The 54,719-nt window shown below is 73.7% G+C and carries 55 protein-coding genes and 1 other RNA gene (2 of these 56 cut by a window edge); 24 read left to right on the forward strand and 32 right to left on the reverse strand.

Going from position 1 to position 54,719, the window contains the following annotated elements; translation table 11 throughout:
* From ssrA to ftsE, 5 genes are all read right to left on the reverse strand, one after another.
* Positions 1–74, reverse strand: a transfer-messenger RNA (tmRNA) gene (gene ssrA, locus M1O15_RS04660); it reaches 296 nt to the left of the window's first position.
* Positions 75–191: 117 nt separating this feature from the next.
* Positions 192–677, reverse strand: a complete 486-nt coding sequence (gene smpB, locus M1O15_RS04665; RefSeq protein ID WP_248631884.1) for an SsrA-binding protein SmpB — start codon at positions 675–677, stop codon at positions 192–194.
* A gap of 18 nt (positions 678–695) precedes the next feature.
* Positions 696–1,880: a S41 family peptidase gene (locus M1O15_RS04670; RefSeq protein ID WP_248631886.1), complete on the reverse strand. Its 1,185-nt coding sequence runs from the start codon at positions 1,878–1,880 to the stop codon at positions 696–698.
* A 67-nt stretch (positions 1,881–1,947) separates the two neighbouring features.
* On the reverse strand, positions 1,948–2,889 hold the full coding sequence (gene ftsX, locus M1O15_RS04675) for a permease-like cell division protein FtsX (protein WP_248631888.1): 942 nt from the start codon (positions 2,887–2,889) through the stop codon (positions 1,948–1,950).
* Between the two features lie 21 nt (positions 2,890–2,910).
* The gene (gene ftsE / locus M1O15_RS04680; protein WP_105868830.1) at positions 2,911–3,600 is read right to left on the reverse strand and encodes a cell division ATP-binding protein FtsE; all 690 of its coding nucleotides are present in this window, start codon (positions 3,598–3,600) and stop codon (positions 2,911–2,913) included.
* 292 nt (positions 3,601–3,892) lie between these two features.
* On the opposite strand from ftsE, the gene M1O15_RS04685 reads away from it, so the two are divergent.
* Positions 3,893–4,084 (forward strand): hypothetical protein, encoded by a 192-nt coding sequence (locus tag M1O15_RS04685; protein ID WP_248631889.1) that lies wholly within the window; start codon positions 3,893–3,895, stop codon positions 4,082–4,084.
* Between the two features lie 111 nt (positions 4,085–4,195).
* Here M1O15_RS04685 and M1O15_RS04690 read toward each other — a convergent pair whose 3' ends face one another.
* From M1O15_RS04690 to M1O15_RS04705, 4 genes are all read right to left on the reverse strand, one after another.
* On the reverse strand, positions 4,196–5,215 hold the full coding sequence (locus M1O15_RS04690; RefSeq protein ID WP_248631890.1) for a hypothetical protein: 1,020 nt from the start codon (positions 5,213–5,215) through the stop codon (positions 4,196–4,198).
* Between the two features lie 375 nt (positions 5,216–5,590).
* The gene (gene prfB / locus M1O15_RS04695) at positions 5,591–6,697 is read right to left on the reverse strand and encodes a peptide chain release factor 2 (RefSeq protein WP_248631891.1); all 1,107 of its coding nucleotides are present in this window, start codon (positions 6,695–6,697) and stop codon (positions 5,591–5,593) included.
* A 126-nt stretch (positions 6,698–6,823) separates the two neighbouring features.
* On the reverse strand, positions 6,824–8,059 hold the full coding sequence (locus tag M1O15_RS04700; RefSeq protein ID WP_248631892.1) for a serine/threonine-protein kinase: 1,236 nt from the start codon (positions 8,057–8,059) through the stop codon (positions 6,824–6,826).
* A gap of 200 nt (positions 8,060–8,259) precedes the next feature.
* On the reverse strand, positions 8,260–10,017 hold the full coding sequence (locus M1O15_RS04705; RefSeq protein ID WP_248631893.1) for a serine/threonine-protein kinase: 1,758 nt from the start codon (positions 10,015–10,017) through the stop codon (positions 8,260–8,262).
* 498 nt (positions 10,018–10,515) lie between these two features.
* Here M1O15_RS04705 and M1O15_RS04710 point away from each other — a divergent pair, with 498 nt between their 5' ends.
* Positions 10,516–13,932: an FHA domain-containing protein gene (locus tag M1O15_RS04710; RefSeq protein ID WP_248631895.1), complete on the forward strand. Its 3,417-nt coding sequence runs from the start codon at positions 10,516–10,518 to the stop codon at positions 13,930–13,932.
* Positions 13,933–14,122: 190 nt separating this feature from the next.
* Here the strand turns inward: M1O15_RS04710 and M1O15_RS04715 are convergent, their stop codons facing one another.
* On the reverse strand, positions 14,123–15,070 hold the full coding sequence (locus tag M1O15_RS04715; protein WP_248631897.1) for a LysR family transcriptional regulator: 948 nt from the start codon (positions 15,068–15,070) through the stop codon (positions 14,123–14,125).
* Positions 15,071–15,277: 207 nt separating this feature from the next.
* Between M1O15_RS04715 and M1O15_RS04720 the strand changes: the two genes are divergently transcribed.
* The 7 genes from M1O15_RS04720 (at position 15,278) to M1O15_RS04750 (ending at position 24,247) form a co-directional block, all read left to right on the forward strand.
* A complete protein-coding gene (locus tag M1O15_RS04720) occupies positions 15,278–16,195 on the forward strand; it encodes an NAD(P)H-binding protein (RefSeq protein ID WP_248631899.1) in 918 nt (305 codons plus the stop codon).
* Positions 16,185–16,550 (forward strand): darcynin family protein, encoded by a 366-nt coding sequence (locus M1O15_RS04725; protein ID WP_248631900.1) that lies wholly within the window; start codon positions 16,185–16,187, stop codon positions 16,548–16,550. The genes M1O15_RS04720 and M1O15_RS04725 overlap by 11 nt, the downstream gene beginning before the upstream one ends.
* 294 nt (positions 16,551–16,844) lie before the next feature.
* Positions 16,845–17,714 (forward strand): LLM class flavin-dependent oxidoreductase, encoded by an 870-nt coding sequence (locus tag M1O15_RS04730; protein ID WP_248631902.1) that lies wholly within the window; start codon positions 16,845–16,847, stop codon positions 17,712–17,714.
* Positions 17,715–18,117: 403 nt separating this feature from the next.
* Positions 18,118–19,494, forward strand: a complete 1,377-nt coding sequence (locus tag M1O15_RS04735; protein WP_372499351.1) for an ABC transporter substrate-binding protein — start codon at positions 18,118–18,120, stop codon at positions 19,492–19,494.
* A 4-nt stretch (positions 19,495–19,498) separates the two neighbouring features.
* On the forward strand, positions 19,499–20,866 hold the full coding sequence (locus tag M1O15_RS04740; protein WP_248631905.1) for a carbohydrate ABC transporter permease: 1,368 nt from the start codon (positions 19,499–19,501) through the stop codon (positions 20,864–20,866).
* Positions 20,863–21,774: a carbohydrate ABC transporter permease gene (locus M1O15_RS04745; protein ID WP_248631906.1), complete on the forward strand. Its 912-nt coding sequence runs from the start codon at positions 20,863–20,865 to the stop codon at positions 21,772–21,774. The genes M1O15_RS04740 and M1O15_RS04745 overlap by 4 nt, the downstream gene beginning before the upstream one ends.
* A 151-nt stretch (positions 21,775–21,925) precedes the next feature.
* Positions 21,926–24,247, forward strand: a complete 2,322-nt coding sequence (locus M1O15_RS04750; protein ID WP_248631907.1) for a bifunctional glycosyltransferase/CDP-glycerol:glycerophosphate glycerophosphotransferase — start codon at positions 21,926–21,928, stop codon at positions 24,245–24,247.
* Between the two features lie 46 nt (positions 24,248–24,293).
* Here the strand turns inward: M1O15_RS04750 and M1O15_RS04755 are convergent, their stop codons facing one another.
* The 5 genes from M1O15_RS04755 to M1O15_RS04775 all read right to left on the reverse strand — a co-directional run bounded on the left by M1O15_RS04755 (position 24,294) and on the right by M1O15_RS04775 (position 31,797).
* Positions 24,294–25,976 carry a glycosyltransferase family 2 protein gene (locus M1O15_RS04755; RefSeq protein WP_248631909.1) on the reverse strand — a complete coding sequence of 561 codons (1,683 nt, stop codon included), beginning with the start codon at positions 25,974–25,976 and terminating at the stop codon, positions 24,294–24,296.
* Positions 25,973–28,237, reverse strand: coding sequence for a CDP-glycerol glycerophosphotransferase family protein (locus M1O15_RS04760; protein ID WP_248631911.1), 2,265 nt, complete (start codon positions 28,235–28,237; stop codon positions 25,973–25,975). Before M1O15_RS04760 ends, M1O15_RS04755 begins: the two co-directional genes overlap by 4 nt.
* 62 nt (positions 28,238–28,299) lie before the next feature.
* Positions 28,300–28,674, reverse strand: a complete 375-nt coding sequence (locus M1O15_RS04765) for a DMT family transporter (protein WP_248631912.1) — start codon at positions 28,672–28,674, stop codon at positions 28,300–28,302.
* A 142-nt stretch (positions 28,675–28,816) separates the two neighbouring features.
* Positions 28,817–30,310, reverse strand: a complete 1,494-nt coding sequence (locus tag M1O15_RS04770; RefSeq protein ID WP_308282226.1) for a methyltransferase domain-containing protein — start codon at positions 30,308–30,310, stop codon at positions 28,817–28,819.
* Between the two features lie 158 nt (positions 30,311–30,468).
* Positions 30,469–31,797, reverse strand: a complete 1,329-nt coding sequence (locus M1O15_RS04775) for a glycosyltransferase family 39 protein (protein WP_248631916.1) — start codon at positions 31,795–31,797, stop codon at positions 30,469–30,471.
* 179 nt (positions 31,798–31,976) lie between these two features.
* On the opposite strand from M1O15_RS04775, the gene M1O15_RS04780 reads away from it, so the two are divergent.
* The 3 genes from M1O15_RS04780 to rfbD are packed head-to-tail and all read left to right on the forward strand — an operon-like array spanning position 31,977 to position 34,956.
* Positions 31,977–33,044, forward strand: coding sequence for a glucose-1-phosphate thymidylyltransferase (locus tag M1O15_RS04780; RefSeq protein WP_248631918.1), 1,068 nt, complete (start codon positions 31,977–31,979; stop codon positions 33,042–33,044).
* The gene (gene rfbB / locus M1O15_RS04785; RefSeq protein ID WP_248631920.1) at positions 33,041–34,051 is read left to right on the forward strand and encodes a dTDP-glucose 4,6-dehydratase; all 1,011 of its coding nucleotides are present in this window, start codon (positions 33,041–33,043) and stop codon (positions 34,049–34,051) included. Before M1O15_RS04780 ends, rfbB begins: the two co-directional genes overlap by 4 nt.
* Positions 34,048–34,956, forward strand: coding sequence for a dTDP-4-dehydrorhamnose reductase (gene rfbD, locus M1O15_RS04790; protein WP_248631922.1), 909 nt, complete (start codon positions 34,048–34,050; stop codon positions 34,954–34,956). Before rfbB ends, rfbD begins: the two co-directional genes overlap by 4 nt.
* On the opposite strand, the gene M1O15_RS04795 is transcribed toward rfbD, so the two are convergent.
* The gene (locus M1O15_RS04795) at positions 34,920–36,161 is read right to left on the reverse strand and encodes an FAD-dependent monooxygenase (RefSeq protein ID WP_248631924.1); all 1,242 of its coding nucleotides are present in this window, start codon (positions 36,159–36,161) and stop codon (positions 34,920–34,922) included. The genes rfbD and M1O15_RS04795 overlap by 37 nt on opposite strands.
* 145 nt (positions 36,162–36,306) lie before the next feature.
* Here M1O15_RS04795 and M1O15_RS04800 point away from each other — a divergent pair, with 145 nt between their 5' ends.
* Complete coding sequence (locus tag M1O15_RS04800; protein ID WP_248631926.1) at positions 36,307–36,810, forward strand: MarR family winged helix-turn-helix transcriptional regulator; 504 nt, start codon at positions 36,307–36,309, stop codon at positions 36,808–36,810.
* On the opposite strand, the gene M1O15_RS04805 is transcribed toward M1O15_RS04800, so the two are convergent.
* From M1O15_RS04805 to M1O15_RS04815, 3 genes are read right to left on the reverse strand one after another with little or no spacing between them, the layout of a single operon-like run.
* Complete coding sequence (locus M1O15_RS04805; RefSeq protein WP_248631928.1) at positions 36,807–37,043, reverse strand: DUF397 domain-containing protein; 237 nt, start codon at positions 37,041–37,043, stop codon at positions 36,807–36,809. The two genes, M1O15_RS04800 and M1O15_RS04805, sit on opposite strands and share 4 nt — an antisense overlap.
* Positions 37,040–37,285, reverse strand: a complete 246-nt coding sequence (locus M1O15_RS04810; RefSeq protein ID WP_248631929.1) for a DUF397 domain-containing protein — start codon at positions 37,283–37,285, stop codon at positions 37,040–37,042. Before M1O15_RS04810 ends, M1O15_RS04805 begins: the two co-directional genes overlap by 4 nt.
* Positions 37,282–38,136, reverse strand: coding sequence for a helix-turn-helix domain-containing protein (locus M1O15_RS04815; protein ID WP_248631930.1), 855 nt, complete (start codon positions 38,134–38,136; stop codon positions 37,282–37,284). Before M1O15_RS04815 ends, M1O15_RS04810 begins: the two co-directional genes overlap by 4 nt.
* A 173-nt stretch (positions 38,137–38,309) precedes the next feature.
* Between M1O15_RS04815 and M1O15_RS04820 the strand changes: the two genes are divergently transcribed.
* Entirely contained in the window at positions 38,310–38,753 is a 444-nt protein-coding gene (locus tag M1O15_RS04820) for an ATP-binding protein (protein ID WP_248631931.1), read from the forward strand.
* Positions 38,754–39,033: 280 nt separating this feature from the next.
* On the opposite strand, the gene M1O15_RS04825 is transcribed toward M1O15_RS04820, so the two are convergent.
* The gene (locus M1O15_RS04825) at positions 39,034–39,558 is read right to left on the reverse strand and encodes a hypothetical protein (RefSeq protein ID WP_248631932.1); all 525 of its coding nucleotides are present in this window, start codon (positions 39,556–39,558) and stop codon (positions 39,034–39,036) included.
* A 1-nt stretch (position 39,559) separates the two neighbouring features.
* Complete coding sequence (locus M1O15_RS04830; protein WP_248631943.1) at positions 39,560–40,318, reverse strand: hypothetical protein; 759 nt, start codon at positions 40,316–40,318, stop codon at positions 39,560–39,562.
* A gap of 457 nt (positions 40,319–40,775) precedes the next feature.
* Between M1O15_RS04830 and M1O15_RS04835 the strand changes: the two genes are divergently transcribed.
* From M1O15_RS04835 to M1O15_RS04855, 5 genes are read left to right on the forward strand one after another with little or no spacing between them, the layout of a single operon-like run.
* Positions 40,776–41,192 carry a lasso peptide biosynthesis B2 protein gene (locus tag M1O15_RS04835; RefSeq protein ID WP_248631944.1) on the forward strand — a complete coding sequence of 139 codons (417 nt, stop codon included), beginning with the start codon at positions 40,776–40,778 and terminating at the stop codon, positions 41,190–41,192.
* A 2-nt stretch (positions 41,193–41,194) separates the two neighbouring features.
* Positions 41,195–41,761, forward strand: coding sequence for a GNAT family N-acetyltransferase (locus M1O15_RS04840; RefSeq protein ID WP_248631945.1), 567 nt, complete (start codon positions 41,195–41,197; stop codon positions 41,759–41,761).
* A 15-nt stretch (positions 41,762–41,776) separates the two neighbouring features.
* Complete coding sequence (locus M1O15_RS31795; RefSeq protein ID WP_372499344.1) at positions 41,777–42,004, forward strand: ATP-binding protein; 228 nt, start codon at positions 41,777–41,779, stop codon at positions 42,002–42,004.
* Between the two features lie 18 nt (positions 42,005–42,022).
* Positions 42,023–42,316 carry an ArsR/SmtB family transcription factor gene (locus M1O15_RS04850; protein ID WP_248631946.1) on the forward strand — a complete coding sequence of 98 codons (294 nt, stop codon included), beginning with the start codon at positions 42,023–42,025 and terminating at the stop codon, positions 42,314–42,316.
* Positions 42,313–42,714, forward strand: a complete 402-nt coding sequence (locus tag M1O15_RS04855) for a VOC family protein (RefSeq protein ID WP_248631947.1) — start codon at positions 42,313–42,315, stop codon at positions 42,712–42,714. Before M1O15_RS04850 ends, M1O15_RS04855 begins: the two co-directional genes overlap by 4 nt.
* A gap of 14 nt (positions 42,715–42,728) precedes the next feature.
* On the opposite strand, the gene M1O15_RS04860 is transcribed toward M1O15_RS04855, so the two are convergent.
* The 3 genes from M1O15_RS04860 to M1O15_RS04870 form a co-directional block, all read right to left on the reverse strand.
* Positions 42,729–43,070, reverse strand: coding sequence for a VOC family protein (locus tag M1O15_RS04860; protein ID WP_248631948.1), 342 nt, complete (start codon positions 43,068–43,070; stop codon positions 42,729–42,731).
* 38 nt (positions 43,071–43,108) lie between these two features.
* The gene (locus M1O15_RS04865; RefSeq protein WP_248631949.1) at positions 43,109–43,267 is read right to left on the reverse strand and encodes a hypothetical protein; all 159 of its coding nucleotides are present in this window, start codon (positions 43,265–43,267) and stop codon (positions 43,109–43,111) included.
* 80 nt (positions 43,268–43,347) lie between these two features.
* Positions 43,348–43,812, reverse strand: coding sequence for a hypothetical protein (locus M1O15_RS04870; protein ID WP_248631950.1), 465 nt, complete (start codon positions 43,810–43,812; stop codon positions 43,348–43,350).
* A gap of 118 nt (positions 43,813–43,930) precedes the next feature.
* Here M1O15_RS04870 and M1O15_RS04875 point away from each other — a divergent pair, with 118 nt between their 5' ends.
* Entirely contained in the window at positions 43,931–44,974 is a 1,044-nt protein-coding gene (locus tag M1O15_RS04875; RefSeq protein ID WP_248631951.1) for a YihY/virulence factor BrkB family protein, read from the forward strand.
* Between the two features lie 167 nt (positions 44,975–45,141).
* Here the strand turns inward: M1O15_RS04875 and M1O15_RS04880 are convergent, their stop codons facing one another.
* Positions 45,142–46,038 carry an NADP-dependent oxidoreductase gene (locus tag M1O15_RS04880; protein ID WP_248631999.1) on the reverse strand — a complete coding sequence of 299 codons (897 nt, stop codon included), beginning with the start codon at positions 46,036–46,038 and terminating at the stop codon, positions 45,142–45,144.
* An 87-nt stretch (positions 46,039–46,125) separates the two neighbouring features.
* On the opposite strand from M1O15_RS04880, the gene M1O15_RS04885 reads away from it, so the two are divergent.
* A complete protein-coding gene (locus tag M1O15_RS04885) occupies positions 46,126–46,710 on the forward strand; it encodes a TetR/AcrR family transcriptional regulator (protein WP_248631952.1) in 585 nt (194 codons plus the stop codon).
* Positions 46,711–46,748: 38 nt separating this feature from the next.
* Here M1O15_RS04885 and M1O15_RS04895 read toward each other — a convergent pair whose 3' ends face one another.
* From M1O15_RS04895 to M1O15_RS04920, 6 genes are all read right to left on the reverse strand, one after another.
* Positions 46,749–47,627: a calcium-binding protein gene (locus M1O15_RS04895; RefSeq protein ID WP_282576272.1), complete on the reverse strand. Its 879-nt coding sequence runs from the start codon at positions 47,625–47,627 to the stop codon at positions 46,749–46,751.
* Between the two features lie 220 nt (positions 47,628–47,847).
* The gene (locus M1O15_RS04900) at positions 47,848–48,597 is read right to left on the reverse strand and encodes a hypothetical protein (RefSeq protein ID WP_248631953.1); all 750 of its coding nucleotides are present in this window, start codon (positions 48,595–48,597) and stop codon (positions 47,848–47,850) included.
* Positions 48,598–48,808: 211 nt separating this feature from the next.
* Complete coding sequence (locus M1O15_RS04905; RefSeq protein WP_248631954.1) at positions 48,809–49,063, reverse strand: hypothetical protein; 255 nt, start codon at positions 49,061–49,063, stop codon at positions 48,809–48,811.
* Between the two features lie 165 nt (positions 49,064–49,228).
* The gene (locus tag M1O15_RS04910) at positions 49,229–49,435 is read right to left on the reverse strand and encodes a hypothetical protein (RefSeq protein WP_248631955.1); all 207 of its coding nucleotides are present in this window, start codon (positions 49,433–49,435) and stop codon (positions 49,229–49,231) included.
* Positions 49,436–49,710: 275 nt separating this feature from the next.
* Positions 49,711–50,406 carry a dTDP-4-dehydrorhamnose 3,5-epimerase gene (rfbC, locus tag M1O15_RS04915; RefSeq protein ID WP_248631956.1) on the reverse strand — a complete coding sequence of 232 codons (696 nt, stop codon included), beginning with the start codon at positions 50,404–50,406 and terminating at the stop codon, positions 49,711–49,713.
* A gap of 97 nt (positions 50,407–50,503) precedes the next feature.
* Positions 50,504–51,139 (reverse strand): TetR/AcrR family transcriptional regulator, encoded by a 636-nt coding sequence (locus M1O15_RS04920; RefSeq protein ID WP_248631957.1) that lies wholly within the window; start codon positions 51,137–51,139, stop codon positions 50,504–50,506.
* Between the two features lie 162 nt (positions 51,140–51,301).
* Between M1O15_RS04920 and M1O15_RS04925 the strand changes: the two genes are divergently transcribed.
* The 3 genes from M1O15_RS04925 to M1O15_RS04935 all read left to right on the forward strand — a co-directional run bounded on the left by M1O15_RS04925 (position 51,302) and on the right by M1O15_RS04935 (position 54,478).
* A complete protein-coding gene (locus tag M1O15_RS04925; RefSeq protein ID WP_372499345.1) occupies positions 51,302–52,234 on the forward strand; it encodes an ABC transporter permease in 933 nt (310 codons plus the stop codon).
* Positions 52,227–53,021, forward strand: a complete 795-nt coding sequence (locus M1O15_RS04930) for an ABC transporter ATP-binding protein (protein ID WP_248631958.1) — start codon at positions 52,227–52,229, stop codon at positions 53,019–53,021. The genes M1O15_RS04925 and M1O15_RS04930 overlap by 8 nt, the downstream gene beginning before the upstream one ends.
* Before the next feature lie 68 nt (positions 53,022–53,089).
* Positions 53,090–54,478, forward strand: a complete 1,389-nt coding sequence (locus M1O15_RS04935; RefSeq protein WP_248631959.1) for a glycosyltransferase 87 family protein — start codon at positions 53,090–53,092, stop codon at positions 54,476–54,478.
* 70 nt (positions 54,479–54,548) lie between these two features.
* Here M1O15_RS04935 and M1O15_RS04940 read toward each other — a convergent pair whose 3' ends face one another.
* Positions 54,549–54,719, reverse strand: partial view of an NAD-glutamate dehydrogenase gene (locus M1O15_RS04940; RefSeq protein WP_248631960.1) — the 3' end only. The gene runs 4,761 nt beyond the window's last position; only the last 171 of its 4,932 coding nucleotides appear in the window; its start codon lies off the right edge, out of view — the gene reads right to left on this strand; it ends in the stop codon at positions 54,549–54,551.

Raw genomic sequence — 54,719 nt, forward strand, 5'->3', positions numbered from 1 at the left:
GTTTACGAGATCATTGCCGCTTCCTCGACACGCTTCCCCTGCTTCGACATCCGCTGTCGAAACCGATCATCCCCATGTTGATTTTTCAATCCGCGCCCCTGCCGTGAGGGGCAGGAGCCATCGTACGTGACCAACGTGCGATGGTGCCAGCGCATTCCCGACCGGCGCGGGGCCCGGTGCCGTACGGACGCTCAGGCCCGCTGGCGGCGGCGGGCGGCGGAGACGGCGCGGTCGGTCTCGCGGCGGTCCTGCTTCTCGCGCAGGGTCTGCCGCTTGTCGAACTCCTTCTTGCCCTTGGCGAGCGCGATCTCGACCTTCGCCCGGCCGTCCTTGAAGTACAGGGCCAGCGGGACGATGGTGTGGCCGGTCTCCTGGGACTTGGACTCCAGCTTGTCGATCTCCGCGCGGTGCAGCAGCAGCTTGCGCTTGCGGCGGGCGCTGTGGTTGGTCCAGGTGCCCTGGGCGTACTCGGGGACGTGCACGTTGTGCAGCCAGGCCTCGTTCCCGTCGATCTGGACGAAGCCGTCCGCCAGCGAGGCGCGCCCCTGGCGGAGCGACTTCACCTCCGTGCCGGTGAGCACGAGGCCGCACTCGTAGGTGTCCAGGATGTGGTAGTCGTGCCGCGCCTTCTTGTTCTGCGCGACCAGCTTGCGTCCGGTGTCCTTCGCCTTCGTCATAGTGCCGTCATTTTCGCACTACGACCCGGTGCCCAGGCCACTCAATACCTGGCGGGCCCGCTCCTCCGCGCCGCTTTCGTCCGCCGACAGGTCGGGGGTGATGCCCCGGCCGTCCACGGCGGCCCCGGACGGGGTGCGGTAGTGGCCGACGGTGGTCTCGGCGACCGAGCCGTCCGGCAGGGCGCTGGGCATCTGCACCGAGCCCTTGCCGTACGTACGGCTGCCGACGGTGACCGCCCGGCCGCGGTCCTTCAGGGCCCCGGCCAGCAGCTCGGCCGCGCTCATCGTGCCGCCGTCCAGCAGCACCGCCAGCGGGCGGCCGGTGTCCCCGCCGGGCTCGGCGGTGAGGCTGCGCTGCTCGCCGTCCATGTCGTACGTGGCGACCAGCCCGCCGTCCAGGAAGGCGGAGGCCGCGGTGACCGCCTCGGCGACCAGTCCCCCGCCGTTGCCCCGCAGGTCCAGCAGCACCCCGGCGCCGGGCGGGGCGGCCCGGACCGCCTCGCGCACCCGCTCGCCGCTGCCCTTGGTGAACGCCGCCACCCTGATCCGTACCGTGCCGTCGGCGGGCCGGCGGACGGTGACGTCCTCCGCCGCCAGGGTGGTGCGGCGCAGGGCCTGGGTCCAGGCGCGGGCGCCGCGCTGGACGGCGAGGCTGACCTCCGTACCGGGCCGGTCCCCCTCCCCCCGCAGCAGGGACACCGCCTCGGCGGCCGGCCGGTCCTCCACGGGGCGGCCGTCCACCGCGCGCAGCCGGTCGCCGGGGCGCAGTCCGGCGCGGTCGGCGGGGCCGCCCGCGCGGACCTTGGCCACCTCGATCCGGCCGTCGGCGGCGCGCCGCACGGAGAGCCCGACGCCGGTGTACCGGCCGTCCAGGGCGCGGGCGAACTCGGCGTACTCGCCCCGGTCGTAGACCGCGCCCCAGCGGTCGCCGCTGCGGCTGACGACCTCCTCGGCCGCCTGGGCGCCGGACTTGCCCTCGGCGACCGCCTCGGCGGCCGCCCGGGCCAGCTCGGCGCGGTCCACCCGGGCCGGCGCGGTCCCGTCGGCCCGGGCCGCGGGGGTGGGACGGTGCAGGCCCTCGTCCTGCTGGGGCAGGCAGTCGATGGCCGCCGCGGTGGCGACCACGGTGGCGAAGAGCACGGTCAGGGCCGCCCCGCGGCTGCGAGGACCGCGGGGCCGCGTACAGAACTCGGGGCCCGGCATGGCGCCCACTCTAGGACAAGCCCAGGGCGGAGGACGGCCGTTGGCGAGGAGGCGCCAGGGGCGCTCGTCACACCTTCAGGTACTTGCGCAACGCGATGAGCGCCGCCAGGGACGGCATCAGCAGGCCGATGACCAGCACCAGCGGCAGCACCGCGACGACCGCGTCCCAGCCGATGAAGTTGACCACCGGCATCGTCTCGGCGAGTCGCAGCCCGCCGTCGATCAGGAAGTACCGCCCCAGCAGCAGCAGTCCGCAGGCCACCACACCGCCCAGCAGACCGGCGACGGCGGCCTCCATGATGAACGGCATCTGGATGTAGAAGCTGGACGCGCCGACCAGCCGCATGATCCCGGTCTCCCGGCGGCGGCTGAACGCCGACACCCGCACGGTGTTGACGATCAGCAGCAGCGCGATCACCAGCATCAGCGCCATCACGCAGAGCGCCGCCACGTTCATCCCGCGCATCATCTGGAAGAGCGTCTCCAGCTCCTCGCGCTGGTCCTGCACCGAGTGCACCCCGGCCCGCCCCGCGAAGGCGGTCGAGATCACCTGGTACTTCTCCGGGTCCTTCAGCTTGATGCGGTACGACTCCTGCATCTGGTCCGGGGTGATGATGCTGGCGATCGCGCTGTCCCCGTACAGCTCCTTGTAGTGCTTGTACGCCTCGTCCGAGGTCTCGAAGTAGACCTTGTCGACGATCGCCGTGAGCTCGTCGAGGTCGGACTTGATCTCCTTCTTCTGCGCCGCGGTGACCGCGCCCTTGGCGCAGGCGGGGGTCGCCGGGGCGCCCGCCGCCCCTCCCCCCGCGTCGTTCTTGTTGCAGAGGTAGACGGTGACGTTGACCTTGTCGTACCAGAAGTCCTTCATCGCGCTGACCTGCTGGCGCATCAGCAGCGCACCGCCGAACAGGGCGAGCGAGAGGGCCACGGAGACGATGACGGCGAAGGTCATCGTGAGGTTGCGACGGAGGCCGACACCGATCTCCGACAGTACGAACTGGGCGCGCATCGCGTGCGTTTCAGCCTTTCCTCAGTGCTGGTAGCCGTAGACGCCGCGTGCCTGGTCGCGGACGAGGCGGCCCTTCTCCAGCTCGATGACGCGCTTGCGCATCTGGTCGACGATGTTCTGGTCGTGGGTGGCCATCACCACGGTGGTGCCGGTGCGGTTGATCCGGTCCAGCAGCTTCATGATGCCGACCGAGGTCTGCGGGTCGAGGTTGCCGGTCGGCTCGTCCGCGATCAGCAGCATCGGCCGGTTGACGAACGCCCGGGCGATGGCGACGCGCTGCTGCTCACCGCCGGACAGCTCGCCGGGCATCCGGTCCTCCTTGCCGCCGAGGCCGACCAGGTCCAGCACCTGGGGGACGGCCTTGCGGATCTCGCCGCGCGGCTTGCCGATGACCTCCTGGGCGAACGCCACGTTCTGCGCCACGGTCTTGTTGGGCAGCAGGCGGAAGTCCTGGAAGACGGTGCCGAGCTGGCGCCGCATCTGCGGCACCTTCCAGTTGGAGAGCCGGGCCAGGTCCTTGCCGAGGACGTGCACCATGCCGTGGCTGGCGCGCTCCTCCCGCAGGATCAGCCGGAGGAAGGTGGACTTGCCGGAGCCCGAGGAGCCCACCAGGAAGACGAACTCGCCCTTCTCGATCTCCAGGGAGACATCCCTGAGTGCGGGGCGGTTCTGCTTCGGGTAGCTCTTGGAGACGTTGTCGAATCGGATCACGGATGCACCACGGTCGGCAGGGAGTAGGTGAGCGTGACCATACGCGAACCCGGCCCGGCCGCGCAGTCGCCGTCCTGGCTTGCCCTTTATGTCCGTACGGGGTAGGACGCCGGGCGCTCCCGGGCCGGATCGGGATTCCCGGGGGCCCGCGCCTAATTCCGGCGGACCTGGCACAGTGGAAGGGGGAACGGTCCCGTCCCCCCGAGCGTTGTACGCCGGAGAACTGTGTGCACAGTCCGCGTCGGTGCACGGTCCGCTTCCGCGGTGCCGCCGCGCGGGAGGAGGAGAGCGCATGACCTTTGACCGACTGGTGTGCGCCAACTGCGCGGCCCCCGTCAGCGAGGGCCGCTGCCCGGTGTGCCGGGCCAACCGCGAGCGCCTCCAGCAGGACGGCGCGTTCGGCGGAATGAGCCCGGCGGCGCTGCTGGCGGCACTGATCGTGCTGGTGGCGGCGGTCGCCCTGCTCGCCCACCAGGCGGCGTAGCCCGGGAGGCCGCGGAGCCGCGGGCGCGGCGAGGACACGGCAGAGGGCCTGAGCGGGCCGTAGAAGCCCGCTCAGGCCCTCTGTGCTGCCTGTGGGTGCCGTCCGGCCAGGTCAGGCGGCGGTACGTCCGCCGGCGACCAGGCGCGGCAGCATCCGGAAGCCGATGCCGCCGACGATCATCGTCGCGGCGCCGATCAGCAGGAACGAGGTCTCCGCGGCGCCGGTCTCGGCGAGCTCGCCCTGGGCCTTGGGCGCGCCGACGGCCTTGGCGTCGCCGCCGATCTCCGCCAGCTCCTCCTTGGCCTCACCCTGCTGCACCGGCTGCGAGCCGACGGAGTCGGTGTCGGTGCCACCGGTGGAGCCGGACCCGCCGGTGGAGCCGGACCCGCCGGTGGAGCCCGTGGTGCCGGTGGAGCCGCTCTGGCCGCCGTCGGTGCCGGTGGTGCCCGTCGAGCCGCTCTGCCCGCCGTCGGTGCCGGTGCTGCCGGTCGAACCGGTCGAGCCCGTGGTGCCGGTGCTGCCCGTCGAGCCGGTGCTGCCCGTGCTGCCGGTCGAGCCCGTGGAACCGGTGGAGCCGGTGCTCCCGGTCGAGCCCGTGGAACCAGTGGAGCCCGTCGTACCGGTGGTGCCCGTCGTACCCGTCGTGCCCGTGGTCCCGGTCGTGCCCGTGGTCCCGGTCGTGCCCGTGGTGCCGGTCGTCCCCGTCGTGCCCGTGGTCCCGGTGGTACCCGTGGTGCCGGTCGTCCCCGTGGTGCCGGTGGTCCCGGTCGTCCCCGTGGTCCCGGTGGTGGCAGGGTCACCGGTGGTGCTCGTACCGGTCGTCCCGATCGTCCCCGTGGTACCGGTGGTGCCGGTCGTCCCCGTGGTCCCGGTCGTGGCGGGGTCACCGGTGGTGCCCGTGCTGGTGGTGCCGGCGTCCGCGCCGTCGACGGTGTTGCCGCCGGCGCCCGTGGTGGTCGGGCCGCCGTCCAGCTCACCGCCGACGCCGAGGCCGGCCTCGCCCTGGACGCTGATGCCCGCGACCTCTATCCCGGCGGCGGAGGCCACACCGGCCGCCGTCAGGGACGCACCGGCCGCGATCACCGCGCCCGCGGCGATCCGCGCGACGCGGACGCGCGTCTTCTTCGTCATCTGCTGCTACCCCCAGTAGCCGAGTCATCGATGGAGCAGCGCGCCGGAACCGGCGGACACTGGGGGTGTGCTGTCGCCCCCGATCACAGCCACTCGGCATGCGCATGCCGCGCGCCAGCCTTCCCAGTTTTGCCGAGCGCGTCAAGGCGGTTACGGGGCGAATGCCGGGAATGGTGGCCGTTGTCGGGGTGCAACGGTGCGATTGTGACGCAGGACGCCGAACTCCCCGCCACCACCGCTCATTTCCTTGTCGACAAAGCGAGAACCCGCACGTCAGACCGCTTGCTCCAGCGAATCGCGCGGACGGGACTCCGGATACGCGGGAGGCGGGGCGGCCGGTCGTCCGGCCACCCCGCCCCGAGCGAAGGTCCTGGCTTACTTCTCCTGCTGCTTGCGCCAGCGGATCCCGGCCTCCAGGAAGCCGTCGATCTCGCCGTCCAGCACCGACTGCGGGTTGCCGACCTCGAACTCCGTCCGCAGGTCCTTGACCATCTGGTACGGGTGGAGGACGTACGAACGCATCTGGTTGCCCCAGGAGTTGCCGCCGTCGCCCTTGAGGGCGTCCATCTTGGCCTGCTCCTCCTGGCGGCGCCGCTCCAGCAGCTTGGCCTGGAGCACGTTCATCGCGCTGGCCTTGTTCTGGATCTGGGAGCGCTCGTTCTGGCAGGAGACCACGATGCCGGTGGGGATGTGGGTGATGCGCACCGCGGAGTCGGTGGTGTTGACGCCCTGGCCGCCGGGGCCGGAGGCGCGGTAGACGTCCACCCGCAGCTCCGTCTCGTCGATCTCGACGTGGTCGGACTGCTCGACCACCGGGAGCACCTCGACGCCCGCGAAGGAGGTCTGGCGGCGGCCCTGGTTGTCGAAGGGCGAGATGCGCACCAGGCGGTGGGTGCCCTGCTCGACGGAGAGCGTGCCGTAGGCGTACGGGGCCTTGACCACGAAGGTGGTCGACTTGATGCCGGCCTCCTCCGCGTACGAGGTCTCGTAGATCTCGGTGCCGTAGTTGTGCCGCTCGGCCCAGCGCAGGTACATCCGCTGGAGCTGCTCGGCGAAGTCGGCGGCGTCCACGCCACCCGCCTCGGCGCGGATGTTGACCAGCGCCTCGCGCTCGTCGTACTCGCCGGACAGGAGGGTGCGCACCTCCATCTCGTCCAGCGCCTTGCGGACGGCCGTCAGCTCCGTCTCGGCCTCGGCGCGCGTGTCGGCGTCGTCCTCGGCCTCGGCGAGCTCGAAGAGCACCGCGAGGTCGTCGATGCGCCCGCGCAGCGCCTCCGTCTTGCGGACCTCGGCCTGGAGGTGCGAGAGCCGGCTGGTGATCTTCTGCGCCGCCTCCGGGTCGTCCCACAGGGACGGGGCCGCGGCCTGCTCCTCCAGCACGGCGATGTCGGCCCTCAGTCTGTCGAGGTCCAGGACGGCCTCGATCGACCCCATGGTCGAGGAGAGGGACTTCAGCTCTTCGGATACATCGACGACTGCCACGGGACCAGCGTAACGGCTCGCGCCGACACCCCGACCGCCCCGGCCGGTCCCGCCCCTTCCGGGGCCCCCGGCGGCACGGCCCGCCGCGGCCTGTCCCGGCCTCGCGGACCGGCGCCCCCGGGGGGCTCAGGGCTGGGCGGGGGCGGACTGCTTGTTGTCCTGGGGCGGGGCGCCGGGCTCGTCCCCGTTCGCGGCGAGGAAGCCGCCCACCCCGGCGGCCGCGGCCAGCGCGAGGGCGGCGACGCCGAGGGCGATCCGGCGCTTGCGGACCGCACCGGCCCGGTTGCGGGCGGAGCCGGGGCGGCGGGCGCCGGAGGGGCGGGGCGCCCGGGCCGTGCCGTGCGGGCCGCCGGACAGCTCGTCCGGGGCGGGCACCCGCATCGAGGTGTGGGTGTCGCGGCCCGAGTCGATGGACGACCCGGGCACCAGCGGCACCGCGGCCCGCCGGGGCGCGTTCGGCAGGGTGGCGTACGGCTCCTCCGGGTACCCCTCCTCGGCCGGCTCGGCGTCCGGCTCGTCCACGTCCAGCGGCGGGATGCCGGCCACCAGCGGGGCCAGCTCGCGCAGCCGGGCGGCCAGCTCGGAGGCGCGCAGCCGGGAGGCGGGCGCCTTGGCGAGGCACTGCACCAGGAGCTGCCACAGCTCCTCGGGGATGCCGGGCAGCGGGACGACGGTCTCGGTGACATGGCGGCGCAGCACCGCGCCGGGGTGGCCGCCGCCGAACGGGGTGAACCCGGCGAGCAGCTCGTACAGCACGGTGGCCAGCGCGTAGATGTCCACGGCGGCGCGCGCAGGCAGCCCCTCGACGATCTCGGGGGCCAGGTAGTCCGGGGTGCCGATGATCCTGCTGGACTTGGTGCGGCCCGGGGTGTCGATCAGCTTGGCCACGCCGAAGTCGGTGAGCAGCGCGGGGTGCGCCCCGCCGGGGCCGAGCGGGCCCTCCATGTCGAGCAGGATGTTCTCCGGCTTGACGTCCCGGTGGACCACTCCGGCGGCGTGCGCGGCGGCCAGGCCCTCGGCCACGTCCGCGGCGATGGCGACGGCGGCCTCGGGGGCGAGCCGGCGTTCCCGGTCCAGCCGGGTGCGCAGGTCGGTGCCGCGGACCAGGTCCATGGCGAGGGCGAGGTCGTTTCCGTCCACGATCAGGTCGCGGACGGTGACCACATGGGGGTGGTCCAGTCCGAGCAGGGCGGTGCGCTCCTGGACGAACCGCCCGACGAGCTCCTGGTCGGAGGCGAGGTCCTCGCGCAGGATTTTGATGGCGACGGGCCCCTCGGGCCCCTCGCCGAGCCATACCGTCCCCGCGCTGCCGCGGCCCAGGATCTGGTGGGCGGTGTACCGGCTGCCGATCTTCCGTGCCAAGACTGCTCCCTCAGCGGCTGGCGTTCTGCACCAAGTTACGCGGCTGGGAGCGCGATCACGCACCCGCGAGGCGAAAACACGCCCTGGAAGTCGACAAAGCGACCAAGTCGCCTCTCACCACGGGGAATGCCCGGAGGAGACGCGACGGCGGCCGCCGGCCCCGGTGGGGGCGGGCGGCCGCCGTCGCGGACGGGCCGGCGCTACTGCGGGGACTTCGGGGCGGACCCGCCGTTGCCGAGGTCGGAGATCCAGTCGGTGACGGTGGAGACACCGTCACCGATGGCCTCCCAGAAGCTCTTGCCCTGGGCGACCCAGCCCTGGAGCGGGGTGAGCTCCCAGACCAGCCAGCCGGCGACGAAGAGCAGGACCAGGGTGAAGAGGCACCCCTTGAGGCAGCCCAGGCCGGGGATCCGCATCGGGTTGGCGCTGCGGCGGCGCGGCTCCCGAGGCTCCCTCGGCGGGCGGGGCTCCCGGGCCGGCGGCGCGGGGCGCTGGGGCGCTGGTGCGGGTCGCTGCTGGGGCTGCTGATACGGCTGGGGGTGCTGCGGCTGCTGCTGGTACTGCTGAGGCTGCTGGTACTGCTGGGGCGGCGGCGGGGCGTACCGCTGCTGCGGGCGCGGCTGCTGGTACGGCTGCGGCTGCGGGCGCTGGGGCTGGGGCTGGGGCTGCTGGTACTGCTGGGGCGACTGCGGCGGGGCCTGCCGCTGGGGGCGGCGGCGCAGCGGGTCCTGGCTGGGGTCGAGGTACTGGACCTGGGTCTGGTCGTTGCGGTCGCGGGCCGCGCGGAGCTGGGACTGCCAGGGGTGCGGGTCCTCGGAGCCGGGTCCCGGCGGGCCGTCCGGCCGGGGCGGTACGGGGGGCATGACCGTGGTCGGGTCGGCGCCGCCGCCCTGCCCCGGGCCGCCGGACGGGCCGCTGGTGGGCAGCACGCTGGTGGCGGCGGCCGGGTCGTACTGGCCGGGGTGGCCGCCCTGGGGTCCGGCGGCGCCGCTGGGCAGCACCTGGGTGGGGTCGGCGGCGCCGGGCGTCTCGGGGACGGGCGCCGGGTCCGGGTCGGGGGCCAGCAGCGCGCCGACCCCCTCGGCGGCCTCGATCTGGGCGGGTGTGGCGTGTACCCCGATGCCGGCCGCGACGGTCCGCAGCCCGCGGGCCAGGTTCTCGGCGCTGGGGCGGCGGTCGGGGTCCTTGCTGAGGCAGCGCTCGATGACCGTCCACAGCGGGCCGGGCACCGTGGAGGGGCGGCGCGGCTCCTCGCTGAGGTGGCGGTGGAGCACCTCCAGGGCGGTGCCTCCGGCGAACGGCGGACGGCCGGTGAGCAGCTCGTACAGCAGGATGCCGGCGCCGTAGATGTCCACCGCGGAGGTCTGCGGGCGGCCCTCGGCGGACTCGGGCGCCACATAGGCCGGGGTGCCGACGAACTCGTGGGTGCGGGTGAGGCCCGGGGAGTCGGCGAGCCGGGCGATGCCGAAGTCGGTCAGCATCGGGTGCATCTGGCCGGCCCGCTCGGCGAGCAGCACGTTGGCGGGCTTGAGGTCCCGGTGGACCACCCCGTCGGCGTGGCTGGCGGCGAGCGCGTCGGCGATCTGCGCGGTGAGCAGCGCGGCGGCGACCGGGGTGAGCGGGCCGTTCTCGCGCAGATAGCGGTGCAGGTCCGGGCCATCGACCAGGTCCATGACGAGGGCGAGCAGATCGCCCTCCACCACCAGGTCGCGGGTCCGGACGATGTTGGGGTGGGTGAGCCTGAGCAGGACGGAGCGCTCCCGCAGGAAGCGCATCACCACGTCCGCGTCGTTGGCCAGCTCCTCCTTGAGGACCTTGATCGCGACGGTCTCGCCGGGCTGCCCGGGGACGGCCGCCTCGGCGCCCGCCGTCTGGTTCTGGCGGGCGCGCCAGACGGTGCCCGTGGCACCCCGCCCGAGCGGCTCCTCCAGGAGGTACTTGCTGCCTACCGGCCGCACGTCATGCGCTCCCTGCGATCGTGGTCCCTGCCTGTCCGGGTGCCCGTGGGGCCCGCCCGGGTGTCCGACCCACTGTAAGGCCGAGGGCCCGCGGGCGGCCGCTCGTCCTGCCGAGCGGACCGCCGGGTGGACCGCCGGGCGGATCACCCACCGGACCTCCGCGGACCGGACGCGGCGGACCGGACTGGTACGAGGAGGCAGACGCGTACCCCAGGGCTGCCGGTTGCCTCCCGGCGCCCGCCGGGGAACGCGGCGAACGGGCGGCTTGCGACCGCATTCCGCCAGTGACCGATCATTCAAGATCATTTTTGACCGGCTCCCGGGCGTGTTGTCAGTGGCAGGTGCGAGGATGCCCCCAGCACGCGCGCCCAGGGTCGGGAGCCCGGCCGTGTGCCGACGTGACCGGGACGACGTGTCCACGGCAGGAGGGGGACGGGGCCGCACCCCAGCCTCCCCTCCGGCGGTGGGCGCGCCGCGCAGAAGGGACCGCTGACGGCGATGCAGATCCGGCTGACCGTCCTCGCCTCGCCCCCCGGCGGCCAGGCCGCGCCGCGCGCCTGTGACGTGCTCGTCACCGCCCCCGCCGGGACCGCGCTGGCCGCCGTCGCCTCGGGGCTGGCCTCCGCCGTCTCGGGCGCCGACGCCTCGGCCGGTGTGGTGCTGTACGCCGGGGGCGAGCGGCTCGACGTCCAGCGGCGGGTGCTGGGGGAGCCGCCCCTGGTGGACGGCGCGGTGCTGACCCTCCAGGTCCCCGGCGAGGACCACGCCCCGCCGGACGGCGCCCCCGCCCGGCTCCATGTGGTGGCCGGGCCGGACGCGGGCGGGGTCCATCTGCTGCACGGCGGCGAGATCAGGATCGGCCGCTCGGCGGACGCCGACGTACCGCTGGACGACCCGGACGTCTCCCGGCTGCACTGCGCGGTCACCGTCGCCGAGGACGGCCGGGTCGCGGTCGCGGACCTCGGCTCCACCAACGGCACCACGCTGGACGGCGCCCCGGTCGGCCCCCGCCCGGTGCGGCTGGCGCCCGGCGCCCTGCTCCGGCTCGGCGAGTCCTCGCTGCGGCTGGCCACCGGCCCGTCCCCGGACGGCCCCCCGCTGCCCACCACCCCGGACGGCGAGGGCCGGCTCCGGGTCCACCTCCCCTCCGTACCGGAGCAGCCGGGCCGGGCGGACCGGTCGGACGCGGCCGAGCGGGGCGCCGACCGGGCCGGTGAGGCAGTACGGCGGCCCGGTCCGCCTCCCGCCGCACCGCGCACCGGCGTCCCGATCGCCGCCGGTGCGGAGCCGGTGATACGGGTCCGGGTTCCCCACCAGTCCGCCCCCCGCCCCGACGGGGCCGGCCCCTCCCACGGCCCGGCGTCCGGCACCCACGGCCCGGCGTCCGACATCTACGGGCCCGCATCCGGCTCCCCCGGACCGGCGTCCGATTACCGACCCGACGCGTCCGGCACCCACGGACCGGCGTCCGATACCCACGGGCCGGCGTCCGGCTCCCACGGGCCGGTGTCCGGTTTCCACCCCGATGCGGCCGGCACCGCCTCCGGCACCGGCCGCACCACCGCCGCCGCGCCCTCCGCCCGGCCCGTGGACCCGCGGTCCGCCATGACCCACACGACTCCCACCCCCCAGGCTCCGGCGGACCACTCCGCCCCGTCCGACCCCCGCCGGGCCGTGAGCGGCACCCATCGGGTGGACTCCGGACCGGACGTCCTTCCCCCCGCCACCGAGGCGGCGGGGCCCCGCAGGCGCGGGATAGGGGCCTGGGCGCGGCGGCTGGCGGGCGGCCGGGAGGAGGCGGTGGCCGGACCGGGCGCCGCCCCCGAGCGGGGCACCGCCCCCGGGGCCGTACCGCATCCGGCGGACGGGCCGGGCGCGGACACCTGGCCGGACCCCGCCGCCGTACTGCTCACCGCGCTCGGCCCCGGTCCGAGGCTCTGGGAGCGGGGCCCCGGCCATCCCGAGGAGCTGGTGGTCCGGCTCGGCACGTCCGACCGCGCGGAGCTGGCCGCCGTACCCGTCACGGTGGGGCTGCGGGAGGCCGGGGCGCTCGGGCTCGCCGGACCCCGGGCCCGGCTGCTCGGGCTGGCCCGCTCGGTGGTCGCCCAGCTCACCGCGCTGCACGCGCCCGGTGGTCTGGAGCTGGTGGTGGTCGCCGGGGCGGCCCGCGGCCGGGACTGGTCCTGGCTGGGCTGGCTGCCGCAGCTGCGGCCCACCCAGGGCCAGGACTGCCGGCTGCTGCTGGCGTACGACCGGGAGCAGGCGGCCGCCCGTACCGGCGAGCTGGTCCGGCGGCTGGACGACGGACCGCTCGGCCCGGGCTGGGCGAGCGCCGACCGCGCGGCCGTCGCCGAGGCGGCCGCCCGGTACGAGGGGCCGCGCACGGTCCTGGTGGTCGATGGCGACCCGGGGAGCGCGGCGCTGCGGGAGACGACCGCCCGGTTGGCCGCGGCCGGGGCGGCGTCCGGTATCCATCTGATCTGCCTGGCCGAGACCCCGGCGGCCTCCCCGGCCTCCCCGGTGGACGCGACCTATGAGACGGCGTGCGCGGCCTCGCTGCCGTTCCGCGAGTGCGGGGCGGCGGCGCTGCTCTCCGGTGATGTGGCGACCGCGCTGCGGCTGCTGCGTACGGCCGGGGGCAGGCCCGCCGGGCACGGCACGGTCGGCACGGTGGACGCGGTGTCGGCGGCCTGGGCGGAGCGGTTCGCCCGGGCGCTGGCGCCGCTGGGCACCGACGAGCCGGACGGCGGCACCGGGCTGCCCGGGGGGCGGCGGGCGGCGGCCGTGGCGCTGCCCCCGTCCGCCCGGCTGCTGGACGAGCTGGGGCTGGCCCGGGCCACCCCGGCCTCGCTGATGGCCCGCTGGGCGTCCGCCCCCGACGGCACCGCGGTGCTGGGCGCCGGGCCGCGCGGGCCGGTCACCGTGGACCTCACCGTGGAGGGCCCGCATCTGCTGGTGGAGGGCCCGGCGGCCAGCGGCCGCACCGAGCTGCTGCGCGCGGTGGCGGCCTCGCTGGCGGCGGCCTCCCGCCCGGACCGGCTGGGGCTGCTGCTGGTGGACGGGGCGGGTGCCGGGCGCGGCGAGGGGCTGGCCCCCTGCACCGAGCTGCCCCATGCCACCCAGCACCTGGTCGCCTCCGATCCGGTGCGGATGCGGGAGTTCGCCCAGGCGCTGGGCGCGGAGCTGAAGCGGCGGGCGGAGCTGCTGGGGCGCCAGGAGTTCACCGAGTGGCACCAGCAGCGGGAGCTGGCGGAGCGGATGGTGGGCCAGCGGCGCCCCGGCGGCCAGGGCGGCGGGGACCTCGACGCCCCGCCGACCGGCACCCTGCGGCTGCGCCCGGCCGCGCGCGGCGCCGAGCGGGAGGTGCCGCCGCCGCTGCCCCGGCTGGTGGTGCTGGTGGACGACTACGACGCCCTGGTGGCGCCCGCGCTGGGGGCGCCCGGCCGCCCGGCCGCCGGTTCGGTGGTACGGGCGCTGGAGGCGGTGGCCCGGGACGGCCACCGGCTCGGGGTGCACCTGGTGGCGGCCTCCGCCCGCCCCGACCGGACCGCCGACACCGAGCTGGTGCGGGGGGCGCGGCTGCGGGTGGTGCTGGACGCCCCCGCCGGCGGCCCCGGCCCGGACAGCCCCGCCCCGGGGCGCGGCCGGCTGGGCCACCCGGACGGCCGGGTCACCCCGTTCCAGGGCGGCCGGGTCACCGGGCGCATCCCCCGTACGGCCACCCAGCGCCCCACCGTGGTGCCGCTGGACTGGGCCCGCATGGGCGACCCGCCCACCCGCCGCCCGGTCCGCGAACTGGGCAACGGCCCCACCGACCTGGCCCTCCTCGCCAGCGCCCTGGACCGCGCCGCCCGTTCGGTGAACGCCACCCCCCTGCCGCCCCTGGTGCCGACGGCCCCCAGCGGCCGGGCCTGAGCGCCCGCGTACGCCGGGCGTCCGGCATCGGCGCGCTGCCGGTTTCCCGCGTCGCGCCCGAGTGCCCCTCGGGCCCGCGCCGTTCGGCATCGGCGCGCTGCCGGCCTCCAGCGGTCGGGCCTGAGCCGACCGCGGGCACGGGGCGCCACGGCCGCCGGGCCGGGCGGCCTCGGCCGTCAGCCGCAGGGGCTCAGTCCTCCCGCCTCGGGCGGAGCACCCGGCGTACGGCGTGCCGCAGCCACTGGTGGGCCCCGTCGGCGCTGTACCGGGGGTGCCAGGCCATGCCGATGGTCAGCGCAGGCAGCGGCAGCGGGATCTCCAGCAGCCGCAGCCCCATCGCCCGCGCCGTGTCGCCGAGTGGTGAGGGGGGCTCGCCCGGCAGCGCGGTCGGCACCAGGCAGACCGTGTCGCCCGCCGCGGCCAGCGCCATCGCCGCCAGATGCCCGGGCAGCACGGCGGCGACCCGCCGTTGGAGCCCCCGCTCGGCGAGGGCCGCGTCCAGGGGGCCGGTGGGGCCGCCCCGGCGGCTGACCACCACATGCTCGGCCGCGGCCAGCCGGGCCGGCGTCAGGGCCCCGTCGGTGAGCGGGTGCCCGGACCGGACCGCGGCCGCCATCCGCAGGGTGGCCAGCTCCTCCACCCGGGTCTCCGGGTCGGCGTGGTCGATGACCCCGACCTCCAGGTCGATCCGGCCCTCGCGCAGTGCGGCGCCCGCCTCCCACTCCTCGGCCAGCACCCGCAGCGAGACGCCCGGCGCCTCGCGGCGGGCCAGCGCGAGCAGCCCCGGCGCCAGCGCCGCGCCGACCAGGTCCGACGCCTGGACGGCGAAGGTACGCCGCAGTGCGGCCAGATCGACCCCGTCGCCCGGGGTGAGCAGGTCCTCCAGCCGGCGCACCACCGCGGCGGCCTCATCCCGCAGCGCCTCGGCACGGGGTGTGGGCACCATCGCCTGTCCCGCCCGCACCAGCAGCGGGTCCTGGAGCACCCGGCGCAGCCGGGCCAGGGTGCGGCTCATCGCCGCGGGCGAGGTGTGCAGCCGCGCGGCGGCCCGGGTGACGCTCTGCTCGGACAGCAGGGCGTCGAGCGCGACGGCGAGGTTGGCGTCGAGGTGCGGGACCGGGCTTCTCACCAGCGTCATTCCGTTTCGGGCAAGGATCGGTTGCTGAAGTTCCCATTGTGGCAACGCGATGGGGCTCCGCAGGATGGAGGGGCCGCACCGATCCGACGCATCGAGGCACATCGCAGCGGCATACCGACGCCGGCGTACCCGTCCGCATCGGCGTACCCACCGGGCGCCGAAGTGCCGGTCCGGCGCGCCCACCCCACCCCAGACCGCGAGGTTTTCATGATCGTCATCACCGCCCCCACCGGGAACATCGGCCGGCGGCTGCTGTCGCTGCTGGTCGAGGCCGCACCCGCGCACGGAGAGGAGCTGCGCGTCGTGGTCCGCGACCCCGCCCGGCTCCCCGAGGCCGTACGCGGACGGGTCGAGGTGGTCACCGGCTCGCACGGTGACGCCGCGACCGTCGAGCGCGCCTTCGCCGGGGCCGACGCCGTCTTCTGGCTGGTGCCGCCGGACGCCTCGGCCACGCCCGACGAGGCGTACAGCGGCTTCACCCGCCCGGCCGCCCGGGCCTTCGCCGCCCATGGCGTCGGCCAGGTCGTCGGCGTCTCGGCGCTCGGCCGCGGCACCCCGCAGGCCGCCCGGGCCGGGCTGGTCACCGCCACGCTCGCCATGGACGACCTGATCGCCGGCTCCGGCGTCGCCTACCGCGCCCTGGCGAACCCGTCCTTCTTCGAGAACCTGCTGGAGGAGGCCGACTCGATCCGCGACCACGGCGTCTTCACCGACACCGCCGCGGCGGACCGCCCGGCCCCGATGGTGGCCGTCGCCGACATCGCCGCGACGGCGGCCGGGCTGCTGCTGGACCGCTCCTGGACCGGCGTCGGCAGTGTCCCGGTGCCCGGCCCGCCGGACCTGTCGCCCGACGACCTGGCCCGGATCATGACCGAGGTGCTGGGCCGCCCGGTCCGCTACCGGCGCCGGCCGCTGGACGAACTCCGCTCCGCCCTGCTCGGCCACGGCCTCCACGAGGCGTTCGTCGACGGCGTGGTCGAGATGAAGCGCGCCAAGGGCGAGGGCCTGGACGCGGGCGTCGACCGCTCGGCGCGGCCGGGTCCGGCCACCACCTTCGCGCAGTGGTGCGCGGACACCCTCAAGCCCGCCGTCCTCGCCGCCCCGGAGGCCGCCGATGCCCGCTGACCGCACCCCGGCGCAGGTCACCGCGTTCACGCTGGTGAAGACCACGCCCGAGTGGCTGGCGATGACCGTGGCGGAACGCGTCCACGCCTTCACCACCCAGGTCGTCCCGGTGATCGAGGCCCGCACCCAGGGTGTCCGCTCCCGCTTCTACGACACGGAGTTCTACTCGGCGCGGGTCACCGACGTCTGGGTCTGGGAGGCCGACGACCACGAGGCCTACCGGCTGCTGATCGACGCCTTGCGTGAAACCCCCTTCTGGGACCGGTACTTCGAGGTCGTGGACCTGCTCGTGGGCGTCGAGAACGGCTACGCCCGCAGCTACGGCCTGGACCCGGTGGCCACCCTCGCCACCTGACGCCCTCCCCCACCGGCCGGTCCGACCGCCCCCGGTGGGAAAAGGCGTTGCCGGTCCGTGAGCGCCCGCGTTAGCCTCGCCCTACTTCGAACGCGGACGCTCTCCGGAACCACAGCCGCAGCACGGGAGCAGGGCCACGCCATCGCGCGGGACCACGGAGGGGCGGCGCCCATTCGGCACGCCCTCCCGAGGAGTCCTCCCATGAGTTCCATCAGTTCCGCGATTCCCGCGAGTTCCCCGAGTTCGCTCAGTTCCCCGGGCCCCGCCCGTCTCCCGCATCCGCACCCGCGCCCCGTGAAGGTCGGCCTGGGCCTGCCCGTCGGCGATCCCGCGGCCCTGTTCACCTGGGCGCGGCGCGCCGACGACGGGCCGTTCAGCACGCTGGGGCTGCTGGACCGGCTGGTCTTCGACAACCCGGAGCCGCTGGTCACCCTGGCCGCCCTCGCCGCCGCGACCCGCCGGGTCCGGGTGCAGACCGAGGTGCTGCTCGCCCCGCACCACACCACCGCGCTGCTCGCCAAGCAGACCGCGACGATCGACCGGCTGTCCGGTGGCCGCTTCACCCTCGGGGTCGGTGTCGGGGGCCGGGCCGACGACTGCCTGGCCGCCGGGATCGACATCCGCCGCCGGGGCCGCCGCCTGGACGAGCAGCTGACCGCGCTGCGCCGGACCTGGTCCGGTGAGCCGTACGGCGAGGGTGTCGGCCCCATCGGCCCGGCGCCGGTGACCCCCGGCGGCCCGGAGGTGCTGGTCGGCGGCTTCGCCCCGGCCGCCCTGGACCGGGTCGGCCGGTTCGCGGACGGCTTCCTCGGTGCCGCGCTGCCGCCGCGGTACCTGGACGGCCTGTTCCGCGCGGCCGAGGCGGCCTGGCAGCGGTACGGCAGGCCTGGCCGCCCCCGTCTGGTCGCCCAGGCCAACGTGGTCCTCGGCCCGGAGCGGACCGTGCGGGACGCCCGGCACCGGCTCCGCTCCTACTACGCCTTCACCGACCGGGCCGACCACATGGTGGACGGCCTGCTCACCACGGCCCGGGCGATCCGGGAGGCGGTGGACGGCTTCGCCGCGATCGGCGCCGACGAGGTGATGCTCTACTGCTGGTCCTCGGACGCCGGCCAGGTCGAGCGACTGGCCGACACCCTCTTCCCGGCCCCGCCCCGCGCCTGAGCCACGGCGAAGGGCCACCGCTCGACGCCCACCAGCGCCGCCGCGCAGCCCTTCGCCACCCCCTGCCCGGACCGCCGGCTAATGGCCCCTCCTTGGCCACCGCCCGCAGCCGCACCACCCTCGCCACCTGACGCCCTCCGCGAGGGCGACCCACTCCGCCTCCGGCACCTCGTCCTCGTGCGCCCGACCCGTCCGGCTACCCCCGTCCCGCCCCGCCCATCCGTCCCGCCACGGTAAATCCCGGCACTGACAGGGGAGTTGCGCGCCCGACGTCACGACCGGATCACGATGCGCCGGTTCCGGGCGGAGGCGGTATTGCGGGGCTGTTACGCCGGGCGTACACCTGGGCAACACGCAGACGGGTCCGGCAGGGACGGGGGCACCGATGGTTGCAACTCACCACATCCGCACGGCTGTTCGCTCACGCAGGGCCGCGGTGGCGCTCGCGGTGGCCGGGGCGCTGGCCCTGGCGGGCTGCGGGGACGGCGGCGGGGGCGACGGCGGCAAGGACGGTACGGGGCCGGGGCAGAGCCCGAGCGCCCAGCGGCCGGGCGTCGAACTGCCCAAGCTGAACGGCAGGTCGGTGCAGGTGGTCGCCGTGTGGACGGGGCCCGAGCAGGAGGCGTTCGGCAAGGTGCTGGCCGAGTTCGAGAAGCGGACCGGCGCCAAGGTGAGCTATGTGCCGACCCAGGACGCCATGCTCAACTACCTCGGCACCAAGATCGCGGGCGGTTCGCCGCCGGATGTGGCGATGCTCCAGCAGGTCGGCGCCCTGAAGCAGGCGGTGGAGCGCAAGTGGGCCAAGCCCGCGGGCGCCGAGGCCACGGCGCAGCTGGAGAAGAACTACGGCGAGGGCTGGCGGGAGCTCGGCGCGGTGGACGGCACCCAGTACGGGGTGTACTTCAAGGCCGCCAACAAGTCGCTGGTCTGGTACAACACCGCCGTCTTCGAGGCGGCCGGGGTGGCGGAGCCGAAGACCTGGAAGGAGCTGCTGTCCACGGCCGAGACGGTCTCCGCGTCCGGGGTGACCCCGGTGTCGGTGGGCGGCGCGGACGGCTGGACGCTCACCGACTGGTTCGAGAACGTCTACCTCTCCCAGGCCGGGCCGGAGAAGTACGACCAGCTGGCCGAGCACGAGATGCCGTGGACCGACCCCTCGGTGGCCAAGGCGCTCACCACCCTGGCCGAGCTGTTCGGGCGGCAGGAGCTGATCGCGGGCGGCGCGGCCGGGGCGCTGCAGACGGAGTTCCCCGCCTCGGTGACCCAGACCTTCACCGGCGGTGACACCCCCAAGGCGGCGATGGTCTTCGAGGGCGACTTCGTGGCCAGCAACATCGCCGAGACCGAGGCGAGGATCGGCGAGGACGCGAAGGCCTTCCCGTTCCCGGCGGTGGGCGCGGACGCCCCGGTGGTGACCGGCGGCGACGTGGCGGTGGCGCTGACCGCCAACCCGGCCGCGCAGGCCCTGCTGACCTTCCTCGCCTCCCCCGACGCGGCACGGATCTGGGCGTCCCAGGGCGGCTTCGTCTCCCCGAACAAGTCCCTGGACCCGGCCGCGTACCCCAACGAGGTGCAGCGGGAGATCGGCAAGGCGCTGATCGACGCGGGCGACGGCTTCCGCTTCGACATGTCGGACCAGATGCCGCAGTCCTTCGGCGGCACGCCCGGCAAGGGCGAGTGGAAGGCGCTCCAGGACTTCCTGAAGAACCCCGAGGACGTCAAGGGCACCCAGGCCCGCCTGGAGGCCGACGCGGCCAAGGCGTACGGGAAGAAGGACTGACGCCATGGCGGGGTCAGACACCCCGGCAGGCCGCGGCGGCACCAGCCACGTGCACGGCACCGGCGGCACCCGCCGAAAGGCGGCCGGCAGCCGCACCGGCGTCGCCGCCGTGTTCCTGCTCCCCGCGCTGGTGCTGCTGGGCGCGCTGGTGGTGTACCCGATCGCGTTCTCCGTCTACCGGTCCTTCTTCGACGCCTCCGGCGACTCGCTCGCCGGGAGCGGCGGCTTCGGCAACTACGTGGAGATCTTCACCGACGACTCCATCCTGACCGCGGTGAAGAACAACATGATCTGGGTGGTGCTGGCCCCCACCGTGGCCACCGCCCTCGGTCTGGTCTTCGCGGTGCTGACCGAACGGGTGCGCTGGGGCACCGCGTTCAAGCTGGTGGTCTTCATGCCGATGGCGATCTCCATGCTGGCCGCCGGGATCATCTTCCGGCTGGTGTACGAGCAGGACCCCGAGCGCGGGGTGGCCAACGCCGTCTGGGTGGGGGTGCACGACACCTTCAGCGAGTCGGCCGGCTACCCCAAGGCCCGCCCGCTGCCGGTCCATCCGCTGGAGGCGTCCGGCGGCGGGGCGTTCACCACCAAGGAGCCGGTACGGGCCGGTACGCCGGTGAAGCTGCCGCTGGTCGGGGTGGCCCCGGCCGACATGCCGTCGGACGCCCGGCCCGCGAAGACCCCGGCGGCCTCCCCGGACCAGGTCACCGGCACCGCCTGGCTGGACTTCACCCGGGGCGGCGGCGGCAAGCCCAACACCGTGGACGCCCAGGAGCGCGGGCTGCCCGGGCTGACCGTGGAGGCGGTCAAGGACGGCCGCGTGGTGGCCACCGCCACGGCGGGCGGGGACGGGGTGTTCACCCTGCCCGCCTCCGCCGACGGGGCGCTGCTGCGGCTGCCCGCCGCCAACTTCCGCGAGCCGTACAACGGGGTGGACTGGCTCGGCCCGTCCTTCGTCACCCCGGCGATCATCGGATCGTACGTGTGGATGTGGGCCGGGTTCGCCATGGTGCTGATCGCCGCCGGACTGGCCGCCCTCCCCCGCGAACTGCTGGAGGCGGCCCGGGTCGACGGGGCCAACGAGTGGCAGGTGTTCCGCCGGGTGACGGTGCCGCTGCTGGCGCCGGTGCTCGCGGTCGTCCTGGTCACCCTGATGATCAACGTACTGAAGATCTTCGACCTGGTCTTCATCATCGCGCCGGGCTCGGTCCAGGACGACGCCAACGTCCTCGCCCTCCAGCTGTACCAGTCCTCCTTCGGCGCGGACGCCGACCTCGGGGTGGGCAGCGCCATCTCCGTACTGCTGCTCCTGCTGGTCATCCCGGTGATGGTGGTCAACATCCGCCGTATCCGGAAGGAGGCCCGGCGATGAGCGACGCACTCGCGTCCACTCCCACCAGCGCGCAACCGAAGGCGGCGGGCAGGGCCCGTCCCTCGCTCGCCGCCCGGGTGGCGAGCGCCGCGGGAGGCGGCGCACTGCGTGTCTTCCTCCTCCTGGTGGCGCTGTTCTGGCTGATGCCGACCGTCGGGCTGCTGCTGTCCTCGCTGCGCGACCCGGCCGACATCGCGGCCGGCGGCTGGTGGACGGTGTTCACCGAACCGGCGCAGATCACCGCCGAGAACTACTCCGCGCTGCTCTCCAACGACACCGTCACCGGCTCCCTCCTCTCCACCGTCATGATCACCGTCCCCTCGACCGTGCTGGTGGTGGTGGTCGGCGCGCTGGCCGGCTATGCCTTCGCCTGGATCGACTTCCCCGGCCGCGACTGGTGGTTCCTGCTGGTCGTCGGCCTGCTGGTGGTCCCGGTGCAGGTGGCCCTCGTCCCCGTCTCCGAACTCTTCGGCGCGGTGGGGCTGTTCGAGACCACCGCGGGCGTGGTGCTGTTCCATGTGGCCTTCGGGCTGCCGTTCGCGATCTTCCTGCTCCGCAACTTCTTCGCGGAGATCCCGCGCGAACTGCTGGAGGCCGCCCGGCTGGACGGCGCCGGGGAGATCCGGCTGTTCGCCCGGGTGGTGCTGCCGCTGGGCGGCCCGGCGATCGCCTCGCTCGGCATCTTCCAGTTCCTCTGGGTGTGGAACGACATGCTGATCGCGCTGATCTTCGCCGACTCCGACTCGCCGCCGATCACCGTGGCGCTCCAGCAGCAGGTGCGCCAGTTCGGCAACAACGTGGACGTCCTCGCCCCCGGCGCGTTCGTCTCCATGGTGATCCCGCTGGCGGTCTTCTTCGCCTTCCAGCGCCACTTCGTCAACGGGGTGATGGCCGGCGCGGTGAAGTAGCCCGCTGCGGGCAGGACGGCGGCGGTACGGGTACGGGGTCCGGGCACCCCGTACCCGTACCGCCACGCCCCGCTCCCCCGGATGCCGCATCAGCGTCCCCCGGTTGCCGCCGTCGACGTAACCGGCCCCGCCCGACGGGCGTTCTGGGTCCATGCCCCGGTTCAGCGTGATCGTTCCCGCGTACGAGGTCCAGGCCTATCTGCCCGAGTGCCTGGAGTCGGTGCTCAGCCAGTCGTTCGACGACCTGGAGCTGATCGCCGTCGACGACTGCTCCCCCGACGGCTGCGGCACCGTCATCGACGAGTACGCGGCCCGGGACCGCCGGGTCGTCGCCGTCCACCTCCCCGCGAACACCGGTCTGGGCCCCGCCCGCAACGCCGGACTGGCCCGGGCCACCGGCGATTACGTGCTCTTCCTCGACGGCGACGACACCTTCGTCCCCGGGGCGCTGCGGGCCGTCGCCGAGCGGCTGGAGCAGACCGGCGACCCGGAGCTGCTGGTCTTCGACTACGCCCGGGTGTACTGGTCCGGGGAGACCGTCCGCCACGAGTTCCGGACCTATCTCCACCAGGACGGCCCCGCCCCCTTCCCGCTCACCGACCGCCCCGGGCTGCTGCGGGTGCTGATGGTGGTCTGGAACAAGGCCTACCGCCGCGACTTCCTGACCCGCGAGGGCTTCACCTTCCCGCCCGGCTTCTACGAGGACACCCCGTGGACCTACCCGGCGCTGATGGCCGCCGGGACCATCGCCACCCTGGACCGGGTCTGCGTCCACTACCGGCAGCGCCGCACCGGCTCCATCCTGCGCACCACCAGCGTCCGCCACTTCGAGCTGTTCGACCAGTACGACCGGGTCTTCGCCTTCCTGGACTCCCGGCCCGAGCTGGCCCGCTGGCGGCCGGTGCTCTTCCGCCGGATGGCCGACCACTTCACCTCCGTCTTCACCGCCCCCGGCCGGCTGCCGCGCGGCTCCCGGGCCCGGTTCTTCCGCCGCGCCCGCGCCCACTACCGCCGCTACCGCACCCCCGGCGCCACCCCGGGCGCCACCACCCGGCTGCGGCACGCCCTGGTCCGGCTGGGCAGCCGCCGCGCCTTCACCGCCCTGGTCGCCGCCCGCACCCTGCTCAAGGCCGCCCTCCACCACACCGCCGCCCTCACCCACCTCACCCGCGGTGCCCTGCTCCAGCTCCACTACCGCACCCAGCTGCTCCTCCCCGTCCGCCCCGACCGGGCCGTCTTCGCCGCCTACTGGCACCGGGGGTACGCCTGCTCCCCCGCCGCCATCGAGGAACGGGTGCGCGAACTCGCCCCGCACATCCGCACCGGCTGGATCTGCGACCCGGCGCACGCCCACACCGTGCCGCCCGGCACCCGGCGGATCGCCCCCGGCACCGCCGCCTACTGGACCGCGCTGGCCCGCTCCCGCTACCTGGTCAACAACGTCAACTTCGACCGCCGGCTGGTCAAACGGCGCGGCCAGCTGCTGCTCCAGACCCAGCACGGCACCCCGCTCAAGCACATGGGCCTGGACCTGATGCACCGCCCGGCCGCCGCCCGCACCATGGACTTCACCCGGCTGCTCGCCGCGGTGGACGGCTGGGACCACCTGCTCTCCGCCAACCGCCACTCCAGCCTGGTCTGGCAGCGGGTCTATCCGGCCGCGTACCGGCTGCTGGAGTACGGCAGTCCCCGCGCCGACCTCTTCCACCGCGCCACCGCCACCGAGGTGGCGCTGCTCCGCGAGTCCCTCGGCATCCCCGAGGGCCACACCGCGCTCCTCTACGCGCCCACCCACCGCGACTACGTCCACCCCCAGCCCCAGCTGCTGGACCTGGACCGGCTGCTGGCCGTGCTCGGCCCCGGCCACACCGTGCTGGCCCGCCCCCACCCCACCCACGGCACCCCGCTGACCTGGACCGACCCCAGGATCATCGACGTCTCCGCCCACCCCTCCGTCGAACGCCTCTGCCTCGCCTCCGACGCCCTCCTCACCGACTACTCCTCCCTGATGTTCGACTACGCGGCCCTGGACCGGCCGATCGTGCTGCACCTCCCCGACGACCAGGCCTACCGGGCGGCCCGCGGCACCTACCTCGACATCACCGCCTGCCCGCCCGGCGCCGTCGCCCACGACGAGGACGAGCTGATCGCCCTCCTCACCTCCGACCGCTGGCGGGACGCCCGCGCCGCCCGCCTCCGCGCCGCCTTCCGGGCCCGCTTCTGCCCCCACGAGGACGGCCGGGCCGCCGAGCGGGTGGTCCGCCACCTCTTCCTCGGCGAACCCCCCGAGACCCTGCCCCCCGCCACCCCCCTGGACGCCCGCCGCCCCGCCCCCGCCCTCGGAGCCCTCAACCGCCCCCGAGACACCCAACCCGCCGAGGTCCCGGTCGGCGGCCCGGCGGCCGGTAAGGCCCACGTCCCCACCGACCCCCCGGCCGCCGCCCCCGTCTTCCCGGCCCCCCGCCCGGACTGACCGCCCTCACCCCCGTACGGCCGCCCTCACCCCCGTACGGTCGGCCTCATCCCCGTACCAGGAGACGGGCCGCCCGCCGTACCGGATCGGGGCGCAGTACGGGGGTGAGCAGCCGGCCCATCGCCCCGTCCGGGCGCCAGCGCAGTTGCAGGCGGCCGGCGCCCCGGCCCTCGGGCTCGACCAGGACCCGGTGGCGGGCGGCGCCGGGCAGCTCGAAGGGGGCGAAGTCCAGCGGGGCGAGCAGCACCCCGGTGTTGCCGCGCCGCCCGGGGCCGCTGCCCCGCAGCAGCTCCAGCACCGGGTGGCGCACGCCCCGGAAGCCGTACGCGGGAAGGGCGGCGTCGGCCGGGCGGAGCCGTACCGTCCCGGTGAAGACCCCGCGTCCGGCCGGGTCCATCCGCAGTGGCACGGTGAACCACCGCCCGGCGGGGGCGAGATGGAGGCGGGCGGCGAGCGGGGCCAGCGGCAGCCGCAGCCCCGGGTCGTACGTCCGGATCGCCAACTCGACCGCGCCGTCGGCCCGGTCCGGCTCCACGGCGGTGATCTCGTGCCGGAACCGGGCCGCCGTGAACGGGCAGCCGGGCAGGTCCCATTCCGTCACGTCCAGATCGGCGCGGGCCGCCACCGTGTCGGGCACCCGGTCGCCCCAGTAGACCCGCCCGTCCGGCCCGGTGGCCGTCTCACGCGGACCGACCTCGTGGGCGAGCCCGCGCGCCGCCTGCCGGGCCTCCTCGTACCGCCCCTCCCGCAGCAGCCCCAGCACCGCCCGGTCCACCCGCCCCAGCCGCTCGAACGCGTCCGCCGACAGCGGCTCCACACATGGCAGCACCTCGGCGGCGAACTGGGCCACCCACTCCGTCTCCCGGTACGGCAGGTCGCCCGCGTACAGCCGCAGATCGTGCGAGAGGAACTTGAAGTCCCGCTCCCGGCGCACCGCGAGCGAGACGCCCTGCTCGGCGAGGAAGGCGTCGATCCGGCGGGCGATGGCCACCCGGTCGCGGACGTTGGCCATCAGATGGCGGCGGTTGGAGATGGTCGCCGCGCCCGGACGGGCCGTGGAGTCCACGTACCAGCGGTAGACCGGCTCGGTGATCACCCGCAGCGCCCGGGCCAGGGTGTAGGCCTGGGCGCTGAAGAGCTGGTCCTCGTAGTGCAGGCCCTCGGGGAAGCGCAGCCCGTGCCGGTCCAGGAACTCCCGGCGGTACATCTTGTTGGTGGACAGCGGCTCGAACAGCAGCCCCGGCTCGTCCTCGATCCCGCGCACCGTGCGCCGCTGCCGGAACAGCGCGGGCATCCAGCGCGAGACCGCCCCGCCGCCCGGCCGCACCCGCTCCACGGCCCCCATGGTGAAGTCGGCGTAACCCTCCTCGGCGTGGCCTCCATGTGCCGCCAGCAGCAACTCCACTGCTCTGGGCGGCAGTTCGTCGTCACTGTCCAGGAACATCACGAACGGGGTGCGGGCCTCGGCCAGCCCCCGGTTGCGGGGCACACTGCACCCGCCGCTGTTCCGCTCCAGCCGCAGCACCCGGATGCGGGGGTCCCGCGCCGCCAGCTCGGCGGCCACCTGCGGGGTGGCGTCCGCGGAGTGGTCGTCCACCACCAGGATGTCCAGGTCCCGGTGGGTCTGCGCCCGCACCGAGGCGATCGCCCGGGGCAGCCGCTCGGCGTCGTCGTACACGATGACGATGACGGTCACATCGGGGAGGGTCAGGCCGTGGGCGGCGGTCATCGGGAGGCCTCCTGGTTCGCCACGGGGGCGGCTTCGCGTGCGGCCTCCTCGGGGGTGGGGGCCGGGGTGCGGCGGGCCAGGGGCAGCACCGGGGGCAGGCTCTCCTCGCCCTCGCCGAGGAAGACCCGGCGCACCACCCGCTCGGCGGCCCGCCCGTCGTCGTAGGCGCAGAACCGCAGCCGGAAGTCGTGCCGCAGCTTGGCGGCGGCCTCGTCGCACCAGCCGCCGTCCGTCAGCACGGCCGTCAGCTCGTCCTGGCCGCGGGCGACCGGCCCGGGTGGATCGGCCGTGATGTCGAAGTAGACCCCGCGCACGGCCCGGTAGGTGTCCCAGTCGTCGGCGAGCAGCACGATGGGCCGGTCCAGGTTGGCGTAGTCGAACATGATCGACGAGTAGTCGGTGACCAGCGCGTCGGCGGCGAGCGCCAGGTCCTCCACCGGGTCCCACCCGGTCACGTCCAGCACCCGGGGGTGGGCGCCCCGGGGCCCGGCGGGCCAGGGGTCGGGGGCGTGGAAGTAGTGGCCGCGCACCAGGAGCACGGTGTCCTCGCCCAGCTCCTCGGCCAGGCGGTGGAGGTCGAGGCGGGGCACGGGGCGGGCCTCGTGGTCGCGGTGGGTGGGCGCGTAGAGCAGGGCGCGGGTGCCGGGGGCGAGGCCCAGGCGGGCGCGGGCGGCGCGGACGTCGGCGGAAGTGGCCCGGTAGTAGACGTCGTTGCGCGGATAGCCGTAGTCGAGCGACTGGTGGCCGGAGGGGTAGGCGCGCTGCCAGACCTCGGTGGAGTGCGGGTTGGCGGAGAGGCTGAAGTCCCAGCGGTCCACCCGCTCCAGCAGCTTGTCGAAGTCCAGGCCCCGGGCGGCGGCGGGGTGGTCGTGGAGGTCGACGCCCATGTGCTTGAGCGGGGTGCCGTGGTGGGTCTGGATGTGCACGCTGCCGGGCCGTTTGCGCACCCCGTCGGGGAAGTTGACGTTGTTGACCAGGTACTTGGCGCGGGCCAGCACCTCGGCGTGGCGGCGGCTGCCGGGCACCACATGGTCGGTGCCGGGCGGCAGCAGCTCGACGTGTTCGGCCTCCACCACCCACACCCGGCGGATGTCGGGCGCGAGTTCGGCGAGCTCGGCGGCGATGGCCGCCGGGTTGCAGGCCACCCCGCGCCCCCAGTACGCGGAGAAGACGGCCAGGTCGGCGTCGAGCGGGCGGGCGAGGGCGATCCGGCGCCGGAGGGCGGTACGGGCGGCGGTGGCCCGTCCGGCCCCCGCGCCGGCGAGCGAACGAGCGGTGCGGCGGCGGTCGTTGGCGGTGCGGAGCAGCCGGTAGCCGAGGGGGAGGTCGCGGGCCAGCAGCAGGTGCCGGACGCCGTCGAGCCCGCCGGGGCGGGGGTGTCCGGCGGGGCGGTACTCGGCGGTGTGCCGGGCGGCGCGGCCGAAGAACTCCCTGATCAGCGCGGGCGGCAGCTCCTCGCGGCGGGCCAGGGTGGCCAGGTAGTCGGCGGTCATCCGGTCGTAGAGCCGGGCCCGGACGGCGGCGGGCGCGTCGGCCGCCACCGCGAGCTGGTGCAGCGCCTCGTACTGGCCGAAGACGGCGAGGGGCGTCGCGGCCCCGCTGCCGGGCTGGGTGGGGCGGTCGCGGTGGCGGACCAGGGCGGCGGTGCCGCAGCGGGCGGCCGTCCGGGCCAGCAGCAGGACCGCGTACGACAGATAGAGCGCGTCGTGCCCGTCGGTGTCCAGCAGCCCGGGGTGCTCGGTGAGCAGCCCCCGGCGGATCACCCGGTCGCCGAGGAGCGGGGGGACGTCCAGCAGTTCGGGGTGGTCGGCCAGGGTGGTGGTGGCCGGGGCCGAGGTGAGCAGGTCGGTGGCGGTGCTGGGCACGGCGGGGTCCCACCAGTGGGCGGTGAGGTGGTCGCAGAGCAGGACGTCGGGGGCGGGGGCCTTCCGGCTGAGCAGCCGCTCGGCGAGCGCGTCCGCGGCCCCGGCCGGGAGGCGGTCGGTGGCCGGGTCGAGGAACTGCACGTACTGCCCGCGCGCCGACCGGACGGCGGTGGCGCGGGCGGCGGCGGCCGTGGTCCCGGCGGGCACGGTGAGGACGGTGAGCCGGGAGTCGGCCAGCTCGCGGCGGGCGGCGAGGGCGAGGGCGGCCGGGTCGTCCCCGGGGACGGCCACCACGAGGTCCAGGGTGTCGGAGTGCTGGGTGGTGAGGCTGTCCAGGCAGGCCCGGAACCGCCCCAGGGGCGCCGGGCCGGACACGATGACGCTGAGGGTGGGCATGGCGGCGGGCCGCCTCCTTCGCGAGTCGGGTCGGATCGGTGGGGCCCTGGTCGGCCAGGGGGCTAGCTCCGCTGGCCGCAGAAGACAGTGACCAGGCCGGCCACCACGAGCAGCGAGCCGGCCCAGGTCCAGGGCGAGGTGCGCTCGCCGAGCAGGCCGACGGCGGCGAGGACCACGACGAGGTAGCCGAGGGCGTTGAAGGGATAGGCGATCGACAGCGGCACCCGGGCCAGGGTGGACATCCAGGCGACGGCGGAGGCTGCGAAGACGGTCAGGCCGACGATCACCCACGGGGTGGTGGCGGCCCGTGCGGCGAGGGAGCCGCCGGCCGCCGCGGCGGTGGCGGCGGCGGTCTTCATGCCGTGCTTGAGCATGACCTGCCCGGCCGCCGAGGAGAACACGGCGAAGAGCAGGAGCAGCAGGCTGGACAGGGTCAAGGCGGACCGCCTTCCGGGCGCGGGAACGGAGGACGGGGCGGGGGGAGGGGAAGCGGGCGGGGTACGGGGACGGGGTGCCGCCACGGGGGCGGGCCCCGCGCTGGCGCCGGCCCCGTCGGCCTCCGTAACGGGACCGGCTCCGTCAGACCCGGGTGGAAGGGCGGGCGCGGTCCTCGGGGACGTACTGGCGGTTGAGGACGTCCTGGACATCGATGTGCTCCCCAGCGATGAGCGTGCGGGCCGCATGCGGGGTGAGCAGTGCGACGTACTGGTAGCCGAAGAGGGTCGGCCGGAGGCGGGTCAGCAGTGCGGACGCGCCGCTCAGCGCGGTGGCCGCGGGGCCGCCGCCGAGCACGGACCAGAAGGGCGCGCCGGTGGCGCCGAGCGAGAGCACGTCGTACCCGGCGGAGCGGACGGTGCGGCGCAGGCTGGCGCGGCTGAAGAAGCGCAGATGGGTCTCGTCCAGGATGCCGCGCCGGTCGTAGTCGAACGCGCCGAGGGCGACCCGCAGCCGCGAGTACCAGTGGCCGAAGTTGGGGACGGAGAGCAGGACGCGCCCGTCGGGGCGCAGCACGCCGCGCAGTTCGGCGAGGAGCCGTTCGGGGCGGGAGACGTGTTCGACGACGTCCCCGGCGACCACGTAGTCGTAGCCGCCGCCGACCGCCGCCGGGAGCCCGTCCTCCAGGTCGGCCAGGTGGAAGCCGCCGGAGCAGCGGGCCTTCACCCCGTCGATCTCGACGCAGTCGACACCGGTGACGGTGTGGCCGAGGGCTTCCAGGCGTTCGGCGAAGAGGCCGCCGGAGCAGCCGACGTCCAGCACCCGGCCGGGCGGGAGGCGCCGCAGGGCGGCGAGGATGACGGCGTGCGAGGAGCCGTCGCCCTCCTTGAAGGCGTACGCGGCGGGCTTGGGGATCCAGTCGCAGGTGCCGAAGCCCTTCTTCGCGAGCCGGTACTCCACCACGTCCTTGACCACGTCCTTGGCGTACCGCATCCCGTTGACGTAGCAGATCTCGTCGCCGTAGTAGGTGGGGATGGGAATCTCGCGGATGCGCATCCCGGCGTCGGCGAGCTGGACGATGATCTGGGTGTCGAAGTCGAAGTCGTCGGTGTTGCGCTCGATGGGCAGGCGGCGCAGGGCGTCGACCCGGTAGGCGCGGTAGCCGGAGTGGAACTCGGTGAGCTCGGAGCCGAGCAGGCCGTTCTCCAGCCGGGTGAGCACCCGGTTGCCGAGCCACTTGTAGAGCGGCATCCCACCGCGCAGGGCGTCGCCGGGGCGCATCATCCGGGAGCCGAAGACGGCCTCGCATTCGCCGCGGACCAGGGGTTCGACCATCTGCGGCAGCATCTCGGGGGCGTACTGCCCGTCGCCGTGGAGCAGGACGACGATGTCGAGGCCGCGTTCGGCGGCGAGCCGGTAGCCGGCCTTCTGGTTGCCGCCGTAGCCGAGGTTCTTGGTGTGCCGCATGACCACGGTCGGCGGCATGCCGTCCAGTTGGGACCAGCGGGTGCCGGCGGTGAAGGTGGCGTCGTGGCTGGCGTCGTCGAGGATGAGGATCTCGGCGATGCGGGGGCGGAAGTCGGCGGGGATGCGGTCGAGGGTGCGTTCGAGGGTGGTCTCGGCGTTGTACGCGACCACCAGGATGCCGATGCGGGGTTCGGCCGTGCCCGGGGCGGCGGGCCCACCGGGGCCCTGGAGTGCTGCCTCGGTGCTGCTGCGGCTGCCCGGGACGTGGCCCTCGGTGGGCGTGGCCCCGGTTCCGCCGACTCCGGCGTGGACTTCGGTCACGGTCTTCCTCACTCTCCGGTGGGGCTGGTACGGGTCAGGGGGTGGTCGTGAGCCCGGGCATGGGGCGGCGCGGGAACGCGCGGGTGTGAGCCGGGGAGGTGGGGCTCGTACGGGGCCCAGGCCGTGCCGCCGCGCCGCCGGGCCCGTACGGCGTCCCGCAACGCGTCACAGAAGACATCCCGTAGTCCGGCCGCCGCTGCCGCGCGTACCGCCGCCGGGAGCAGCGCGGAGACGACGCAGGCCGCCAGCACCGCCCACCCGAGGGCCCCGAAGGCCATCTCGGTGGTGGTCCAGTGGACGGGGCGCTGCCCGGAGTAGACGGAGGCGGTGACCGCGCCGACGGTGATCCCGTACGCCAGGCCCTGCCAGAGCCCGATGACGAAGAGTCCGGCGGCGGGCCAGGCGAGGTACTGGACGCCGGAGGCGGTGGAGAGCAGCAGGAGCAGGGCGAGGGTGACGGCGACGGCGTACGGGGTGTCGGCGGGGCGCCGCCAGGCGAGCCAGACGCCGACGGCCATGATCGCGGCGACGATCAGCCAGTGCCCCTCGCCGCGCAGCAGCTGGACGTACGGTTCGGGCACCCCGCCCCAGCGGGCGAACCTGACGATGCCCCAGAAGCTGAAGTTCCCGCCCGCGTATTCGAGGACGTTGGCCTTCAGCCCGCCGGGGACCAGGAGCAGCGGCGGGCCCCAGACCAGCGCGAACAGTGCCCCGGAGCCGACGGTGAACCGGGCCAGGGCCCGGCGTCCGCCCAGCCGCCAGGCGGCCGCGAAGAGCAGCGGCACGGCGACGATGGGGATGAGTTTGACGCTGACGCAGAGGGTGGCGGCGAGCCCGGCGGCGAGCGGCATCCTCCGGTCGACCAGCAGCCAGGCGGCGGCGAAGGCGAACATCACGGCGACCGAGTCGGTGTTGCCGTGGTAGCCGCTGGTGGCGACCAGGACCGGGCAGAGGGCGGCGCCGAGGGCGCACAGCACGGCGGTACGCAGTGAGGCGCGCCGCCGGACGATGGCGTACACCAGCAGCACGGTGACCAGGTCGGCGAGGCAGGCCGGGAAGCGGATCAACGGCCGCCAGGGGACGTGCAGCTGGGCCAGCTTCTCCATCACCAGCAGCATCCAGCTCGCCAGCGGCGGGTGGTTGTAGACCGGTAGCCAGGGCAGCGGCTCGGCGTAGACGCGGACCGGGTCGGTGCGGGCGATGGCCCGGGCGAATCCCCAGAAGAAGCGTACGTCGGCGGGCCCCCGGGTCTGGGCGGCCAGGGCCATCTTGGCGAGGAACGCGGCCGTCGCGACTCCGGCGACCAGGAGCCACGCCCTACGCTCAGATCCGGACATAACTGACATTCGGCCGTTCATGGTGCGAACGTAGCAATAACAACGGCATACCAACGGCACCACGCGGTGCCGCGAGCGAGCCCCTACGAACCACCACCCATAAACACACTTAACCCATAAACACACATCACGCCGATCACGCGACGGCCCACCCGGTGGCCAGGGCAGGCAGGCAAGCAGTGAAAGCACTCGTACTCTCCGGCGGCGCGGGCACCCGGCTGCGCCCCATCACCCACACCTCGGCCAAGCAGCTCGTCCCGGTCGCCAACAAGCCGGTGCTCTTCTACGGCCTGGAGGCCATCGCCGCCGCCGGGATCCGCGAGGTCGGGATCATCGTCGGGGACACCGCCGAGGAGATCCGGGCCGCCGTCGGCGACGGCTCCCGCTTCGGGCTGGAGGTCACCTACCTCCCGCAGGCCGCCCCGCTGGGACTGGCCCACGCGGTGCTGATCGCCCGGGACTTCCTCGGCGAGGACGACTTCGCGATGTACCTCGGGGACAACTTCGTGGTCGGCGGGATCACCGACCTGGTGCGGGAGTTCCGCGCCACCCGCCCGGACGCCCGCATCCTGCTCACCAAGGTCCCCGACCCGCGCGCCTTCGGCGTCGCCGAACTGGACCTGGAGGGGCGGGTGGTGCGGCTGGAGGAGAAGCCCGCCGCCCCGCGCAGCGACCTCGCCCTGGTCGGGGTCTACCTCTTCAGTCCGGCGATCCACCAGGCCGTCCGCGCCATCTCCCCTTCCCCGCGCGGGGAGTTGGAGATCACCGACGCGCTTCAGTGGCTGATCGACCACCGGCGCACGGTGACCTCCACCATCGTCTCCGGCTACTGGAAGGACACCGGCAACGTCGCCGACATGCTGGAGGTCAACCGGAGCGTGCTGGAGCTGCTTCCCCCCTCGAACGAAGGCACGGTGGACGCCGCCACGGAGATCATCGGCCGGGTGTCGATCGGCGCCGGGGCCACCGTGCGCGGCTCGCGGATCGTCGGCCCGGTGGTCATCGGCGCGGGCTCCACCGTCGCCAACTCCTACATCGGCCCGTCCACCTCGATCGCCGAGGACTGCCGGATCACCGACAGCGAGATCGAGTACTCCATCGTCCTCAGCGGCTCCAGTGTGCACGGCGTGGGGCGGGTCGAAGCCTCCCTCATCGGGCGTAACGTCGAAATCACCCCCGCTCCCCCCATCCCGGCCGCACACCGGCTGGTCCTGGGCGACCACAGCAAGGTGCAGATCTCCTCATGACCCTCCCTGAGAAGTCCCGATCCCGCGTTCTGGTCACCGGCGGCGCCGGATTCATCGGCTCGCACTACGTCCGGACCCTGCTCGGCCCCACCGGCCCGGATGACGTCTCCGTCACCGTCCTGGACCGCCTCACCTACGCCGGCAACCGGGCCAACCTCGCCCCCGTCGCCGACCACCCCGCCCTCACCTTCGTCCACGGCGACATCCGCGACGCCGACCTGGTGGACCGCCTCGCCGCCGACCACGACGACCTGGTCCACTTCGCCGCCGAGTCCCACGTGGACCGCTCGATCCTGGGCGCGGCGGAGTTCGTCCGCACCAACGTCCTCGGCACCCAGACCCTCCTGGACGCGGCCCTGCGCCACCGGATGCGCGCCTTCGTCCACATCTCCACCGACGAGGTGTACGGCTCCATCGACACCGGCTCCTGGACCGAGTCCGAGCCGCTGGCCCCCAACTCCCCCTACGCCGCCTCCAAGGCCTCCGCCGACCTGCTCGCCCTCGCCTACCACCGCACCCACGGCCTGGACGTCCGCGTCACCCGCTGCTCCAACAACTACGGGCCGTACCAGTTCCCCGAGAAGGTCATCCCGCTGTTCACCACCCGTCTGCTGGAGGGCGGCACGGTCCCGCTCTACGGCGACGGCTCGAACGTCCGGGACTGGCTGCACGTGGACGACCATGTCCGGGCGGTGGAGGCGGTACGGGTACGGGGCCGGGCGGGCGAGGTCTACAACATCGGCGGCGGCACCGAGCTGACCAACCGCGAGCTGACCACCCTGCTCGTCGGCGCCTGCGGCGCGGACTGGTCCCAGGTGGTCCACGTCGAGGACCGCAAGGGCCATGACCGCCGCTACTCGGTGGACTGGACGAAGATCCGCGAGGAGCTGGACTACCGCCCCGGCACGGACTTCGCCAAGGGCCTGGCCGAGACGGTCGCCTGGTACCGGCGCCACCGCGACTGGTGGGGCCCGCTGCTGACCCGTCCGGCGGAGGCTTCCCGATGAGCTGGCTGGTCACCGGCGCCTCCGGAATGCTCGCCCGGGACGTCCTCGCCGCGCTCGCCCCCCTCGGCGAGGACGCGGTGGCCCTGGACCGCACCGCCCTCGACCTCACCGACGCGCCGGCCGTACGGGCAGCTGTAGCGGCCCTCCGCCCCCACCAGGTCGTCAACTGCGCCGCCTGGACGGCCGTGGACGACGCCGAGTCCCGGGAGCCGGAGGCGCTGGCGGTCAACGGCACGGCGGTACGCCATCTGGCCGCCGCCTGCGCCGAGTCCGGCGCGACCCTGGTGCACCTCTCCACCGACTACGTCTTCGCGGGCGACGCCACCGCCCCCTACCCGGAGTCCGCCGCGCCCGCGCCCCGCTCCGCCTACGGCCGCACCAAGCTGGTGGGCGAACGGGCGGTACGCGACCTACTGCCCGAGCGCGGCTACGTACTCCGTACCGCCTGGCTGTACGGGGCCGGGGGCCGGAACTTCGTCCGCACCATGCTCGACCTGGAGCGGGCCCGCCCCTACGTGGACGTGGTCACCGACCAGGTCGGCCAGCCCACCTGGACCGCCGACCTGGCCGGGCAGCTGATCGCCCTGGCCCGCTCCGGCGCGCCCGGCGGGATCTACCACGGCACCGCCTCGGGCCAGGCGTCCTGGTACGAGCTGGCCCGCGAGGTGTTCCGCCTGGCCGGCGCCGACCCGGACCGGGTCCGCCCCACCACGAGCGACGCCTACCCGCGCCCCGCCGCCCGCCCGGCCTACAGCGTCCTCGGCCACGCCCGCTGGGCGGAAGCCGGGCTCGCGCCGCTACGGGACTGGCGGGAGGCGCTGGCGGAGGCGGTCCCAGCGATGCGGGCGGCGCCCCCGGCCGGGGCCGCTCAGTCCCCCGCCACCGCTCCGATCGCCTCCGCGTAGTCGGGCAGCACCAGCCCCGAGTGCGCCGCGCGCCCCTCCTCCGCCCCCTCCGTCACCAGCCCGCTCGCAGCGGACCCCCGTCCCCTCAACACCGCGTTACGGGCATCGAGCTGCTCCCGCGTCGTCGGCGTCACCACCGTGCCCCCGGCGTCGGCCAAGGCCTGGTTGCGCTCGGCGAAGGGCCGCATCCGCTCCTCGTACGCCACGAAGGCCGCGCCATGGTCGTCGTGCACGGCCAGCTCCCCCGCCAGGATGTACGCCCCCACCAGCGCGACGCTCGACCCCTGGCCGGAGAGGAACGAGGTCGCGTGCGCCGCGTCGCCCGCCAGCGCGACCCGGCCACGCGACCAGGCGGGCAGGTGTATCTGGCTCACCACGTCGAAGAACAGGTCGTCGGCCTCCCGCATCGCCGCCACCAGGCGCGGTACGTGCCACCCCTGGTACGGGAAGCTCTCCGCGACCAGGTCGCGCTGCGCCTTCGGGTCCCGGAACGCCTCGAACGGCGGGTCCTCCCGGGCGAAGGTGAGGAAGCCGTGCACCGGCTCGGACGGCTCATGGGCGTAGAGGGCCGCGGTGCGCCCCGGCTCGTTCCAGACGCGCGCCTCATGGGCGAGCCCGAACTCGTTCGGCAGGGTGAAGCCGGCGAAGACATGCCCGAGGTAGTGATGGAAGGGCTCCTCGGGACCGAGCACCAGCCGACGGGTGTTCGAATGCAGCCCGTCCGCGCCGATCACCAGGTCGAAGCGGCGTCGGACCCCGCTGTCCAGCACGACCTCTACCCCTTCCCCGTCCTCCTCCAACGCGGCGATCGAGTCGCGGAACAGGAACTCCACCCGGTCCCGCAGCGGGGTGTGGAGCGCGTCGGCCAGGTCCCCGCGCCGGACCTCCAGGTCCAGCCCGGCGTGCCCGCCGGTCACCTGCTCCGGTTCGAACGAGCCGATCACCTCGCCCTCCACGTCCACGAAGGTGATCCGCTGGGTGCCGACATGCGCCTCGCGCAGACGCGGCAGCAGCCCCATCCGATCCACCACCTCCCGGGCGGTGCCCCGGATGTCCACCGCGTACCCCCCTCCCCGCACGGCGGCGGCCTTCTCCACGACGGTCACCTCGAAGCCGTACCGGTCGAGCCAGTAGGCGAGCGCCGGCCCCGCGATGCTGGCCCCGGAGATGAGCACGCGGCGGTCGTTTCGAGGTGTACGCGGCATGATGTGACCCCTTCCGCCGAGCCAGGCCCGGCACCAGATACGTACCTTAGGTATCCTTCTGACGGCCGCACCGAGCCCTTGCCCACGCCGCCGACCCCACCACCATATAGATACCTAAGTTAGGTATGCAAGAGGAGCCCGACCGATGCCCGCACCGGAACCGGATCGCCGCGAGGACCTGCTGACGGTGCTCCCCCGGATCACCCAGCTCAGCGCCGCCATCACCAAGGGGCGACTGGTCGAGCGCGCCATGGAATCGGCCGCGCTGACCCTGGACCGCCCCGCCGTCGGCGTACTGCTGACCCTCCGCATGGCCGACGGGGCGCTGCGGGTCGGTGAGATCGCCGAGCGCATGCAGGTGGTGGGCCCGCACATCACCCGCCAGGTGCAGGCCCTGGAGAAGCGCGGACTGGTACGCCGCGTCGCCGACCCGCTCGACCGCCGGGCCAGCCTCATCGAGCCGACCGAGGCCGGCACGGAGGCGGTGAACCGCTATATGACCTCGGTACTGGGCTGGTTCACCGACACCCTGGCCCACTGGCCCGACCAGGACCGCGACGACCTCGCCCGCCTCCTGGGCCGCTTCGCCGACGAGGTGACGGCGCGGCTCTCACAGGAGGAGGACGAGGCGGAGGGGGCAGGCGACTAGAGCGTCGCGATGAAGGCGGACCAGGCGGTGGGGGCCACGGTGAAGGGGGTGCGGCCGGTGTCCTTGGAGTCCCGGACGTGGACGGTGGTGAGACAGGCGGCGACCTCTACGCAGTCTCCGCCGCCACCACCGCTGTAGCTGGACTTGGCCCAAGGGAGGGCCACCTCCACGCAGTTGTCACCGCCGCCACCGCTGTAACTGCTCTTGAACCAGTCGAGATACACGGCGCTCACCGCTCCCCCGCGAAGGCGGTGAAGGCCGCCCACGCCTCCGGACCGACCGAGATCGGCCGCCGTGCGGTGTCCTTGGAGTCCCGGACGTGGACGGAGGTGGGGCAGGCGGCGACCTCCACGCAGTCCCCGCCGCCCGCACCGCTATAACTGGACTTGGCCCAGGAAAGGGCCACCTCGACGCAGTTGCCACCGCCTGCGCCGCTGTAGCTGCTCTTGAACCAGTCGAGTTCCGTGGTGCTCATAGCGCTCCTCGCATCTGCTCCAGCAGGCTCCGGGAGGCCTCGGGGCTCAGAGCCTGTGAGCGCATCTTGCCATAGCGCTGCAGCATGCAACTGACCGTTTTGGGTTCGGTGATGAGGGTGCCGGTGTCGTGCGCTTCGGTGTAACCGAGCCACTGGTGGTCCGGCAGTTCAGCCAGGCACATGGGCCCCTCGAAGCCCTGGTGTTCGACCGCGTTCTTCGGCATGACCTGGATCTCGATGTTGGGTTGCGCGCCCCGCTCCAGCAGAGTGTTCAGCAGGTCCCGGGTCACCTCGGGGCCGCCGAAGCCGCGCTCGATCAGCGCCTCCTCGATGATGAAGCTGAACTGCGTGTCGAGTCGGGCGTCGAGCAGTTGCTGTCGCTTGAGTCGACCTTCCAGCCGCTCGTCCATCTCCACCTGACTCAGGCCTGGAATGCCTTGCCGTAGAACCTCCCGGAGAAAGGACTCCGGCTGCAGCAGTCCCGGAATGACGGCACAGTCGTAGGTGTACAGCGACACCGCCGCCTCTTCGATCGCGGCCCATGCCTGGAACCAGGACGCCAGCCCCACCTTGCGCTTGAGCCCCTTGGCGGCGGCCGCGAGCACCCGAGCAGGACCCGGCCCCAGGCTGTTCCTCACCCTTGAGATCAGGTCTTCCGGCGGGAAGCGCCTACCCTGCTCGATCTTGGCGATGTACGACACGGAGTACCGCACCAACGGCTCGAACTGCTCGCGCGTGTGACCGGCTTCCTCCCTTAACGCCTTCAGCACCGCGCCGAAAGTGCGCAGGGCCTCCGGGGGTTCCGGTTCGCCCTGGGCGCGCCACGCCTCGCCGTCGTTCTCCGCCGTCATGGGTGGGCCCGCCTTTCCGCGCAGGGGAGGCGCGACCTACCCGATCACCTCAGCCGCGCCGCCCCATGCTCACGCACCGTCACGCACACAGTCCATAGGGTCAGCAGACACAAACGGATCTGTGTCTCCGCCGTCCCTCCCGACCAGCGCATCCACCCCACCACGCTGACCGCATGGCACACACTGAGACCCAACCCCCGGTCACCGTACGTACGTTCGCTCAGCGATTCTCCTCCACCCGCCGGGGCGCCCGCCTCGCCCGGCTGCTGACCGCGCACCAACTCACCGAGTGGGGCGTGCCGCGCGGGGCGTACGGGTTCGACGGCGCGACGCTCGTCGTGGCGGAGCTGGCGTCCAACGCCGTACTGCACGGGCGCGTCCCCGGGCGGGACTTCGCGCTGCGGCTGGTGTACGAGGAGCCGTCGGCCCGGCTCCGTATCGAGGTGGCGGACACCCACGAAGGGCGCCCGGCACCCCGTACCGATCCGGAGGAAGTCCACGGCCACGGGCTGGCGCTGGTCGCGGCGCTGAGCGAGCGGTGGGGCGTGGACGAGCGGAAGGGGCCGGGCAAGACGGTGTGGGCCGAGTGCTCGCTGCGACGGCCTGAGCACGCCTGACCGGCCCGGCGGAGCGCCCGCCGGCCAAGGCGCGGAGGGTAACCAGCCGCTCAACCTCGGTCTGCCGGTCGATACCAGGTGGTTCGCTGCGTTCCTCCGTGACAAGCGCAGCCCCCGCGACTGGGCATCGCACGTGGGCGGAAGTCGCGCCGGTGGCCGCGCAGCAGGCGCGGATGGACCGTTTCTACGCACGGCCCACCCCGCCTGATCGTCTGGTTCTGGAGCGGACGGCACAGTAGGGGCCCGACTCCATCACCGCATCCCGGCCAAGCGCCAATGCCTACTGCTTGGCGGGGGGCTCACTTGTGGCGGGTTCGCCGCGGCCCACGACCAACGACCACCGGATCGTCCTGGGAGCTCGGACGGACACCTCGCCCCCTGCCTCTGTCCCACCGACGGCGACCTGGTTGTAGGTGGTGCTCACCTGGCCCTCTTCGCACTGCAGCGGGAAGGTTACGTCCATGGGCTGAACGAGAACGTTGATCTTCCCGGCGCCCTGGCAGCGCACCGCGACGATCAGTGCCTCCCCCTTCTTGCCCTTGCCGAAATCGACAGTGCCGTTGCCGCGAGAGGCCTCCTTGCTTCCGGCGCTCGTCTCATCGGCGTCCAGCTCCGGCAGAACGTCCACCGAGGGCTGGGGCGTGGCTTCGGGGCTTGCCGTCGGCGGCTGCCCAGCCGCGGACGTGGCAGGCTTCGAAGTCTGCTGGGCGGAGGCTGCGGGGGCACTGTCCGACGTGCACGCGGTGCTGCCGGCGAGTAGCACCGCACAGGCGATGCCGAGCGGGTAGGCGGCGCGTAGGGCCATGTCACTTCTCCCAGATCGCCCAGCCCACACGGCGCGGCGTGTAGACGGTGACGTTCTTCTTCGTGCCCTTGGTGCAGTTTTGGTAGGTGTACTGGCTGTAACCGGCGCTCTTGAGTCGGTACACGCCATATCGTGCGAAGGTCGTCTTTTTCGGCGGTGTGGGGACGCTGATGGTGTTGCCGAGCTTGGCGGTGAGGGAGACGGCGAGCTCGATGCCGAACTTCGCCTCCACCTCAGCGACGACGGCGCTCGCCTTCACGCCCACCTCACCGCTGAAGGCCACCCCCACCGATCCGGTCACTTCCGAGGTGAACATGGACCGGGCGGACTGCGACGTGCCGTTGTAGTTGGCCTGCTCGCTACCAACTCCCTTGTGGTAGTCCTTCGTCTTGCTCGTCGCGGTGTACTTCCAGTGCGGCACGCAGGCCGGGGCGTGCGGAAAGTCCGACGGCTTGGGCGGGCGCGGAACCCCCAGCCCGTCACCGGAATCGGCCTCGACCGGCGGCGCAGGCGCGTCGATGGCGGGAGCATCCTCCACCAGGTCGCTCTCCTCGGGCGCGGCGGGCGGTGCGGTCTCCACCACGGCGCTTTCGGTGGACTCCGGCGTCGGCTCATCGGCGAACGCCGGGCTGCCCGTGAGCAGCACGGCGGCGGCCAGACCGGACGCCATCAGTGTTCGGTTCATGCGCATCAGGTGATCCCCCCAGAGTTGCAGATGTGGTCCAGCCGGCGCGAGAACCACCGGCATGAACTTGATCATTGCAGCGCATGGGGGCGGAACAGCAGCTTCCGCCGGAACGTTGAGCCAAAGCTGAGGTTACTCAGGGTTGACCACTACGTCTCAGCCAGTGACTGTCAAGAGCTGGCCATTTTACGACGCCGAACGTTCCACAGGAGCGGATCGACGACATGGCCCCCGCTGCTGTCCGCCCTCGATGCCGAAGCATGACTGGAGGCAGTCGAGCGCACTCCCGGAACCGAGTGGACACAGACCACATCGGCGTCGCCGGGAGCGCTGTGAGCCGTACCGACACCGTGGTCGCCCGTGCCTCTAACGCGTCAGTCCTTATCGATTACGACACGGGCACGATCGAGCTACGTCCCACCTCCGACGCGGTAACCGCCATGGGGGCGACCGTCATTGATCTTCCGGACGCGATGATGACTTGGGGGACGGTCGAACAGTCGGCGGTTCTGCCCGCCCGGCTCCGGTGCCGATGCGGTGGCGGGTCGTCGCCGTGCCGGTTGTTCTTGCCACCGCCACCACGTGGGCGGTTGGACGACGCCGGAACCGGTTCGCTCGGCTCGTCCGCCTCGCGTGCTCGGGGCGCGGCTTGCCCCCGGCCACAGCGTCACAGGCCCGCTACGCTGTGCGCGCCGTTCGCTGGGCCGCACAACTCCAGCCGATGCGTTGGGCGTGCCTGGAGGACTTTACCGCTGCCGCCTTGGTGCTGGCGGTCGCTCGACGCCGCGCCGAGTGGCGGCACGGGGTGGCTCTCGACCCCGTGCGGCTGCATGCCTGGATAGCCGACGCGGACGGAGCCCCGGTCGAGGAGCCGGCAGACACCGCGCTGTATCACCCCACCTGCACACCGGACGGGCCCGGACCGGCACGGGCCACCAGGGAGGTATGACCATGAGTGACCCGCACATCCTGCTGAACGGCGAAACGCTCGCCCTCGCGATGCCCCGCCAGGACATGCTGCCGATGTACCACGCCTGGGAGAACGACCCGCGGACGATCCTCGGGTACGGAAACCAGTGGCCGCAGTCCTGGGAAGTACGCGCCGCCGGCTACGAGCGCCAGCGCGGAAACGAGCGCTACCAGCAGTTCGAGGTGGTGCGACTGGACGACGGTGTGCCCCTGGGACTGACGATCCTGGAAGTCAACACCTACAGCCGTACGGCCGAGTTCGTGATCGTCCTCGCCCCCGAGGAGCGCGGGAAGGGGTACGCCACGGAGGCGGCACGCCTGACGCTGGACTGGGCGTTTCACCTGGCCCACCTGCGCATGGTCTGGCTCAAGGTGCTGGAGCCCAACGCGGCCGGAGTCAGCGCGTACGAGAAGGCGGGCTTCCGTCCCTCCGGACGGCTCCGCCAGTCGGGATACTGGCTCGGCAAGCCCGTGGACGAACTGATCATGGACGCGCTGGCCGAGGAGTTCCCCGGCCCGTCCGCCGTGAGCGCCGCCGTCGAGCGCTGACCGTTCGCGACAGGCGTGGCGCTCGTCGTGGCGGAGCTGGCGTCCAACGCCGTCCTGCACGGGCGCGTCCCTGGACGGGACTCCGCGCTGCGGCTGGTGTACGAGGAGCCGTCGGCCCGGCTCCGTACCGAGGTGGCGGACACCCGTGGAGGGCGCCCGGCACCCCGTACCGACCGGGAGGAAGTCCAAGACGGTGTGGGCCGAGTGCTCGCTGCGACGGCGGGGACGATAGGCAAGTGTTGACTTGCCTATCATGGGCTCATGGCGGAGGATGTTTTCAAGGCCCTGGTCGACCCCACCCGCCGGCGCATCCTCGATGAGCTGGTGGAACGGGACGGCCAGACGCTGTTCGAGATCTGCGGTCGGCTGGCGATGAAGCACGGCCTGGGGCTGTCCCGGCAGGCGGTGAGCCAGCACCTGGCCGTGCTCGAATCTGCCGATCTGGTCCGCACGCGGCGCCAGGGCCGCTACAAGTACCACGACCTGAACACCGAGCCCCTGGAGCGCATCGCGACGCGGTGGCTCAGGCCCGACGCACCGGAGAAGTCCCCATGAGAATCCATCTGACCAGTATCTTCGTCGACGACCAGGCCAAGGCCCTGGACTTCTACACCGGGGTCCTCGGCTTCGTGAAGAAGAACGACGTCCCGGTGGGCGAGCAGGACCGGTGGCTGACCGTTGTCTCGCCGGACGAGCCGGGCGGGGCCGAGTTGCTGCTGGAGCCCCTCGGTCACCCGGCGGCCAGGACGTACCGCGATGCGCTGGTGCGGGACGGCATTCCGCTCGCCCAGTTCGCCGTGGACGACGTGCGGGCGGAGTACGAGCGCCTGCGCGGTCTCGGCGTCCACTTCACTCAGGAGCCGGTGGAGCTCGGCCCGGTCACCACGGCGGTGCTGGACGACACCTGCGGCAACCTCATCCAGATCGTCCACCACCAGGAGGTGGGCGGCTAGGGCCTGCCCGGCGGCTACTCGCCCGCCACGCAGAACTCGTTGCCCTCGATGTCCTGAAGGACGTTCCACGTCATCGGCCCGGCGGAGTGCTCGCCGACCATGGTGGCGCCGAGGGCGACCAGGCGGGCGACCTCGGCGTGCCGGTCCTCGGTGTGGAAGTCGACATGGACCCGGTTCTTGGACTGCCGGGGTTCGTCCACGCGCTGGAAGCCGAGGACCAGGGGCTCGGCGCCGAGGATGACGAACTCGCCGCCGAAGTCCTGGGCGATCTCCGCGTCCAGGGCCTTGGCCCACCAGGCGGCGAGCCGGCGGGGCTCGTCGCAGTCGATCGTGATCATCTTCGCGTCCAAGGTCATGCCGCCGACCCTAGCCGCCGCCGTGAGGGGCCGCCCGGTCAGGCCTCGGGGTCCCAGGCGCGGGGGCGGTCGAGCTTCTCCCACTCGGGGCGGAGGAGGGAGAGGGCGGCGAGGTCCACCGCTCCGGCGCGCCAGGTGGGTATCCGCTCGGCCTCCTCGTCCTGCTCGGTGCCGGTGCCGTCCTGGTCCTCGTTCATGGGCGGATGATAAGAGGGCATGCACCCCTGGGAACAGCGGTTTTCACTGGTCAGGGCAGGTCAGGGGTAGAGAGTGCTGGTCAGAGTCTGAAGACGCCTCGCCAGGTCCAGCCGGCGCCCAGTACGGCGTCCCGTAGCGCGTCGGTCATCTCGCGGGTGTCGAAGCGGAGCGTCTCGACTCGGTGCTTCCTGCCGTCGGGTCCCCGCTCGGTCTTCCACTGCCGGTACACCCTGAAGCCGGGGCCTTTGCCGTACTCGCGGCGGGCGGAGTCGGACGTGCCCTTCTCCCACCACTCGTGCAGCGCGAGCACCTCGTGCTCGGCCGGGACGAGACGCATGCTGACCTTGACGCGCGCGCCCATCTCCGGCAACTGGCACTCCGCCACCACGTCGGCCTTCTCCCCGGCCATGGGGTAGCGCACGCGGCAGCGCGGGGCGGGTGCGTCGAGGGAGAGGAGCAGATGGCGCACCTCCCAGTGGGTGCGCGGGGGGACGCTGGCGTCGGGGTGCCGGGTGCCCATGTACCTGTCCCACAGACGCCCCATGGCCTCCGGCTCCTCCCCGTGTCATCCGGCCGACCCCGGGTCGCCAGGCTAGACGGCCGTCCGTGAGACCACCGGCCCGACCCCGTTTCCGGGCGGGCGGTCGGGATACTCGCGGTCCATGGCTGGTACGAACACCCCGGGAAGCGGGGACGCGACGGGACGAGGCGGCAATGGGCCTTCGGACGAGGCCGGGCCCGGGCCCGCGGTGGAGGCGAACGCGCCGGACACGCCGACGGAGCTGCCGAAGCGGTCCTGGGGCGCGCTGCTGAAGCGAACCATCAAGGAGTTCCAGGACGACGAGTTGACCGACCGGGCGGCGGCGCTCACCTACTACTCGGTGCTCTCGCTCTTCCCGGCGCTGCTGGCGATGGTGTCGATCCTCGGCCTGGCGGGCGAGTCGACGGTGGACAGTGTGCTGGAAAACCTGCGGAAGCTGGCGCCCGGCCCGGCGCGGGACATCATCACCCAGGCGGTGGAGCAGCTGCGGGGCGGGGGCGGTCTCGGGTCGCTGATGGCGATCGTCGGTCTGGTGCTGGCGATCTGGTCGGCGTCCGGCTACATCGCGGCGTTCATCCGCGCCTCGAACGCGGTCTACGACCTGCCGGAGGGCCGTCCGGTGACCAAGGTGCTGCCGCTGCGGCTGGCGCTGACGGTGGTGCTGATGCTGCTGGCGGTGGCGAGCGCGCTGATCGTGGTGTTCACCGGCGGGCTGGCCCGGCGGGCGGGTGACGCGCTGGGCCTGGGCGAGACGGCCGTCACGGTGTGGTCGATCGCCAAGTGGCCGGTGCTGGTGGTCCTGGTCACGATGATGATCGCGATCCTGTACTGGGCGGCGCCCAACGCCCGGGGGCGCGGCTTCCGATGGGTGACGCCGGGCAGTGTGCTGGCCCTGCTGCTGTGGATGGTCGCCTCGGGCGGCTTCGCGGTGTACGTCGCGAACTTCGCCTCGTACAACAAGACCTACGGGACGCTCGCGGGTGTGATCGTCTTCCTGGTGTGGCTGTGGATCACCAACCTGGTCATCCTGCTGGGGCTGGAGTTCGACGCGGAGATGGCCCGGCAGCGTGCCATCGAGGGTGGGCACCCGGTCGACGCCGAGCCGTATGTCGAGCCGCGGGACACCACCAAGTGGACGGAGGAGGACCGGCGGAAGATGGGATGACGGGCTGACCGCCGGCCGGGGCCGCCGGTGGCAGCCGGCGGCCCCGGTGGCGGGACGCGGACCCGGTGACGGAGCCCGGCCCCGGTGGTGGGACGCGGAGCTGGTGACGGAGCCCGGCCCCGGTGGCGGGAAGCGGTCGCGGGACGCTGTCGCGGTCGCGGTGGAGGTCAGATGGTGATGACCCGGCGGCCGCGGGTGTGGCCCGCCTGGCTGTCGATGTGCGCCGCCGCGGCCTCGGCGAGCGGGTACGCCTTCTCGACCGGGATGTGCAGCTTCCCCCGGGCGATGAGGTCGGCGGCCTCGGCGAGTGCGGCCGGGACGCTCCCGGCCACACCGGAGAACCGCACCCCGTGCTCGGGAGCGGTGAGGTCGGCGATGGAGACCACCTTCCCCGGGTCCCCGGTCAGCCCGACCAGTTCGCGGATGACGCCCGATCCGGCCAGGTCGAGGGCCCCGTCGACGGGGCCGAGCCGCCGTACCCGCTCGACCCAGCCCTCACCGTAGGTCGTGGCGAGCGCGCCGAGGCCGCGCAGGTAGTCCTGGTTCGCGGCCCCGGCCAGGCCGATCACGGTGATGCCGCGCTCGCGGGCGATCTGCAGCACCGCCGAGCCGACTCCCCCGGACGCACCGCTGACCAGCAGCGTCTGCCCGGGCCGCACCCCCACCTCGTGGATGACGCGCAGCGCGGTCTCCACCACGGAGGGGTACCCGGCCGCCTCCTCGAACGTCAGCCCCCCGGGCATCCGGGCCCAGGCCGACAGCACGGCGAACTCGGCGTAGGTGGCGGCGCCTTCGCCGAACACCCGGTCGCCGACCGCGACCCCTTCCACGCCCTCCCCGACCTCGTCCACCACTCCGGCGGCGTCCAGGCCGACTCCGGCGGGCAGGGTGATCGGGTGGGCCCCGAGGACCTGCCCCTCGCGCAGCCTCCAGTCGACGGGGTTCACGCCCGCCGCGCGCACGGCGATACGTATCCGGCCGGGGCCCGCGTGCGGACGCTCGGCATCCTCCTCCAGACGCAGCACGTCCGGACCGCCGAACTCGGCGAAGCTCACTCTCTTCATACGGCTTGGCAGACTCATGCCGTGAACGTAACACTAACGGATAGGGTTTTGTAGTTGTTATGCTTTCGCAGCTGGTAGCGTACGGGCATGACCGTGCCGACCGGACGACGTGAGCGCAAGAAGGCCGCCACCCGCCAGAAGATCGCCGACACCGCGCTGCGGCTCTTCCTGGAGCGGGGGTACGAGGCGGTGGGCATCCGCGAGGTGGCCGCCGAGGCCGATGTGGCCGTCACCACGGTCTTCGCCCACTTCGCCGCCAAGGAGGCCCTGGTCTTCGAGCGGGACGGCGACTTCGAGCAGCGCCTCACCGAGGCGGTCACCGGGCCGGCGGGGCGGGAGGGGCTCGTTCCCGCGCTGAAGGCCGAGATCCTGGCTCAGGTGCGGCACTGCACGGCGGAGGGCGCCGCGCCGATCTGGCAGATGATCGACGACTCACCGGCGCTGCGGGAGTACGAGGCGTCGATGCGGGAGCGGCACGCGGAGTCGCTGGCCGCGGCCATCGCCGCCGGTCCCGGCCGGGACCGGAGCGCGACGGCCGGGCGGACCCTCGCGCGGTTCGCGGTCGAGGCCTTCGCGCTGGCCCGTGAGGCGGCGGATCCGGAGGCCGCGGTGGACGAGGTCTTCCGGATGATCGAGGCGGCCTGGGAGGCGGCCGGCCCCTCGGGGTCCTGAACGGACCCGGTCCGAGGGGCCGGCCCGGGTCGGTTTCCTCAGTCCTGGTGCACCTGGTTGCGGCCGGGGCCGCCGGAGAGCCGGTCGGTGCCCGGGCCGCCCCAGAGGATGTCGTCGCCGCTGTTGCCCCACAGGGTGTCGTTGCCGGCCTCCCCGTACAGCCGGTCGTTGCCCTTGCCGCCGTGGAGGACGTCGGCGCCGCCCCCGCCGCGCAGGGTGTCGTCGCCGTCCTCGCCGTGCAGGGTGTTCTCCTCGCCGGTGCCGGTCAGCGAGTCGTTGCCGGGGCCGCCGAAGCAGTCCTGGCCGCAGCGGGTGAGGGTGTCGTCGCCCGCGCCGCCGTGCGGGCCGAGGCTCAGCGGGCCGCCACCGCCGCCGTCGAGGCGGTCGTTGCCGTCGTCGCCGAAGAACACGGCGGTGTCGGAGCCCTTGATCGTGTCGTTGCCCGGGCCTCCGCTGACCCTGGCCCAGGCGTGGCTGTCCGCTCCGAGCACGGCCGAGTCGTCCTTGTCGCCGAGGTCGACCACGTAGTCGTCGGAGTCGTCGGAGTTCTGCGGGATCCCGACGGCGCAGCGCACCGTGGTGCGGTCGCCCGGCACGGGGTGCACGCACTCGTCCCAGGTCGCCGCGTCCGGGTGGATGGTGATGTCGAAGCGGTCGTGGAAGGTCAGCACGTAGAACGACGCGAACTCGGTGCGCTGCTCGATCTTCTCGTCCACCGTCAGCTGGTTCTGCTGGCCGGGGGCCGCCTGGTAGCGCAGTTCGCCGTCCTGGTGGAGGACGGAGGCCGTGGCCGCCTGGGGAGCCGACGGGGCGGCGGCGGGCGCCGCGAGGGCGGCCGGGGCCAGGGAGAGGGCGAGGGCGGAGGCCAGGGTGGCGGCAAGGGTGGTGGCGGTGGCGATGGTCCGGTGGGTGCGCATACGGAAGGGCCCTTCGGGATGACGGTGCGCCAGCGTGCTTGCGGTCATCCGGGGAGATGGCCGCGCCTGGCGGCGCCGTTGCTCCCGCGCCGGTGAACAGCGGCGGACGAAAGGGCGAACGGGGGCGGGGGGCGGGCCGGGGGCCCGTACAGCGCAGGAAGGGCCGCACCTCCGCCAGGGAGGCACGGCCCTTGCCGGTCCGTCAGGCGACGGGTCCGCGTCAGCCGTTCGCGGCGACGGTCTTGGGGTCGACCACCTCGCCGGCCGGCGGCTGCTCGACCTGGACCTTGGCGTTGTAGTCGCTGAAGGTCGCCTCGCCGGGCTGCTTGCCGCCCTCGGTGACGGACTTGAGGATGTACGGCTCGCCCTCGGTGGCGACGTACATGGTCAGCTTCTCGCCGCCGCTCTTCTCCTTGGTGAGGACCAGCGCCTCCTTGCCGTCCACCTTGGTGGTCTCACCGCGCTTCATGCCCTTGCGCGCGGACTTGTCGCTGTCCATCGCGGCGATGACGGACTGCTTGTCGCACATGCCCTGGGTGGAGTTGTCGCCCGGCTGGCTCTTCACCCACTTGTCCTGGAGCTTTCCGATGACCTTGTCGGTACCGGGCTGCCCCTGGAGCGCGGTCTGCCAGAACTTCTCATTCCCCTTGATGAAGACGGTCTGATCGGTCTGCCGGACATCGGCCTTCGCCTGCTGCATGGACATCGTGCCCGTACAGTTGTCCTTCTCGTCCACCTGGAAATCCGTGGTGATGGTCTGCGGCGCACCCTGCGGCTTCGCGGTGCCCGCGATACGGACCGAGTTCGCGTCCCGGGTCGCCTTCACGGCCTTGGCCGCGATGTCGTCCGCGCTCTGCCCGGCGAACGGCTCGTCCGAGCCCTTGTCACCGCAACCGGCGAGCCCGGTGACCCCCACGCACACCAGGGCGGCGGTAAGGACGGCGTTCCTCTTCAGCGCATTCACAGCCATGACATTCCCTCCCCGACGGAATTACTTCTTCCGCTCAGAATGATTCCCTGACTTCTATGGCGTCCCGATACCCGGGTTTCCGGGAAGGGAACGGGAAAGATCCGGACACGGAGGGGACGGGACACGGAGAATTCCAGACGCGTGACGGCGGCCGCCGTCATGGCGACCGCCGTCGGAAGAAAAGGGAAGCTCTCGGGGAAGGCCGGTTCCGTCAGATGCGGCGGCGGGCCCGGTCGCGCAGGGCGGAGGCGCGGACGACCACCGCGATGAAGAGCAGCGCGGAGGCCGCCGCCGCGTACACCCACGAGTCGGCGAAGCCCATCGCCGCGCCCAGCGCGCCGAGCAGGGCCCAGGCACCGAGGATCACGAACACACCGGTCCAGGCGATGTCCGAGACCCGACCGCGCAGTTGACCCCGCTGCACCGTCCCGCGCTCCAGGGGATCCATCGTCCCGTCAGCATGCATGGGTACCACCCTCCAGTCCTGGACGCTCGACACGCTCGGGCGTGCCCGGCGGGTGCCGTTCCGGCCAACCACCGCCGCTCGCCCGCCCCTTGGGTCTCCGTATATCCCCGACGCCTCTTGCTACGCCTGCCGAGGACAGCGCTTCGCCGGCGCCGAAGGGGGCGATCACGCCTTGCCGAAGGCGATCAGGGTGCCGTCGGCGGCCGGGGCGAGGAGCCGGCCCCGCGCCGTGGCGAGGCCGGGGACGCCGGCTTGGCCACGCTCCTGGCCGTCCGCCCGCCGGGGGCGGGGGACACCAGCGGTGTCCCCGCCACCGGAGCCGCCGCCCCGGCGTCCACCGCCGGCAGCGCCGCCGCCAGGGCGAGCGCGCACCCGGCCCCGCGCCGTGTACGCCGCGCCCCCGCGGCTCTTCCGGCCGTCGTCCCGCTCATCGAGCCCCCTCAGGATGACCGCCGCGGCGGGCGCGTCGGCCGCCGGGCGCCGGTGGGCGCCGGGGGCACCGCGCCCGCCCGTCCGCACACCACTGAGCGCACACCACTGAGCGCACCGCCCGGGATGCGGGGACGCAGACGGCCCGGAGCAGGCCGGTCCGGCCCGATGCCACCGTGGCGAATGGCCGGAAACATGCGATGCGGGTGTGTCAGGCGTTACGCGACGGGGGTCTGTTCCACGACAGGGGTCTGGGCCGGGTTCCTGGGCGCCACCACGTTGTCCGGGCGCTCGGCGTCCACCGGGGCCGCCGCCCCCGCCCCGGCCCGCAGCCTCTCGTACCAGGCCGTGCACGCCTCGTACGAGGGGAGCAGCCCGGCCGCCTCCGCCTCGGCCAGGGACGGCGCGGCGGCGTCCTTGTCGGAGAGCAGCGGCGGCAGGTCGGCGGGCCAGTCGATGCCGAGGTCCGGGTCGAGCGGGTGGACGCCGTGCTCGCGGGCCGGGGCGTAGCCGCGGGAGCAGAGGTAGACCACGGTGGCGTCGTCGGTGAGGGCCAGGAAGCCGTGGCCCAGGCCCTCGGCGAGGTGGACCGCGCGGTGGTCGCGGTCGTCCAGGCGGACCGCCTCCCAGGCGCGGTAGGTGGGCGAGCCGGTGCGCAGGTCCACGATCACGTCGAGCACGGCCCCGCGGACACAGGTCACGTACTTGGCCTGGCCGGGCGGGACGTCGGCGAAGTGGATGCCGCGCAGGGTGCCCCGGGCGGAGACCGAGCAGTTGGCCTGGGCGAGGTCGAGCCCGTGCCCGGCCGCCTCGCGCAGTTCGGGGGCGCGGAACCACTCGTGGAAGCTGCCGCGTGGATCGGTGAAGACCCGGGGCTCCATGATCCACGCGCCCTCGATGCCCAGTTCCCGCATGATGCGTCCACCGCCTTCTCCGTACCGTTCCGGTCGGGGGGCACAACCGGGGAGCGGGCGGGGCGTCACCCGGGGTGGGGCCGATCGGGTGGCGCGGTTACGCCGTGAGGGCGGCGACCGCCGAGCGGGCGAGGTCGTCCAGATAACCGGCCGGGGCGGAGGTGCGGACCACCACCAGCCGCCAGTACAGCGGGCCGAGGACCAGGTCCAGCACCCGGTCCGGGTCGGCGTCCGCCGGGAGTTCGCCGCGCTCCACCGCGGCACGCACGATCCGGGCGGCCACGCCCCGGCGGCCGTCCAGCAGGACCGCCCGGACGGTGTCGGCGATCTCGGGGTGGCGGGCGGCCTCCACCAGCAGGTCCGGCACCACCTGGGAGGCCAGCGGGTGGCGCAGGGCGTGCGCGGCGACCTCCAGGACGGCGCGGACGTCCCCGTGGAGCGAACCGGTGTCCGGGACCGGCATGCCCTCGGCGGCGACGGCGGTGATCAGGTCCAGGACGAGGGCCAGCTTGGACTTCCAGCGCCGGTAGACGGCGGTCTTGCCGACACCCGCGCGGCGGGCGATGCCCTCGATGGACATCCGGGCGAAGCCCACGGCGGCCAGTTCCTCGAAGACGGCCGCGCGGATCGCCTCGGTGACGTCCTGGCGGAGCACCGCCGCCCCGGCGGGGGCCCGGCGGGGAGCGGGGCGGTCACCAGGGGCCGAGGGGGCCGGGGCGGGGTCGGTGGTCATGGCGGCGATCCTACGCGGCGAGGGCCGGCCGCGCCCGTGACGACGAAACGGTTCCGTTGCGACGCGGGGCGGAAACGGCGTACAGTCCGGGCGTGACGACGAGACGGTCCCGTCCCGTCCTGCCGTCGCCCCCTGCCTCCTGCCCGAGAGAGGACGGCCGCCGTGTCCGCACCGGCCCTGACTCCCCCATCGCCGCCCGTCACCATCCCGCCGCCGGCCGAACCCGCCACGGATCTGCGGGCCCTCGCACTGCGCCATGGGCTCACCGTCAGCGGCGCCCGCCCGCCCCTCCCCCGCTACCTCCGGCAGCTGTGGGCGCGGCGCCACTTCATCACCGCCTTCGCCACCGCCAAGCTCACCGCGCAGTACAGCCAGGCCCGGCTCGGGCAGCTCTGGCAGCTCGCGAATCCGCTGCTCAACGCGGCCGTCTACTACCTGATCTTCGGCGTGCTGATGGACACCCGGCACGGTGTCGCCGACTTCGTGCCCTTCCTGGTCACCGGCGTCTTCGTCTGGTCGTTCACCGCCGGGACGATCACCGCCGGCACCCGGGCGATCAGCGGCAACCTGGGCTTGGTCCGGGCGCTGCACTTCCCCCGGGCGAGCCTGCCGCTGGCCCTCGCCCTCCAGCAGCTCCAGCAGCTGGGGTTCTCGCTGGCCGCCCTGGCGGTGATCCTGCTGGGCTGCGGGACTACCCCGGGGCCGTCCTGGCTGCTGGCGGTTCCCGCGCTCGCGCTCCAGGCGCTGTTCAGCACGGGCGTGGCGATGGCGATGGCCCGGCTGGCCGCCCGTACCCCCGATCTGGCGCAGCTGGTGCCGTTCGCCCTGCGGACCTGGATGTACGCCTCGGGGGTGATGTGGAGCGTGAAGCACGTGGTGGCCGAGGGGCACATCCCGCACCTGGCGGGGCTGGCCCTGGAGCTCAACCCGGCGGCCGTCTACATCGACCTGGTCCGCTTCGCGCTCATCGACAGCTTCACCTCCGCCCAGCTCCCGCCGCATGTCTGGGCGGTCGCGGCCGGGTGGGCGGTGCTGGCGGCGGTGGGCGGCTTCGTCTGGTTCTGGCGCGCGGAGGAGGTGTACGGCCGTGGCTGACGCCTCCTCCGGCGAGCGGGTGCCGACCGTGGTGGTGGACGGGGTCCATGTCCGCTACACCGTGCAGGGCGGCGCCACCGGCCGGCGCGGTGCCGGGGCCGGGGCCGCCCTCGCTCGGATGGTGTCGCGGGGACGCGGGGCCGCCGCGCCCCGGTCCCGTACCGTGCACGCCGTCAAGGGGGTGAGCTTCGCCGCGTACGAGGGCGAGGCCATCGGGCTCGTCGGCACCAACGGCTCCGGGAAGTCCACCCTGCTCCGGGCCATCGCCGGGCTCCAGCCGCCCACCGAGGGCCGGGTCCACACCCGGGGCCAGCCGGCCCTCCTCGGGGTGAACGCCGCCCTGATGGGCGATCTCACCGGCGAGCGGAACGTGATCCTCGGCGGTCTGGCGATGGGCATGTCCCGGCGGGAGATCCGCGAGCGGTACGCCGGGATCGTGGAGTTCTCCGGCATCGACGAGAAGGGCGACTTCGCCTCGCTGCCGATGCGCACCTACTCCTCCGGCATGGGCGCCCGGCTGCGCTTCTCGATCGCCGCCGCCAAGTCCCACGAGGTGCTGCTGATCGACGAGGCGCTGGCCACCGGGGACGCCCGCTTCCAGCGGCGCAGCCAGCAGCGGATCGCCGAGCTGCGCGCCGAGGCCGGGACGGTGTTCCTGGTCAGCCATGGCAACGCCGCCATCCGGCGCAGCTGCGACCGGGTGCTCTGGCTGGAGGCGGGACGGCTGCGGATGGACGGACCGGTGGACGAGGTGATGGACGCCTACGAGGCGCACACCGGCGCCTGACCGCCGATGGAGCCGGACGGGGGTGCACAAAAGGCGCAAAAAGGTCGGATCGGGTTAGCTTTCGGCTGATGGCTACCAACAGTGCAGAACAGGATCCCGAGCGCACGGACCCCGGGCCCGCGGACGACGAGGGCGCCCCTCCGGAGCTCCAGCCGGGCGCGGCCGGCACGCGCGTCTTCCGCCGTACCCGCCGCCGCGACGCCGACGACCGGCCGGTGGCCGAGCACACCGACCGCGGCAAACGGGTGCCGCCGCGCCGGGCGCCGCTGTTCAGCGACCACACGTCCGTACTGCCGCTGGCCGTGGTCTGGCTGCTCACCCGCGGGCTGATGATCGTGCTGCTGCTCCGGGACAACCTGGGCATCGGCGGGGTGTCCCGCGAGGTCTACGCGCTCTACCAGCACTGGTACCAGCTGCTGGCCGACCGGACCTTCCCGCCCGGGGACGTCACCTGGCAGTACCCGCCGGGCGCCGGGCTGGTGATCCTGGCGCCGGGCGCGGCGCCGCAGCTGCTCACCTACTTCCAGGCGTTCGTCGCCCTCGCCCTGCTGGCCGACGCCGCCATCGCGTTCGCCCTGGTGCGGCGGGGCGGCAGCGGGGCGTGGCTCTGGGTGGGCGGCCTGCCGCTGCTGCTGCACCTGCCGCTGGCCCGCTACGACCTGTTCCCCACCGCCCTGGCGGTCTTCGGGCTGCTGGCGCTGCTGTCCGGGCGGACCCGGCTCGGCGGGGCGCTGGCCGGTCTGGGCGCGATGGTGAAGCTGTGGCCGCTGCTGATCCTGGCCGGGCTGCCGCGCGGCCGCCCCTCGCGGCGCGGCTGGTCCTCGGCCCTGCTGGCGGCGGGCGCGCTGCTCGCCGTGCTGGTCTGGGGCTACGCGCATGTGGGCGACTTCGCCGAGCAGCAGGGCGGCCGGGGGCTCCAGATCGAGTCGCTGGGCGGCAGCGCGCTGGCGCTGGCGGGGCTGGCGGGCTGGTGGCACGGGGAGGTCCGCTACCGCTATGGCGCGTTCGAGCTGGCCGGCCCGTACACCGGCAGCGCGGCGCAGCTGGCGCTGGCCCTCTCGGCGGTGGCGCTGGGCTGGCTGCTGCTGTGGCGGTGGCGGTCCTGGGCGTGGAGCCCGGCCACCCCGGCGGACGCGGCGCTGACCGCGGTGCTGCTGTTCACGGTGACCAGCCGGGTGATCAGCCCGCAGTACCTGGTGTGGCTGCTGGCGCTGGCGGCGGTCTGCCTGACCTGCCGGGACAGTGTGATGCGGCGGCCGGCGCTGCTGATGGTGCCGGCGGCGGCGCTCACCTCGCTGGGGTATCCGATCTTCTACGAGGACGTGATCGCGCTCGGCCCGCTGGGCACCATGGCGGTGGCGCTGCGCAACGCGGTGCTGCTGGCGGCGGCGCTGCTGGCCTGCCGCCGGCTCTGGCTCCAGACCGTGCCGGGCCCGCCCTCCCTCAAGGGGCTGTAGGCGGTCCAGGGATACGCGGGGAGGGCGCCCCCGGCCATCAGGGGGCGCCCTCCTCGTTTTCCGCGAGCCGTCAGACGTGGGTCCGCAGCAGGGTGCGCATGGTGCGCATGGCCACCGAGAGGTTCGCCAGGTCGAAGGTGTCCGAGCCCTGGATCTCCTCCAGGGTGGAGCGGGCCCGGCCCAGGATGGCGGCGTTCTTCTTCTCCCAGGCGTCGAACCGCTCCTCCGGGGTGGAGGTGCC

The sequence above is a fragment of the Streptomyces lichenis genome (assembly GCF_023218175.1).
Classification (GTDB): domain Bacteria; phylum Actinomycetota; class Actinomycetes; order Streptomycetales; family Streptomycetaceae; genus Streptomyces; species Streptomyces lichenis.

Excerpts from the sequence above, each read along its gene's own strand:
- rfbB (WP_248631920.1), top strand. The coding sequence starts at position 33,041 with ATGACCCTCCCTGAGAAGTCCCGATCCCGCGTTCTGGTCACCGGCGGC.
- M1O15_RS04745 (WP_248631906.1), top strand. The coding sequence starts at position 20,863 with ATGAGCGACGCACTCGCGTCCACTCCCACCAGCGCGCAACCGAAGGCG.
- M1O15_RS04725 (WP_248631900.1), top strand. The coding sequence starts at position 16,185 with ATGCCCGCTGACCGCACCCCGGCGCAGGTCACCGCGTTCACGCTGGTG.
- M1O15_RS04710 (WP_248631895.1), top strand. The coding sequence starts at position 10,516 with ATGCAGATCCGGCTGACCGTCCTCGCCTCGCCCCCCGGCGGCCAGGCC.
- ftsX (WP_248631888.1), bottom strand. The coding sequence starts at position 2,889 with ATGCGCGCCCAGTTCGTACTGTCGGAGATCGGTGTCGGCCTCCGTCGC.
- M1O15_RS04685 (WP_248631889.1), top strand. The coding sequence starts at position 3,893 with ATGACCTTTGACCGACTGGTGTGCGCCAACTGCGCGGCCCCCGTCAGC.
- M1O15_RS04760 (WP_248631911.1), bottom strand. The coding sequence starts at position 28,237 with ATGCCCACCCTCAGCGTCATCGTGTCCGGCCCGGCGCCCCTGGGGCGG.
- M1O15_RS04740 (WP_248631905.1), top strand. The coding sequence starts at position 19,499 with ATGGCGGGGTCAGACACCCCGGCAGGCCGCGGCGGCACCAGCCACGTG.
- M1O15_RS04835 (WP_248631944.1), top strand. The coding sequence starts at position 40,776 with ATGCGGTGGCGGGTCGTCGCCGTGCCGGTTGTTCTTGCCACCGCCACC.
- rfbD (WP_248631922.1), top strand. The coding sequence starts at position 34,048 with ATGAGCTGGCTGGTCACCGGCGCCTCCGGAATGCTCGCCCGGGACGTC.
- M1O15_RS04815 (WP_248631930.1), bottom strand. The coding sequence starts at position 38,136 with ATGACGGCGGAGAACGACGGCGAGGCGTGGCGCGCCCAGGGCGAACCG.
- M1O15_RS04690 (WP_248631890.1), bottom strand. The coding sequence starts at position 5,215 with ATGACGAAGAAGACGCGCGTCCGCGTCGCGCGGATCGCCGCGGGCGCG.
- M1O15_RS04775 (WP_248631916.1), bottom strand. The coding sequence starts at position 31,797 with ATGTCCGGATCTGAGCGTAGGGCGTGGCTCCTGGTCGCCGGAGTCGCG.
- M1O15_RS04670 (WP_248631886.1), bottom strand. The coding sequence starts at position 1,880 with ATGCCGGGCCCCGAGTTCTGTACGCGGCCCCGCGGTCCTCGCAGCCGC.
- M1O15_RS04840 (WP_248631945.1), top strand. The coding sequence starts at position 41,195 with ATGAGTGACCCGCACATCCTGCTGAACGGCGAAACGCTCGCCCTCGCG.
- M1O15_RS04855 (WP_248631947.1), top strand. The coding sequence starts at position 42,313 with ATGAGAATCCATCTGACCAGTATCTTCGTCGACGACCAGGCCAAGGCC.
- M1O15_RS04935 (WP_248631959.1), top strand. The coding sequence starts at position 53,090 with ATGGCTACCAACAGTGCAGAACAGGATCCCGAGCGCACGGACCCCGGG.
- M1O15_RS04920 (WP_248631957.1), bottom strand. The coding sequence starts at position 51,139 with ATGACCACCGACCCCGCCCCGGCCCCCTCGGCCCCTGGTGACCGCCCC.
- M1O15_RS04720 (WP_248631899.1), top strand. The coding sequence starts at position 15,278 with ATGATCGTCATCACCGCCCCCACCGGGAACATCGGCCGGCGGCTGCTG.
- M1O15_RS04715 (WP_248631897.1), bottom strand. The coding sequence starts at position 15,070 with ATGACGCTGGTGAGAAGCCCGGTCCCGCACCTCGACGCCAACCTCGCC.
- M1O15_RS04885 (WP_248631952.1), top strand. The coding sequence starts at position 46,126 with ATGACCGTGCCGACCGGACGACGTGAGCGCAAGAAGGCCGCCACCCGC.
- M1O15_RS04850 (WP_248631946.1), top strand. The coding sequence starts at position 42,023 with ATGGCGGAGGATGTTTTCAAGGCCCTGGTCGACCCCACCCGCCGGCGC.
- M1O15_RS04865 (WP_248631949.1), bottom strand. The coding sequence starts at position 43,267 with ATGAACGAGGACCAGGACGGCACCGGCACCGAGCAGGACGAGGAGGCC.
- M1O15_RS04860 (WP_248631948.1), bottom strand. The coding sequence starts at position 43,070 with ATGACCTTGGACGCGAAGATGATCACGATCGACTGCGACGAGCCCCGC.
- M1O15_RS04795 (WP_248631924.1), bottom strand. The coding sequence starts at position 36,161 with ATGCCGCGTACACCTCGAAACGACCGCCGCGTGCTCATCTCCGGGGCC.
- M1O15_RS04820 (WP_248631931.1), top strand. The coding sequence starts at position 38,310 with ATGGCACACACTGAGACCCAACCCCCGGTCACCGTACGTACGTTCGCT.
- M1O15_RS04900 (WP_248631953.1), bottom strand. The coding sequence starts at position 48,597 with ATGGCTGTGAATGCGCTGAAGAGGAACGCCGTCCTTACCGCCGCCCTG.
- M1O15_RS04875 (WP_248631951.1), top strand. The coding sequence starts at position 43,931 with ATGGCTGGTACGAACACCCCGGGAAGCGGGGACGCGACGGGACGAGGC.
- M1O15_RS04750 (WP_248631907.1), top strand. The coding sequence starts at position 21,926 with ATGCCCCGGTTCAGCGTGATCGTTCCCGCGTACGAGGTCCAGGCCTAT.
- M1O15_RS04870 (WP_248631950.1), bottom strand. The coding sequence starts at position 43,812 with ATGGGGCGTCTGTGGGACAGGTACATGGGCACCCGGCACCCCGACGCC.
- M1O15_RS04895 (WP_282576272.1), bottom strand. The coding sequence starts at position 47,627 with ATGCGCACCCACCGGACCATCGCCACCGCCACCACCCTTGCCGCCACC.
- M1O15_RS04830 (WP_248631943.1), bottom strand. The coding sequence starts at position 40,318 with ATGATCAAGTTCATGCCGGTGGTTCTCGCGCCGGCTGGACCACATCTG.
- M1O15_RS04810 (WP_248631929.1), bottom strand. The coding sequence starts at position 37,285 with ATGAGCACCACGGAACTCGACTGGTTCAAGAGCAGCTACAGCGGCGCA.
- M1O15_RS04905 (WP_248631954.1), bottom strand. The coding sequence starts at position 49,063 with ATGCATGCTGACGGGACGATGGATCCCCTGGAGCGCGGGACGGTGCAG.
- M1O15_RS04880 (WP_248631999.1), bottom strand. The coding sequence starts at position 46,038 with ATGAAGAGAGTGAGCTTCGCCGAGTTCGGCGGTCCGGACGTGCTGCGT.
- M1O15_RS04825 (WP_248631932.1), bottom strand. The coding sequence starts at position 39,558 with ATGGCCCTACGCGCCGCCTACCCGCTCGGCATCGCCTGTGCGGTGCTA.
- rfbC (WP_248631956.1), bottom strand. The coding sequence starts at position 50,406 with ATGCGGGAACTGGGCATCGAGGGCGCGTGGATCATGGAGCCCCGGGTC.
- smpB (WP_248631884.1), bottom strand. The coding sequence starts at position 677 with ATGACGAAGGCGAAGGACACCGGACGCAAGCTGGTCGCGCAGAACAAG.
- M1O15_RS04755 (WP_248631909.1), bottom strand. The coding sequence starts at position 25,976 with ATGACCGCCGCCCACGGCCTGACCCTCCCCGATGTGACCGTCATCGTC.
- M1O15_RS04800 (WP_248631926.1), top strand. The coding sequence starts at position 36,307 with ATGCCCGCACCGGAACCGGATCGCCGCGAGGACCTGCTGACGGTGCTC.